Source organism: Saccharomonospora cyanea NA-134 (genome assembly GCF_000244975.1).
In the GTDB taxonomy this organism is placed as follows: domain Bacteria; phylum Actinomycetota; class Actinomycetes; order Mycobacteriales; family Pseudonocardiaceae; genus Saccharomonospora; species Saccharomonospora cyanea.
Genome location: NZ_CM001440.1, coordinates 278,308 through 331,874, shown reverse-complemented (window position 1 = coordinate 331,874; position 53,567 = coordinate 278,308). Strand labels below are relative to the sequence as shown.

Sequence of the window (53,567 nt, the reverse complement as noted above, 5' to 3'; positions counted from 1 at the left end):
CCGGCCTGCGAGTACGCCACGGCGTTGTCCAGCAGGTTCGACAACGCGGTGACCAGCAGCGTGCGGTCGCCCTCGACGGTGAGGCCGCTGACGTTGTCGGTGGTGATCCGGATGTCGGCGGACTCGGCGGCGAGCCGGGTGCGACCCAGCGCCTCGGCCACCACGGTGTCCACGTCCACCACGGTCAGCTCCGGCAGTCTCTCCGCGCCCTGCAACCGCGACAGCGCGATCAGCTCGGTGACGAGCTTGCCCAGCCGCGTGGACTCCCGCAGGATCTTCTCGCTGAACCGCCGGACCTCGTCACTGTCGTCCGCCGCGTCGAGGACGGCCTCCGCGAGCAGGGCGATGGCACCGACAGGCGTCTTCAACTCGTGGCTGACGTTGGCCACGAAGTCCCGCCTGGTGGCCTCGAGACGCACGGCGTCGGAGTGGTCGACGGCCTCGACCACGGTGAACCCGTCCCCGAGGGGCCGCACCTCGCCGAGCACCGCCTGTGGCCCCCGCCCACGCACGGCGAGCGGGGAGAGGTCGATCTCCGTGGCCTCGTCGGTGTCGACCACCTGCTCCGCGGCCTTGCGCGCCCTGACGTCGGCCTGGTTCTGGCGGACGAGGCCGAGCGCCTCCGCGCGGCGGTTGTGGAGCACCAGGTCGCCGAAGCGGTTGAGGATCAACACGCCGTTGTTGGACGAGCGCATGAACCGGTCGAGCAACTCCGCGGCCGTGGGACCGCGCGCTCCGGTGCGTCTGCGGGCGAGGCCGGACCTGCCGACGGCTATGCCGACAAGAAGGCCGATCACCACGGCGGCGATGGCCAGCGCGAACGTAGCGGGCGCCGTCACGGTGGCATCGTATGCACGGAAGTGGCCCGAAGGCCTAGTACTCGAAGCATTCTCGTGACGGTCGTGACATGTTCCGCGACCTTGTTCGCCGCTGCGTCACCACTCGTTCACCGGCCGGCCGATCCCGGCTGGGGAAGCGCTCACCTCCCCAGCCGGCACGGGTCCGTGCGAAAGAGGAGTCAGCGGCCCTGGCTGGCCACGGCGGCGGCGGCCCTCGCGGCCTCCTCCGGATCGAGGTAGGTGCCACCGGGGTTGGTCGGCTTCAGGTCGCCGTCGGCGTCGCGGAGGTCGTAGCGCAGCGGGATGCCCGTCGGGATGTTGAGCCCGGCGATGTCGTCGTCGGAGATGTCGTCGAGGTGCTTGACCAGGGCACGCAACGAGTTGCCGTGCGCGGCGACGAGCACCGTCCTGCCCGCCCTGAGGTCGGGCACGATCGCGGACTCCCAGTACGGCAGCAGCCGCGCCACCACGTCCTTGAGGCACTCCGTCCTCGGCATCGCGTCGCCGATCCCGGCGTAGCGCGGGTCGCCTTCCTGGCTGTACTCGCTGTCGGCCTCGATGGGCGGCGGCGGGGTGTCGTAGGAGCGCCGCCACAGCATGAACTGCTCCTCGCCGAACTGCTCGAGCGTCTGCTTCTTGTTCTTGCCCTGGAGCGCGCCGTAATGCCGTTCGTTGAGGCGCCAGTCCCTCCGCACGTCGATCCAGTGCCGATCGGCGACGTCGAGGGCGATGTTCGCCGTCGAGATCGCGCGGCGCAGCAGGGACGTGTGGACGATGTCGGGGAGCAGGCCCGTCTCGACGAGGAGTTCGCCACCGCGCCGGGCTTCGGCTTCACCCTGCTCGGACAGGGGGACGTCGACCCAGCCCGTGAACAGGTTCTCCGCATTCCACGTGCTCTGCCCGTGTCGCAGCAGCACCAGGGTTCCAAGTTCGGCCATACCTCAAGCCTGCCATGCCACCGTTCGGGTGGTCGGACCGTGCGCGCCGACCTGGGATTTCTACCGACGGTTGTGCTTAGCAGTATTGATCTTCACCCATAACCTGAGCGAGCTGCCAACAACGTGTCGTCCCCGTGAAGAGAATTGCGAGGCGTTAACGATGGGGGCGAATTTCACCCTATTGGGGTAGTGCGTAGTCTTGTGATTACAGACCTCGGTCTGACAAGTTGACTACAACCCGCTCGGCCGGTCACCACGCACTCCCCGGCCGAACGCGGGCGTAGGCGCAGCTCGTCTCCCCCCTGCCGAGCTGCGGCCCGCCGGCCCCGTTGGCATCCCCCTCGCCACCGGGTCCACGCGGCGGGAACGTCAGCGGGGCGGCTCGAGTTCGCGACTCCCCCCTCCCTCGAGCCGCCCCGCGACACACCGGCTACCGCCGGGTGGTCTCACAACCTCCAACGATCATGGCGGCCCCCGGGTTCCCGCTGTGACTCGCGCCGCGCCAGGTCAGTCCGACGTCAGCGACCCCGGAGCGTGCGGAGCCTCGGGGCGAACCAGATGTTCGAACGCTCTCAGGTTCGCCAGCGACTCACCGCGCGAGACCCGCCAGTCCCACTCCCGCCGGATGGACGTCGCGAAGCCGATCTCCAGCAGCGTGTTGAAGTCGCCGTCCGCCGCTTCCAGGACCTGGCCGAGCACCTTGTCGAGCTCCGGCTCGGTGACGGTGTCCAGCCCGAACCGGCCGACGAGGTAGACGTCCCCCACCGAGTCGATGGTGTAGTGCACGCCGTAGAGCTTCGCGTTACGGCGCAGCAGGAACCGGTAGACGTCCTCGTGGGCCTCGTCGGGCCGCCTGCACACGAACGCCTCCACGGCCAGCGAATGCTCTCTGACGATCAGCCAGCAGTTGGTCTGGAGCTTCTTCGTGCCGGGCAGTGTGACGAAGTACACGCCCTCGCGCCGCCGGTTGTAGTCGAGACCCGCCGCGTCCAGAGTCGACCGGATCAGCGCATCGACCCGCCGACCGTGTTCGGAGCCGGTCACACCGCCACCTCCAGTGCCGTGCTGCGGAACGCCCTCGTGGCCTCCGCGTAGGTGTCCAGCAGCGCTTCGGTGGTGCGCTGCCACGAAAACCGTGCCGCATGCCGGTGAGCACCGCGCGCCAACGACTCCCGCACCCGCGGACGCAGCACGACCCCGGCGAGCGCGTCGGCCCAGTCGTCGGGCGCGTGGGTGGGCACGAGCACACCCGACTCGCCGTCGGCGACGGCGACGGGCAGGCCGCCGACCCGAGCGGCGACCACGGGAGTACCGCAGGCCTGGGCTTCGAGGGCGACCAGGCCGAAGGACTCGTTGTGGCTCGGCACCGCGACGACGTCGGCGGCGCGATAGACGTTCACGAGGTCCTGCCCGCCCTGCGGCGGCAGGAAGCGGACGAGGTCGTTGATGCCCAGGTCCGCGGCGAGTTTCCGCAGCGACGTGGGCTGGTCCAGGCCCGTGCCCGAGGGGCCGCCCGCCACGAGCACGACGAGCCTTCGGCGCAGCTCGGGATCGCGGCGCACGAGGGTGGCCGCGGCCCGCAGGAGCACGTCCGGGGCCTTCAGCGGCTGGATGCGGCCCGCGAACGCGAGCACGACCGCGTCGCCGGGCAGGCCGAGCGCCGCCCTGGCCTCGGCCACGCTGCCCGGACGGAACCGTTCGAGGTCCACCCCCGGTGAGACCGTGCGCACGGCGTCGGGATCGGCGTCGTAGAGGTTCACGAGCTGCTCGGCCTCCACGGCGGTGTTCACCACCAGCCGGTCAGCCTCCGCCACCACCTGCTCCTCGCCGATGACCCGCGTGCGCGGTTCCGGGGTGTCGCCTTCCGCGAGCGCGGCGTTCTTCACCTTCGCCAGCGTGTGGGCGGTGTGCACCAGCGGCACCCCCCACCGCTCGCGGGCCAGCCACCCGACCTGGCCCGACAGCCAGTAGTGCGAGTGGATCAGGTCGTAGTGGCCCGGCTCCTGGAACGCCTCGGTACGCAGGACACCCGACGTGAAGGCGCAGAGCTGGGACGGCAGCTCACCCCGTGTCAGCGGTTCGAACGGCCCCGCCGGGATGTGCCGCACGAGCACGCCTGGCGCGAGTTCCACCACCGGAGGCTGGTCGGACGACGTGGCTCGCGTGAACACCTCGACACTCGTTCCACGACGCGCCATCTCCACGGCCGTCTGGGCGATGTAGACGTTCATGCCGCCCGCGTCGTTCGTGCCGGGTTGCTCCAGCGGCGACGTGTGCACGGACAGCACCGCGATCCGGCGCGGCCGTACCGCCGCCCGGTACCGGGAGATCTTCACCGAATCACCTTTCCGCTCGTCCGAGGACGCTCTCGAAGGCCTGTTCGGCGAACCGTCGCAGTGTGGTGTCGAACTCCCGCGCGGACTCGACGAACGGTAAGTGGCCCACCCCTGGCCACCAACGCGCCGACACCCCCGCAATCTTCCCGGCCGTGTACTCGCCCGCCGTGACGTCCACAACGGCGTCGTCGGTGCCGTGCACCACGAGCACGGGCACGTCGACGGCGGCGAGCACGTCCGCGCTGTCGACGTCCCTGCGGAACAGCGCCCTGCGAACCCTCGGCGGCACGGCCAGGCTCGCACCCAGCAACGCCTGCGAGAACTCGCCGGGGACGGGCCGGTGGGCCATCCCCTCTGCCAGCGCCGTGAGCGCGGGAAGGGCGACACCGAGGTCGTCCGACAGCGCGGCGGGCAACGCATCCGCCATCGCCGGGCCCACGCGGCCGCCGGGGCGGCCCTTGCCGATCTCGGTGATGGCACCGACGAAGGCGATGCCCGCCAGTCCGCGCGTGCCGTGGGTGCGCAGGTAGTCGGTGATGACCAGACCGCCGTAGGACCAGCCGACCACCACCGCGTCACCGCCTGCCAGCTCCAGCACGGCCGCGAGGTCGGCCGCCCACGTCGCCGGGTCCCCGTAGCCGCCCTCGGGTGCCTCGGAACCGCCGTGTCCCCGCAGGTCGGGTGCGATCAGCCGAAACCGCTCGCGAAGCTCGGGATCGGCGAACTGGGTGTCCCAGGCGCGCGCCGACTGCGCCCAGCCATGGACGAACACGAGCGCGGGAGCGTGGCGTTCGCCGTCGATTCGCACTCCGATCCGGACCCCTGACGCCCCGACGACCTCCGCCCTCATCCGCCTCGTCAAATCTCCTCCGGAACAGCTTCCACACAGCGAACCGCCGATGAGCACGCCCACATTACCTGGCAGCATCGGGTGGCATGAACACCCGAACGGCAGTCATCACAGGAGCCAGCGCCGGTATCGGCGAAGCCTGCGCGCGGGCGCTCGCCGCCGCTGGTTTCCACGTCGTCCTCGGCGCCCGGCGCCTGGACAAGCTGCGCCCGCTCGCGGAGGAGCTTTCCGGCACCGCGCACGCCCTCGACGTCACCGACGCCGAGTCCGTCACCTCGTTCGCGGCCCGGATCCCGGAATGCCACGTGCTCGTCAACAACGCCGGTGGGGCGAAGGGCCTCGACCGCGTCGAGCACGCCGACGAGGAGCACTGGCGGTGGATGTGGCAGACGAACGTGCTGGGCACCCTGCGTGTCACCAAGGCACTGCTGCCGAAGCTGCTCGCCTCCGGTGACGGGCACATCATCACCGTCACCTCCATCGCGGGCCACGAGGTCTACGACGGCGGCGCGGGCTACACCTCCGCCAAGCACGCCCAGTCGGCGCTGCACCGGACCCTGCGGTCGGAGCACCTCGGCGACCCACTGCGGCTCACCGAGATCGTCCCGGGGATGGTGGAGACCGACTTCTCCGTCAACCGGTTCGAAGGCGACACCGAGCGCGCGGCCAAGGTCTACGAGGGGCTGACGCCGCTGACGGCCGAGGACGTGGCCGAGGTGGTCGCGTTCGCCGCGACCCGGCCCCCGCACGTCAACCTCGACCAGATCGTGCTCAAGCCGACGGCGCAGTACAGCGGCAGCCGGGTGCACCGCCGATAGCCGTCGGGGCACTACAGCGCGCAGTTCACCAGCAGGGGCTCGGGGCGCAGTTCGACACCGAACCGCTCCAGTACGCCGTCGCGGACCTGCCTCGCCAGGGCGAGCAGGTCGGCGGTGGTCGCCTCGCCCCTGTTGGTGAGCGCCAGCGTGTGCTTGGTGGAGAGCGAGACCCGGCCCCCCGGGCCGGGATGCCCCTTGCCGAAACCGGCCCGTTCGATGAGCCAGGCGGCGGAGAGCTTGATCCCACCGTCGGCGGGGTACCTCGGCACGGCAGCCTCCGTGCCCACCACGGCGGCGATCCGTTCGAGCACCCTCGGCACGTCGGCCTCGGCCACGATCGGGTTGGTGAAGAACGAGCCCGCGCTCCACGTGTCGTGGTCGTCCGGGTCGAGCACCATGCCCTTGCCGCGACGCAGCGCGAGCACCGCCTCGCGGGCCCGCCTCGCGGGCACCCTCGCTCCGATGTCCACACCGAGCCCGCGCGCGAGCTCGGCGTAGCGGACGGGCGCCGAGAGGCCGTCGTCCGAGAGCCGGAAGCGCACCGACAGCACGACGCCCGAATCGGTGCCCTTGAGCACGCTGGTGCGGTAGGCGAAGCCGAGTTCGTCGGCGGGAACGGTCCTCACCTCGCGGGCGCGGCGGTCGTACAGCTCGATCGACTCCAGCACCTGACTGATCTCGCAGCCGTACGCGCCGACGTTCTGGATGGGCGTGGCACCGGCGCAGCCGGGGATTCCCGAGAGGCACTCCAACCCGCCGAGCCCCGCCGCCACCGTGGCTCCGACGTAGGCGTCCCAGTCCTGGCCCGCCGCCACGGTCCGGAAGTCGTCACTCCATCCGGTGGTGGCGATACGCACGACCGTGCCGGCGAAGCCGTCGTCGCCGACGACGAGGTTCGAGCCACCGCCGACGAGCAGCAGGGGTTCGCCGGCCTCGTCGAGCTTGCGCACGTGGGCCACGAGGTCGTCGGTGGTCTCGGCCACGACGAACCGCCGCGCGGGCCCACCGAGCCGCAGGGTCGTGTGCTCACGCAGCTTCTTCCGGCCGACCGTTTCGACAGTGCTCACGCCCCCAAACGGTACTGTCCCCGGCATGGCCACCCGTATCGAGCATCGGGCGACGTTCCCGCACAGCGCCGCCGACGCCTACGCCGCGCAGACCGAGGAACGGGCGCTGCGCGCGCGACTCGCGCAGGTCGGGGGCGAACACGCCGAGCTGCGGGACCACGAGGTCGGCGAACGCGGCGCCCGGTACACGCTCCTGCAGGGCATCCCCGCCGACAAGCTGCCCTCCCTCGTGCGCACCCTCCGTTCCGGTGACCTGACCGTGCGGCGAACGCACGTCTGGACCCGCGAAAGCGACCGGTACACCGGGACCGTCACCGTCGAGGTCGCCGACATTCCCGGCCGCATCACCGCGGACGTCGAACTGGTTCCGAGCGGCGGCGGGTGTGTCCAGACCACGCGCGGCGAGGTGTCCGTGCGAGTCCCCCTCGTCGGAGGCAAGATCGAGAGTTTCGTGGTCGAGCAGGTGACGAAGCTGCTCGAGACCGAGGCCCGCGCCACGGAGCAATGGCTCGCGGGCTGAAACCGGTCGGCTCGCCGACCCGCGGCACCACCAACCCGAACCGGCTGCGCAGGATCGACCGCTGGATGCTGTGGGAGCCGCTGGTGCGCGGGGCGCTCTCGGCCGCGACCGACCCACTCGTCGTCGACCTCGGGTACGGCGCCTCCCCCGTCACCACGGTGGAACTGGCCCAGCGGCTCTCGACGGTCCGGCCCGACGTGCGGGTGCTCGGACTGGAACTCGACCCCGAACGGGTCGCGGCGGGCAGGGCCGTGGCCGACCCCCCTCGGCTCGACTTCCGCTCCGGCGGGTTCGAACTCGCGGGCACCCGGCCTGTCGTCGTTCGCGCCTTCAACGTGCTCCGGCAGTACTCCGAGGCCGACGTCGCCCCGTCGTGGGAGGCGATGCTGTCGGGCATCGCCCCGGGCGGTGTCCTGGTCGAGGGAACGTGCGACGAGGTCGGCAGGCTGTGCGCGTGGGTCACACTGACCCACGACGGGCCGCGCACGCTCACGCTGTCCTGCCGGACCGCGAGCCTGGAGCGCCCGTCCACCCTGGCCGAGCGGCTGCCCAAAGCCCTCATCCACCGCAACGTCGAGGGCGAGCCGGTCCACGCCTTGATGTCCACTCTGGACTCGTGTTGGGCCGCGGCGGCCCCCTACGGCGCGTTCGGCGCCCGCGCCCGCTGGACCGAAGCGGTACGGCTGCTCACCGAGCAGGGCTGGCCGGTGCTCGGCAGGCGCGACCGCTGGCGGCTCGGCGAGGTGACGGTCCCGTGGCACACCGTGTCGGGGGGCTGACCCCCCGGACGGCCACCGCCGCCGCGCATACCGCTCACCGGCGGGCGGCACCGCCGGCCCGTGACGTCTCCCCCGTCACGAATCTCCGGCCCACCGGCTGCGTCGCCGACATGACCAGCGACAATGGCATACCGTGCAGGAACGCCAGTACGTCATCACCTTCGGCTGCCCCGACCGCAGGGGAATCGTCTCCCGGATCTCGTCCTTCCTCGCCGAGGTCGGAGGGTGGATCGTCGAGGCCGCCTATCACACCGACCCCGACACGGGCTGGTTCTTCACCCGGCAGGCGGTGAGGGCCGACTCGGTGCCGTTCGACGTCGACGAGCTGCGAGCCCGGTTCGCCGGAGTGGCGCGGTCGCTGGGATCGGAGACCGACTGGCGCATCGACGACACCGGCGAGCGCCGTCGCGTGGTGATCCTGGTGTCCAAGGAAGGCCACTGCCTGTACGACCTGCTGGGTCGCGTGGCCTCCGGCGAACTCGACGCCGACGTGCGGGCCGTGGTCGGCAACCACGACGTGCTCGCCGACATCACGCGCGCTCACGGCATCCCGTTCCACCACGTCCCGTTCGACGGAGACAGCTCCACGGCCTTCGCGGAGATCGCGAAGCTGGTCGACGAACACGACCCGCACGCCGTGGTACTCGCCCGGTTCATGCGCATCCTGCCCGCCGAGCTGTGCGAGGCGTGGGCGGGCCGGGCCATCAACATCCACCACAGCTTCCTGCCGTCGTTCGTCGGCGCGCGCCCCTACCACCAGGCGTACGCACGGGGCGTGAAACTCGTGGGCGCCACCTGCCACTACGTGACGGCCGACCTCGACGCGGGGCCGATCATCGAGCAGGACGTCATCCGGGTCGACCACCGCGACACCGTGTCCGACATGGTCCGCAAGGGCCGCGACATCGAGAAGATCACGCTCGCGCGCGGCCTGCGGTGGCACCTAGAGAGCCGCGTGCTCGTGCACGGCAACCGCACCGTGGTCTTCTGAGCGGCCGGAACGACGCCGCCGCGCGACGGGCACGATCATCGGCGTGCCCGTCTCGGGGTCGTCCACGATGCGGCACGGCAGTCCGAACACGTCGGCGATCAGGTCGGCGGTGACGATCTCGCACGGGTCGCCCTGCGCCGCGATGCGCCCTCCCGGTGCGAGCACGATCAGGTTGGTCGCGTAGCGGCACGCCTGGTTGAGGTCGTGCAACACCGCCACCAGCGTGTGGCCTGCGTCGGCGTTGAGGTCGGCGCAGAGTTCCAGCACCTCGATCTGGTGAGCGATGTCGAGAAACGTCGTCGGCTCGTCGAGCAGCAGGATCGGGGTCTGCTGCGCGAGCACCATCGCGAGCCACACCCGCTGCCGCTGCCCGCCCGACAGCTCGTCCACGAGGCGGTTCGCCAACTCGGCCACACCCGTGCGCCTCATGGCCTCGACGACCACGGCCTCGTCCTGCGACGACCACTGCCGCAGCAGGCGCTGGTGCGGGTAACGGCCCCTGGCCACCAGGTCGCCCACCGTGATGCCGCTGGGCGCGATGGAGCTCTGCGGCAGCAGGCCCAGCCGCCGCGCCACCTCCCGCGAGCGGTAACTCGTGATGACCTGCCCGTCCAGGTACACCGCCCCGGCGTCCGGCTTGAGCATCCGGGCGAGCGCCTTGAGCAGCGTCGACTTGCCGCACGCGTTGGGCCCCACGATGACGGTGAACGACCCGTCCGGCACCGAGACCCCGAGCTCCCGCGCCACCACGGCGTCGTCGTAGGCGAGGGTGAGGTTCTCCGCTCGCAACCTGCCGCCCGTGCCGTCGCCGCTGTGTCCCGAAGTCGATTCGGTCACGCGTACCTGCCCTTTCCGCGCCACTCGGACGCCAACAACCACATCAGGTACAGCCCGCCGAGACAGCCCGTGGCGGTGCCGACGGGAAGCTGCTGGGCGGGGAACAACCGGTCCATCGCCAGGTCGCTGACGGTCAACAGCAACCCGCCCATCAACGCCGAGGTCACAAGCCCCGGCGCGGCACCGCGCGTCAGCCTCCGCGCGAGTTGCGGAGCCGCCAACGCGACGAACCAGATCGGTCCCGCCGCGGCGGTGGCGAACCCGGCGAGCAGCACACTCGCCGCGATCAGGATCGCCCTGCTGCGTTGCACACCGACCCCGAGTGCCGCGGCGGAGTGGTCGCCGAGTTCGAGCATCGACAACGCGCGGTACTGGCTCAACGCCACGGGCAGCAGCACCGCCAGCGCCAGCCCGGACGCGGCGACGTGCTCCCAGCCCCGGCTGTTGACGCTGCCGATCAACCACGCCTGGGCGGTCAGGGCGTCGTAGATGTCGGCCTGGGTGATCAGGTAGGAGTTCACCGACAGCGCGAGTGCGTTGACGCCCACGCCCATGAGCACGAACCGGTAGCTCTGCACGCCGCGCCGGTACGACAGCGCGTAGACGAGCAACGCCGTCGCGAGGCCGCCGACAAGCGCTCCGACCGCGACCTGCGCCATGCTCCCGCCGACCACGATGATCATCAACAGCGCGCCCGTGGACGCGCCGTTGGTGAAACCGACGAAGTCCGGGCTGCCCAGCGGGTTACGCATGAGGCTCTGCAGGATCGCCCCGCTCACCGCGAGAGCCGCGCCCACGAACAACGCCGTGAGCAGCCGGGGAAGGCGCAACGTGCCCACGATGAAGTCGGCGGCACCCTCGCCCTGACCCACGATGACGGCGAGGACCTCGGACACCGACAACTCGTACTCGCCCGTGGTCAGGGTGATCGTCGCCGTGACGAGGACGGCGAGCGCGAGTACCGCGCCCACGACGATCGGCCGGGTGGGCAGGCGCAGAGCGACGGTCTCGCGCCGCGTTCGCAGCACCCGGCCGGTGACGGGCCGGGCCGGGGCGCCGGGGGCGTCACCGGCCCGCGTCTCGGTGGCGGTCTCGTGGCTCACAGGCTGGCCAGCCTCCGTCGTCGGCACAACAGGCAGAACACGGGCACTCCGATGGCCGCGGTGACGATGCCGACCTGCACCTCGGCAGGCGAGGCGACCACGCGTCCGACCACGTCGGCCCCCACGAGCAGCAACGGCGCGGCCACCAGGGAGTACGGCAGCACCCAACGCTGGTCCGGCCCCACCAGCAGCCGCACCGCGTGGGGCACCGCGAGCCCCACGAAGGCGATCGGCCCGACGGCGGCCGTGGCCGCGCCGCACAGCAGCGTCACGGCGAAGGCCCCGAACACCCTGGTGAGGCCGGGGCGGGTGCCGAGCGCCCTACCCAGGTCGTCGCCCATCGCCAGGGCGTTGAGCGGGCGCATCAGCAGCAGCGCGATGACCGTGCCCACCACCACGAACGGCAGCACGGGCAGCAACACGTCGTAGTAGCGGCCCGCCAGCGAGCCGACCATCCAGAACCGGTACTCGTCGTAGGCCTGCGGGTCCGACAGGAGCACGGCGGTGTTGAAGGCGTAGAGCACGGCGGTGATCGCCGCTCCCGCCAGCACCAGCCGCTCCGGACTCGCGGCGCCGCGTCCCGCGGCACCGAGCACGTAGACCACCAGCGAGGCCAGCGCCGCGCCCACCAGGGCGAACCACACGTAGCCCAGTACCGACGTGACCCCGAGGAAGGCGATCGCCACCACCATGCCGGTGGACGCGCCCGTGTTGACCCCGAGCAGTCCCGGCTCCGCGAGCGGGTTGCGTGTCAACGCCTGCATCAGCGCACCGGAGATTCCCAGTGCCGCACCGGCCACGATCCCCAGCAGAGTCCGGGGAATGCGGTAGTCGTGGATGATGACCACCGCGTCCGAGCCCGCCCAGGCCTCGGGGTGCAGCAGCACGTCCCAGGTGTCCGTGAAGGGGATGTCCTTGGATCCGAACCACACGCTGAGCAGCGCGACGAGGGCCAGCGCTGCGGCGATCACCACGAGGCCGCCCGCCCGCAGCACGTGCGCCCAACGCCGGGAGGAAACGGCGCGATCGCCCGGTTCGGTTTCCGAAGCGGGGTCAGCGAAGACGGCCGGCGGCATAAGGTGAGGCTAACCGAACCGACGATGACCGGTCCAGGCTAGGTTAGCCTCACCTTCCCGCCCGCCGGCGTGTCCGCAGGCTGTGCACGCGTGTCCGCACTTCCCGTACGGCTCACGCCCGGACGGCACACCCCTCCAGCACGACCTTCACAACCTCGTCGGCGAAGTCGTCGGGCACCGGCGCCTGCCGCAACATCACCCGCGACCACACCGCACCCGCGAGGAGGTCGAGCACCAACGCCGGGTCCACCGAACCGGACAACTCACCCCGCTCGACGGCACGGTCGAACACGGCACGCTCACCCGCCAGCCGGTCGGTGACGAACTCCCGCGCCAACCACGCCAGACTGGGCCTGCCCGCGACCGCCGCCAGCGCGGCGACCACCACCCCGGACGTGGCCTCACCGGTCATCAGACCCACGAGGCGGTGCACGAGACCGCTCAGGTCACCACGAAGGGTCCCGGTGTCGGGCACGTCGAACCGCAGCAGCGAGGACTGCACGATCGCCGCGCCGAGCAACGCGTCCTTGTCCGGCCACCAGCGGTAGATGGTCGTCTTGTTCACTCCCGAACGCGCCGCGACGGCCTCGACGGTCAGGGCGTCGTAACCGCCTCCGCCCAGAAGTTCCAGGGTGGCGCGGTAGATCTCCTGTGCCTGACGAGGACCACGTCCGGGGCGCCGACTTCCGGGAAGGGTTCCGGGGAGCTTGTCATCCACACCGGCAGCGTACGCAACGTTGCGTTGCGTTCGGTGGGACACTAGCGTAATGCAACACAACGTTGCGTTGCGCTTCTGAGGAGGACGTCATGACCCGCACCCCGCTACCCGTGGTGTTCCTGCACGGCATCCGCGTCAGCGGCACGATGTGGCGCCCTCAACTGAACGAAGTCGGCAAGCGCCGAGCCGTGTCGGCCCCCGATCTGCCCGGGCACGGGCGCCGGCGCGGGCAGCGGTTCACGATGGAGGCCGCCGTCGACGCCGTGGCGGAGGAGATCGACGCACTCGGTGGCCGCGCGCTCGTCACCGGGCTGTCGCTGGGCGGATACGTCGGCATCGCAGCCGCCGGGCGGCTCGGTGACCGCGTGGCGGGACTGGTCGGGATCGGTTGCACGGCGATCCCCCACCCGTCACGGACCCTACCGCTGCGCGCGGCGAGCCGGTTCTTCCGCGCCCTCCCCGACGGAGGCGCATGGCTCAACCAGCGCGTGTTCGCCAGTACCGTGGGACGGCAGGCTGCGGCCGTGATCGCCGAACGCGGCTTCGCCACCGAAGCGATGTCGGACACGCTCGACGCCCTCGTCGGGTCCGACCCGCTGCGGGACCTGGAGCGGTACGGCGGTCCCGTGTGGCTCGTCAACGGGAGCCGCGATCACCTGCGTGTCGACGAACAGCGCTTCCTCGAAGCCTGCGTGGACGGACGACTGGTGATCGTGCCGAAGGCGTGGCATCTCGTACCGCTCGGCGCCCCGCACACCGTGTCGCGGTTGGTCGAGGAGGCCGCCGAGCACGTGGAGCGGACGACGAAACCGCTGGCGGCATGACGTCCCCGCCGGAAGTCCCGAGCAGTCCTCCGGGTTCGTGCGTCAGGTGCGAGGCCCGTACGCGAACCGCGGACACGCGTGCAGCCTGCGGACACGCCCGGCTTGGCTACCTCAGGCTCGCCGGGCGCAGATCCGTCCAGTGGGCTTCCACGTAGTCGAGGCAGGCTTGCCTGCTGTCCTCGCCGAACACCACCCGCCAGCCCGCGGGCACGTCGACGAAGGACGGCCACAGCGAGTGCTGACCCTCGTCGTTCACCAGCACGTAGAAGCGGCCCTCGGGGTCGTCGAACGGGTTCGTCACCGGTTCCTCCTCACTCGTCGCCATTCGTCCGCCGGTCGGTACGGCCACCGGGCGGGCAGCCGCAGTCTCGTCAGCCGACGTGCCGCAGCCCGCCGCCCCCGGGAGCGCCGGTGCCGACACCCACACCGACGCCCGGGTGCGCCTCCGCGCCCCCGGAGTAGGCGTCGGCGATCTCGGCGCCGTTCCTCCCGCCCTGAGTGGAGGCCGTACGACCGAGAACGGAGTCGAGGATCTCCCGCGAGCGCACGGCGTTGTTGGACAACAGCGACGACGTGATGCCGTGGCTGTGTTCGGTCGCGCCGCCCTGGACGTAGACGGCCGCGTCGGCGTCGGACTCGGTGAGCAGCCGGTAGTCCCTGGCCACCAGCGGCCTCCCCGCCTTGTCACGGCGCAGCATGGTGGCGGCTTCGCCGAGCAACGTCGTCATGTCGCCGGGACGGTATCCGGTGGCGCAGACGACGACGTCGGCGTGGAGCACCGTGCGCCGCCCCGTGGTGAGCGACTCCACCGTGACGTGTACACCGTCGTCGGTCTCCGCCACCTCGGTCACCCGGGAGGCGTTGAGGATGCGCAGCCGCTGTTCGCCGATCACCTTCTCGCGGTAGTGCCTGCGGTAGAGGTCCTCGATGAGCTCGATGTCCACGACGGAGTAGTTCGTGTTGGCGTGGTAGGCCAGCAGCCGGTCGCGCACGTCCTGCGGGGCACCGTGGAACTCGTCGACCGCAGCGGGGTCGAAGACCCGGTTGGCGAACGGACTGTCGTCCGACGGGCTGTACCCGTACCGGGAGAAGACCGCACACACCTCCGCCTCGGCGAAGCGTTCGTGCAGCATCGCCGTGGTTTCGGCGGCGCTCTGGCCCGCACCGACGACCACGAACCGCGACGCACTCGAAACACCGTCCACTTTGTGCAGCAGGTCGCTGTTGTGCCACACCCGCTCGGAAGCGCTCATCCCCTCCGGCAGCGACGGCACGAGCCCGGTCGCCACCACGAGGTTGCGGGCGGCGTACACCGAACCGTCGCGAGTGGACACCTCGAAGTGCGTCACCCGCCCACCTCCCACCACGGGGTGCACGGCCGTGACCTCGGTGCCGTACGACACGAGGTGGGACACCCGGTCCGCGGCCCAGCGGAAGTAGTCGTGGAACTCCACCCGCAGGGGGAACAACGTCTTGTGGTTGACGAAGTCGACAAGCCTGCCCTGCTCGTGCAGATAGGCCAGGAAGCTGAAGTCGCTGGCCGGGTTGCGCAGGGTCACCAGGTCCTTGAGGAAGGACACCTGCATGGTGGCGTCGTCGATGAGCATCCCCCGGTGCCAGCCGAAGCACTCCTGCCGCTCCAGGAATCGCGCGCGTAGTCTCTCCCGCTCCGGCACGGCGGAGTTGTGTTCGGACACGGCGATCGCGAGCGCCAGATTCGACGGACCGAATCCGACGCCGAGCAGGTCGAGGACCTCTCGCCCGCCTCGCAACTCCTTCGACATACGTGTCCCCATCGGTCGACGACTTCCGAACCCAGGCAACCCTAACCTAAGTTAGCCCCACCTTAGTTCGCCCATTCGTGGGTGACTCGTCTCTCGGACGGGGTCTTGCATAGTTAGGCAAGGCTTGCTTAACTATGGCCCGCTTTGCCGTCGACCGCCTGGAGGGCCGATGCGGATCGCGATGTTCGGATACCAGACCTGGGGACATCGCACACTGCGTGCGCTGCTGGACTCCGAACACGAGGTGGTGCTCGTCGTGACGCACCCCCACTCCGACCACGCCTACGAGCGCATCTGGGCCGACTCCGTGGCCGACCTCGCCGCCGAAGCGGGCATCCCGGTCGAGCTGCGCAACCGACCCGACGCCGAACTCGCCGACCGGCTGGCCGACCTCGCACCCGACCTCGTCGTCGCCAACAACTGGCGCACCTGGCTCCCGCCCGAGATCTTCGAACTGCCGAAGCACGGCACGCTCAACGTGCACGACTCGCTGCTGCCCGCCTACGCCGGCTTCTCGCCGCTCATCTGGGCACTGCTGAACGGGGAGAAGGAGGTCGGCGTCACCGCGCACCTGATGGACGCCGAACTCGACGCGGGCCCGATCATCGCGCAACGGGCGGTCGAGGTCGGCCCCCGCGACACCGCCACCGACCTGTTCCACAGGACCGTGGACCTCATCGAACCGCTGGTCACCGAATCGCTCGAGGCGATCGCGTCCGGGCGGGCCCGGCCGGTACCGCAGGACCGCGGCAAGGCGACGTTCTTCCACAAAAGGTCCATAGAGGACAGCCGTATCGACTGGAGCTGGCCTGCCGAGGACATCGAACGGCTCGTGCGCGCCCAGTCCGACCCGTACCCGAACGCCTTCACCTATCACCGGGGCGAACGGCTGCGGATCACCCGGGCGTTCGTGACCGAGAAGACCTACGGAGGCACGCCGGGCCGCGTCTTCATCCGCGAGGGCGACGGCGTGGTGATCGTCGCCGGGGCCGACGCCCGGTACGGGCGCAGCCCCGGCCTCGCGATCGAGAAGCTGCGTACCGACGACGGAGTCGAGCACGCCGCCACGGAGTACTTCCGCGCGATGGGCGGCTACCTCACCCGGTATCCGGAGGGCTGAGGAGGCCGCCGACTCCTCAGAGCCGCACCAGCATCTTGCCGGTGTTGCCGCCGGAGAGCAGATCGAGGAAGGCGTGCGGCGCCCGCTCGATGCCGGTCACCACGGTCTCCGTGTAGGCGATCCGGCCTTCCCGCACCAGCGGGGACACCTCGTCGAGAAACGCCGGGCGCAGATGCTCGTGGTCGCCGACGAGGAACCCGCGCATGGTGAACCGCTTGCCGATGATCTGCGCGAGGTTGCGCGGAGCCGGCGTCGGCTCGGTGGCGTTGTACTGGGAGATCATGCCGCAGACGGCGATCCGGCCGTGCACGTTCAGCGCGCTGATCGCGGCTTCGAGGTGTTCTCCGCCGACGTTGTCGAAGTACACGTCCACGCCGTCGGGCGCGGCCTCCTTCAACTGCTCCCGGACGGGTGCGTCCTTGTAGTTGAACGCGGCGTCGAAGCCGAGGTCCTCCCGCAGCCAGCGCACCTTCTCGGCCGAACCCGCGCTGCCGACGACCCGCTTGGCTCCCCGCAGCTTGGCGAGCTGACCCACCAGCGACCCGACGGCACCCGCGGCGCCGGAGACGAACACCGTGTCGCCCTCACGCATACCCGCCACGTCGAACAACCCCGCGTACGCGGTGAGGCCCGGCATGCCGAGCACACTCAGGTGTGCCTCCACCGGCGCCGCCTCGGGGTCCAGCACACGCACCCGCGCGGGTTCGAGCACGGCGTGCGTCCGCCAGCCGAGGCCGTGCAGCACCACATCGCCCACCGCGACACCGTCGGCGTTCGACTCGACGACCTCGCCGATCGCCCCGCCGTCCATCACCTTGCCGACCTCGAACGGGGTGACGTACGACTTGGCGGCGCTCATCCGGCCCCGCATGTACGGGTCCACCGACAGCCACGTGTTGCGCACGAGGATCTGTCCCGGACCGGCCTTCGGCACGTCGACCTCGGCCACCTCGAAGTTGTCGAGCGTCGGCGCCCCTTCGGGACGAGACGCGAGCCGCACTTCCGTCGCTGCCATCGCTACCCTCGTACCTCCTCGGCGAGCCTCGTCAGCACGCCGTCGTAGATCCGCCCGAGCCCCTTGGGGGCGAACGTCTTCTCGAAGAACCCACCGACGCCGCCCGCGCCCTGCCAGGTGGTCTCCACCCGGACCACGCTGCGGTCGCCGTCCGGTCTCACCGTCCACGTGGTGACCATGCTGGAGTTCGCGTCGGTCTCCACGAGCGTGCCCGGCCGGGGTTCGCTCACCGTGGCGCGCACGTCGCGCACCCGCTTCTTCGTCGCCTGGAGCTTGAAGCGCACCACCGTGCCCTCGCCCTTGCCGCCGTCGACGACCTCGTAGTCGCGGTAGTGCTCGGTGAGGAGGCGGGGCCGCACCTCCCGGTAGTCGGCGAGCCGCTCGCTCACCTTCTCGGCGGGCGCGTCGATCGCGCGCTCGGCCGTGGCCGTGACCCTACCCATGTCGCTGCCCCTTCCTGCGGTGTCGCTCGCTCACCTGGCGAGCCCGTCGATCACCTCGGCGCCGGGCAGTGCCGCCAGCGTGGCGCCGGTGACCAACAACTTGCTACCCCGGATACCGCTGCCGACAACCAGTTCCGGCGCGGAGGCCACGGCCTGGTCGACGAGGATCGGCCAGTCGGAGGGCAGCCCGATGGGTGTGATGCCGCCGTAGGCCATGCCCGTGAGCTCCACGGCCTCCTCCATGGGCGCGAACGACGCCTTACGCACGTCGAGCCTGCGCCGGATGACGTTGTTGACGTCCGCGCGCGTGGTGGCCAGCACCAGGGCGGCGGCGTAGCGCACCTCACCCGCGCGTTTGCCCGACACGACCACACAGTTGGCGGAGGCGGACAGCGGCGAGGAGTACGTCTCGCAGAACGCTGCGGTGTCGGCCAGGTCCGGGTCGATCTCGACGAGACCGACAGGGGCCTCGATGGAGGACAGGGCCTTCGCGACGGGTTCGGCCAGCAGTTCGGGATGCTCGGAGGCCGGGACCGGCGTGAGTGTCCCAGCGATGGTCCAGCTACTCACGTCACCAGACTATTTCAGCGGGTTTCCGGGCTCACCAGCTCGACCCACCGCGCTGCACCTCGATGAGCTTGGGCCTCACGTCCACGATGTAGACGAGGCTGGCGACCAGCGCGGCGAGCCAGAAGATCATGCCGACACCGTAGAACTGGAACAGCAGCATGGCGGCCGTCGAGCCGGCCGTGATGGCCAGCCACGCGGGCTTGGTCAACCGGTCGGCGGCCGTGTAAGCGTCCGACCTCTGCATCACGGCGTGCACGAACGCGACGAGACCGACGAGCACCCCGGCCCAGTCGATGACCATGACGATGTAGAAGGCGAGTAGCGGCACCACACCAGCCTACGTCAGGACACCAACAGGGCCGAGGTTTCGGCGGGCCTCGACGGCGGCCACGAGGACCGCCGAGGACCCACGCTCCGCCGTCACGGCTCGTCGGTCGTGGCGCCCGGGCTCTGTGGCTTGGTGGTGCGGCGAGCGCGCGGCGCCCGGGCCGTGGTGGAGGCGCCGGTGCCGGGCTTCATCGCCTTCTTGCGCGCCGAGGACGTCTTCGCCGCCGAGGAAGTCGTCCCGTTCGTCTGCCCGCTTCTGGTCCGCGTGCCCGACTCGGTCGGTTTCGCCTCGCCGGCCGGGGCCCGGCCCTTCTGTGTCTTCACCGGAACCTGCGCCACGTCGGCCTTGACGGGGCCGGGCTTGTCCTCCGACAGCTCACCGGTGACCGCCGCGTCGACCGTCTGCTCCGCCTCGCGCGCCCGGCGGGTGAGCAGCGCCACCATGCCGTCCACGCGTTCACGCGTGTCCGAGGCGACGTCGTCGAGTTGCTCCTGCGCGGCGTGCAGCGCCTCCTCCAACTGCTCGACCCCACGCTTGACCTGCGGCTCGACCGTGTGTTCCCACGTCTGCTCGCCGGAGGCGACCAGTCTCTGGTACAGCCTCGTGGCCGCCTCGGTGTAGTCGTCGAGGAGCTTGCGCAGTTCGGCCGGGTCGAGCCGGCCTCGGAGTTGCTCCAGCTCCGTCGGCAGGTCCTCGATGTTCCTCTTGGCGGCGTCACTGCTTGAGGAGACGCGCGTCCTCGCCTTCGACACGGCATCCGCGACCGCCTGGCCGGCCAGACTGCCTGCTCCGAGCGCGGCGAGCAGCGAGGTCCTGACCTGCTCCATCGCCGTGTTCACCACCTTGCGGACGTCCTCGGTGCGTGTGGTCGCCATCGTGACTCACTCCTTGTGGTCTGGGCTTTTGCTCGAATCACCTGCGGGGGTCGTTCCCCGGTTCTCCCGGCGGAACGACTCGTACACATCGAGCAGCACCTGTTTCTGCCGCTCGCTCAGCGAGGTGTCGGCACGGACCGCTTCGACCACGGGACCGCCGACGGGATGATCGAGAATCCCCGCCTGCACGTACAGCGCCTCGGCGGAGATGCGCAGCCCTTTGGCGATCTGTTGCAGGATCTCCGCACTCGGCTTGCGCAGTCCCCGTTCGATCTGGCTCAGGTAAGGATTCGACACTCCGGCGAGCCTGGAGAGCTGCCGCAACGAGATCTTGGCGTTGTTGCGCTGCTGCCGGATGTAGGAGCCGATGTCCTTTCCCAGATCGGCGACCCGGTCCATCGGGCCGCCCGCGTGGTCGTCGCGCTCCGACGTCCGCTCCATGACGTCCCCACACCTCCGAGATCGACGCTACGCCCGGGTGCTAACTATTGCAAGCGCTCAGCTTGCACTCGATCAGGCGGTTCCCGCGTCGAGTACCCGCCGCACCCACTTCTCCGCATGCTCCACGGAGTCGGCCAGCGGCACGGTGGTGGTGTCGAACAACTCGACCGGCGGAGACATCGACGGCCCTTCCTGACGCAACCATTCGTTGAACGCCAGCATCTCCACGATCCGGGGCTCGTCCCAGCCCCGCCACGCCGGACGGCCCCGCAACCGGCGGGCCAGCACGTCGGAGTCGGCGACGAGCGCCAGGTAGTGGATGCCGGAGAAGAACACCCGCTCCGGCAACGACTCGAACTCGGGCGGCACGACGGTGCCGCACAACACGACCGGGCGGCCGCTCTGATGGATCATGGCCGCCATCCGCAACCACGTCGAGCGGAACGCGGGATGCCCGTCCACGTCGTCGCGCAGCGCCCCCGTCCAGAGCACGTCCTGCTCCAGCACCACGACCTCGCCCGACAACCGGCGCGCGAGTTCGGGACCCACCGTGGACTTGCCCGCACCGCTGGGCCCGGTGAGAGCGAGCAGGGGCAGCCGGTGGAACGCGGCGCGATGACCGCACACCTCGCACACCAGCCGCTCCCCCTCGACGACGGGAAGTTCCGCCCGGTCGCCACAGGCGGGGCAGATCTTGAGATCCAGCACGTCCGGCGTCAGTCGAACAGGCTTTCCAGGAAGCTCTTCCTACGCCGGTGCCCGTGTCCGTGTCCGTGTCCGTACGGGCGCGGCGAGTCGTGATGCCCGCCGCGGTACGGCCTCGGGGAGTCCGCGTAGTGACCACCGTGGCCGCCCCGGTAGGGGCGCGGCGAGTCGCCGTAGTGGCCGTGAGCGCCGTAGTGCTGGGTGGGCGCCACGGGCGGTGGCGGCGGCTGCGAGGCGGGGCTGTAGGGCGGCGGGGGCGCGGAACCGTAGAAGGAGTTCTCCGCGCTCACGATCTGTTCGAGTTCACCCCGATCCAGAAAGATGCCCCGACAGCCACTGCACTGCTCGATGTGGATGCCGTTCTTGTCCAACGTCGTCATCACGTTCTGGCACTTGGGACAGATCACGAGCGACAGCCTACGCACTTTCGGCCTCGTGGTGGAGCCACACCACTACTCCCCGCGCAGCGAGGTCTCCCCTTCGACCGCTCTGAGAGCCACCCCCGATGCTGCGGTCACGACGCCGACGACGACCACGGCCGTGACCGCGTACGCGGCGAGGGCACCCCAGTCGAGACGGAACGGCGTGTCGAGCAGCCTCGTGAGCAACCCGGCCGCTCCCACCCCGACCCCCGAAGCGACTCCGACACCCACGACCACGGGGATTCCGTTCTGCCACAGCAACGAACGGCCCAGCACGCCGCGTGGCACACCGGTCGCTCGCAACGCCGCGAGGGCCCTGCGGCGCTGGAGTACCTGAGCACTGGTCAGGACCACGAGGTTGCCGCCGCTGAGCAGCAGCGTGAAGGCGAGAGCCGTACCGATCAGCACCCTCAGGGTGCCGGTCGGGTTCCCCGCGCCGTCCCGGTCGGCCTCCCAGTACACCTGTGCCCGCCATCCCAGGGGCGCGAGCGCGTTGCGGAGGTGCTCCACGGCGTCCGGGACACCCGGATCCACGGCGAAGCGGACCTCGCTCACCGGTGTCAGGCCGGGCACGTCGCCCAACAGCGCGAGCGGCACGGCCTCGGCGTCCCCCTCGCTCACCGTGACCACGGAGACCGTCTCCGCCTCCCGCCGTTCGGGTGCCGTGACGGCGCCGAACACGGTCTGCACGGTCACGGCTCCCGCGAGCACCACGGTGATCCCTGCGACCACCCTCGCCGGTGTCCCGGCGTCCAACTGGAGGCGCCGCACACCCAGTTGCCAGGACGGTGGGCCACCGCGCAGGCGCCGGACGAGGCGTTCGGTGAGCCACGGCATCAGCACCGGAACACCGACCAGCAGCAGGATCGATCCCGCTCCCGCGCACGACGCGGCGGCGACCCCCGTCGGCTCCATCCCGCCCCACACGTCGGGGAAGAACAACGCCACACCCACCACCACGAGCGTCACGCGCCACCGCCCGCGCCGGGGCACGGACTCGCTGTCGCGTACGACGCCGTACGGCTCCACGATCACGTCCCGCAGCCCGAAGAGCGCGGAGCCGACGGCCAGCAGCGGCGCCAGCACCGCCACGGCGACCACGATCTCCCAGGCCGGCACCAGCGCCTCCGGGTACAGGGTGAGCCCACCGAGATTCGCTGCGGCGATGAGTGGGCGACCCGCGAAGAAGAACCCCACCGCGAGCACGAGCCCCGCTCCGGCGCCCACGACGGATTCCGCGGCGGCGATCCGTCTGATCTGGGCCGCGTCGGCACCCACGAGGCGGACGGCCGACAGTCGCCGCTCGTTGTCCGCGCTCGCGAGTCTGCTGCTGGACGTGATGAGGACGAGCAGCGGGCTCACCAGCACCGCGCCCACGATGATCTGCACGACCGTCCAGAACGGCCCGAGAGCGAGGGGGTTCACCGGCACCCCGAAGTCCCCCACCGCCACGGTGCTCCAAGCCTCCCGTAGGCCCTGGCCACCGACGTAGTACCAGAGCTCGTCCGGCTCGGCCACGCCCTCTTCGGCGATGATGCCGACGATCTTCAGATCGGTGAAACGCGGACGCAGCAGCGCACCCTCGTCGGAGTCGAGCAGCTCGGCCAAGGCCGGGGACACCACGGCCTGCCCCTGCGCGGGGACGCCGCCGAGTCCCGGTGGCACCGGAGCGTCCTCGTGCCTCGGTTCCAGGTAGACCGCGGTGAGCTCCCTGTCCCGGTAGTACGACGGCACGGAGAGGTAGTCGAGGACGGGCTCACCCGCCTCGGCCTCGACCGGGGTCCGGGCGCCGATCCGGTCGAGGCGTTCCTGCAGCCCGTTGAAGGCCCCGAACACCAGCAGCAGTCCGGCCACCGCGAGCCCGATACCGACCGCTGTGAGCGAGGTCCGGACCATTGCGACCCCACGCAAGCGACCTGAGCCGAAGGCCAGCCGGACCCCGAGCAGGAAATCGGAGAGCACCCTCATGCGAGCGGCACTATACACATGGTGTGTAGCGCCGCTGTATACACCCTGTGTATAGCCTCAGATCTCGTTCTGACACAAGCAGAACGGGTGCCCGGCCGGGTCGGCGTAGACCGTGAAAGTGGCGGCCTGGTCCTGCAACACCGTCGCGCCGAGTTCCAACGCCCGCCTGTGGTGGGTCTCGTAGTCCGCCACGTGGAGGTCGAGGTGGAGCATCTGCGGCCGTTCGCTGGACGGCCAGGTCGGGGCCTTGAAGTCGGGGTCCCGCTGGAAGGCCAGGTGTACACCGCCGTCCGGGTTCCGCAGCGTCACCCACCCGCCGTCGTCCGGGTCGCCGACGGGGTCGTCGACCTTCCAGCCCAGCAACTCGCCGTAGAAGCGGGCCAAGCCGACCGGGTCGGGGCAGTCCAGCACCACGCAGTCCAACTTGATCGAAGCACTCATCGCACCTCCCAGTAACCAGTGAACGAAGTATGGTGGTTATCCACCGAGTCGGCAACCGACTTACACTGGCGCCGTGGATCCCGACGTGTCCCTGGTGCTGGACTTCCTCAACACGCGGGACGTCGAGGCGGGCACGGACGTGCTGCGCGGGGAGAGGGACTGGGAAGCCTGGGCCGCCGCACGAGGACTGACCGCCGACCCGTTGCCGGAAGCCGTGCGCGCCCGCGAGGCGCTCCGTGCCGCCACCGGGGACCGCGAGGCGGACGGGGACACCGCCCCCGCCGTCCACATAAGCGTGCGGGCGTCACCCTCGGTGGACGGCGTGGTGTTCGAGGCGTACACCGCCGTGGCGGCCGTGTACGCCGCCGCCGCGCGGCTCACCGCACTCGGCGAGTGGGGGCGCGTCAAGATCTGCCCGGCCGACGACTGCCGCTGGGCATTCCACGACAGGTCCCGCAACCGGTCGCGCACGTGGTGCTCGATGCGCGTCTGCGGCAACCGGCAGAAGGCGCGGGCGTTCCGGCAGCGCTCCACACCATCCACCACCCACATGGAGCAATCCTGTGGATAACCCGGTGGATAACTCCCCGATCTGTGGATAACTTCACCCGGTCGAGCCGCCTCGGACGGGCAACCACGCGGTCTCAGAACAGCGCCTGCGCCACCGCGTAGATCACCAGTCCGGCCAGCGCGCCCACCACGGTGCCGTTGATCCGGATGAACTGCAGGTCGCGACCCACCTGGAGTTCGATCTTGCGAGAGGTCTCCTCGGCGTCCCAGCGCTCGACCGTGTCGGTGATGATGGTGGTGATCTCGTCCGAGTAGTGCGTCACGACGTACGCCGCCGCACCTTCCACCCAGCCGTCGACCTTCGCCGACAGCGCGGCGTCCGACTGCAGCCGCCCGCCCAGCGACGCCAGTCCGGTGGACACCCTCCTGCGCAGCTCGCTCGACGGGTCCTCGGCGGCGGCCAGCAACATCTCCTTCGCCGTCGTCCACGCCGAGTCGATCACCTTGCGCACCTCGGGGTGCTCCACCAGCTGCTGCTTGACCGCCTCCGCCCGCGACATCGTGTCCGGGTCCTTCTGCAGGTCACCCGCGAACTCGGCGAGGAAGCGGTCCAGCGCCAGCCGCATCGGATGGTTGACGTCCGTCTTCACCGCCCACGCGAACGACAGCACCTCGCCGTAGACCCTGTCGGCGAGCATCGTGTCGACGAATCTCGGCGACCACGACGGCGCCCGGTCCGACACCACCCGCAACACCGTCTCGTGGTTGTCACGCACCCACTCGTAGGCCCGGTCCACGACGAGGTCCACCAGGCGGTAGTGCGCACCGTCGGCCAGCACCTGCTGCAGCAGCTTGCCCAGCGGCGGCCCCCACTGCTGGTCGAGGACGCGTTTCACGACCGCCTGCTCCATGACGGCCTGCACGTCCTCGTCGCGCAGCACCGTCACGGCACCGCGCACGACGGTGGCCACCTCCGCCGTCACCCGCTCCGCGTTCTCGGGTTTGGCCAACCACTCGCCGACCCTCCTCGACGTCTCCACCCTGCGGAGCTTGTCGCGCACCACCGACTCCGCGAGGAAGTTCGTGCCCACGAAGTCACCGAGACTGCTGCCCAGCACGTTCTTCTTGTTCGGGATGATCGCGGTGTGCGGGATCTTCAGTCCCAGCGGATGCCGGAACAGCGCGGTGACCGCGAACCAGTCGGCGAGCGCGCCCACCATGCCGGCCTCGGCGGCAGCGCGGACGTAGCCGACCCAGCCGGGCCAACCCGCGGCCTGTGCCCAGCTGGCCAGCAGGAAGATCACCGTCGCGCCGAGCAGGAAGCTCAACGCCACCAACTTCATCCTGCGCAGGCCCCGCCGCTTGCTCTCCTCCCGTTCGAGCGCACCCGGCGGGCCGAGCGGGACGGCGGTGGACCTCGTTTGCTCCATACGGTGATTGTCCGTGAGGATGAGCCCTCGTGCGTGAACCTGTACTCGTCGAACGCCTGCGGCCGTTCACTTCCACGATCTTCGCCGAGATGACGGCGCTCGCCACTCGAACCTCGGCGGTCAACCTCGGTCAGGGTTTCCCGGACACCGACGGCCCCGAAGGCATGCTGGAAGCAGCGAGAAACGCCCTGTTCGGCGGCGCCAACCAGTACCCACCGGGTCCGGGCAGGCCCGAACTGCGGGAGGCGATCGCGGCACACCGTGCGCGCTACGGCACGGAGTACGACCCCGACGGCGAGATCCTCGTCACGGCAGGTGCCACCGAGGCCATCGCGGCGAGCCTGCTCGCGCTCACCGGCCCCGGCGACGAGGTGATCGTCATCGAGCCGTACTACGACTCCTACGCCGCGGCGGTGGCGATGGCCGGTGCCACCCGGCGGGTCGTGTCCCTGGTGCCGGACGGCGACCGGTTCGCACTCGACCTCGACGCCGTGCGCGCGGCCGTCAACCCGAACACGAGAGCCATCCTGGTCAACTCCCCGCACAATCCCACGGGCACCGTCCTCACCAGGACCGAACTCGCCGGACTCGCCGAACTGTGCGTCGAGCGCGATTTGCTCGCCATCACCGACGAGGTCTACGAACATCTGGTCTTCGACGACGCCGAACACCTCCCGCTGGCCACATTTCCCGGGATGTCGTCGCGCACGGTGTCCATCTCGAGCGCGGGTAAGACGTTCAACTGCACCGGGTGGAAAATCGGCTGGGTCTGCGCGCCGAGGGAACTCACCGCCGCGGTGCGAGCGGCGAAACAGTTCCTCACGTTCGTCTCCGGGGGGCCACTGCAACCGGCCGTCGCTCACGCGCTGCGACACGAACTGCCGTGGGTGGAATCCCTGCGCGAATCACTGCAGGCCAAACGCGATCGACTGTGCGCCGGGCTGGCCGACGCGGGCTTCGCGGTACGGCCGGGCGCGGGAACGTATTTCGTGTGTGCCGACGTTCGGCCGCTCGGATTCACCAATGCGGAGGAACTCGCATGGCGCCTACCAGAGTCAATTGGGGTCGCGGCAGTACCCGTCAGCGTGTTCACCGATCACCCGGAAGAGTGGCAACACCTGTTGCGATTTGCTTTCTGTAAACGCGAGGAGGTGCTCGACGAGGCGATTGAGCGGTTGCGTACCTTGTAATGGGTTGCGCCGTCCGGGGTGGATCGCACACCGACGGGGTGAAACAAGCACCCACAATGCTAAGAATGGCACTCACGGGGTAGCCGGGTCGCGCTCGCGCGATGATCAGCAGCCCTGAGACGGCAACACACGGACGAGGCACGGCAGGTGGTGGTGGCGGTGAGAGCTACGGGCTCTCCGACGGCCTCCTCTGCGTGTGCGCGCCGCGTCGTGCGGGTCGCCGTTCTTCACCGGCTTCTCCTCGTACTCGGGCTCGCGGTCGGCGGCTGGGTGGTGTCCGTCCTCGTCGCAGGCGCCGCGACCGCCGACGAGGCCTCCGGCCCGGCTCCCGACCTGCCGGGGTGTTCCCACGAGGCCGTCGCCACCCGCGAGGACCGAGTGCAGGAGGCCGGAGCCGACCCCGACGACTGCGAGGCGCGGCCCTCCCCGGAGGACACCACCGACGGCACCGACTCCACCGACGGGAGCACGGACTCCACCGACGGGTCCGACTCCACCGGCTCCACGGACGGGACCGAGCCCACCGAGCCCACCGGCCCCACCGAGCCCACCGAGTCCGCCGACGGGACCGACTCCGAGCAGCCCGTCGTCCAGCCCGGCACCGAACTCCCCGCCCCGGACAAGGACACCGACGACACCGACAGCACCGACCTCCCGGATGACAGTGCCGACCGGAGCTCCGACACCGGCTCCGGCGAGCTTCCCGACGAGGTCGACATCGCCCTCCCCGGGGCACCGTCGCCCGAGATGGTCCGCGAACCGACGCTGCTGGAGCCCGTCCGACCGCTGCTGGGGGCCACCACCGGCACGCTGCTGTCCACCACGAGGGACCTCGCACACACCGCGGGCAGCCTCACCGACCTGCTGGTCGGGGCTCTGCCGGAGGTCACCGACCCGATTCGCGACACGATCGAGGACGTCGTCGACGTGCCCGGCACGCTGCCCGGCGGTAGGTCGCCCGTGGACGTGCTCCCCGGATTCCCGCTGCCCCGGCTCCCGATCGACATCGGCCACCTCGTCCCCGTGGGCCCCGGCGATCGACCCGACCGGCCGGACGGCGAAGCACGCATCGAGCCCGTCGCCTCGCCGAGGAAGGCTCCGGAACCGCCACCCGTCACTCCACGGCACGCCGCTGAGAGCGGCGATCGCGTGACCGAGATCTCCGGCACCTCCCACTGGACGGTCCCTGAGGCCGAGGACGGCACCGAGGCGAAGGACGGCCGCTCGTCACGTCCCCTCGGGCCCGTCGCTCCGTCGCCGGCCGCTCCGGCGTCCGTCGCAGCGCCGTCGAACGTTGCGGCGTCGCCTCAGGACGGCTCCCAGCACCTTCACCGCGGCGAGCACGGCGTCCTGGACGACCTCCCCACGGTGACGCAACTCCGCCTGCTCGGCAGCAGCCGCGATCACGACGTCGTCGGCGTCAGCAGAGAAGCCGCGCTGCCCACCACCTCTCCTGACTGACACGGCCCTCGGTAGCCGGTCGTCCGCGCATCGTTCTCGCGGGTGTCACCGGCGACGGTCACGTCCATCGACGCCGTTTACCAAGAGGTTGTCCCGTGTATTCCACTCTTCCCGCTCGGCCGACCGCGCCCGGCCGTGACGGGTCATGGCCTCGGTTCCACGATGCCCCCGTGGTTTCGAGGCCCACGGGTGCGCGTCGGCGGTTTTCGCCCACCGCGCCGGGCGAAGACCCCGCACCGATGCGCACCTGAGCCGAAGGGTCTTCCCGGCATGGCGAGGGGCGATGCCGGGAACGGCCCACGGCGCCCGTGCCCTTCCCCGGGCACGGTGACGAGCCGGTGCGCCGGATGCCACACCGTCCTTTTCCCTGGAGTGACGGCCTTACCTCGCATCCGGCGCACCGGCTGTTCCCCCGCCGCTGTGTCGCACCCCACCCCGATTCGGCCATTGGCCGGTGGATTGGCTCTGTTCAGCCGCCCGGCTCTCTCGCATATTGACCGAGTGGCATCGGTGAAGGCCCCCGTCGAACTCAGTCCCGTCCCCGTCACCACGGCTCCCACCCGCCGGCTGACCCAGCTCTTCGCCGGCTTGGTCTGCTACGGCACGAGCATGGCGATGATGACCCGCTCGGGGCTGGGTCTGAACCCGTGGGACGTGTTGCACGAGGGCGTGGCCGATCGCACCGCGCTCAGCTTCGGCACGGTCACCGCGTTGACCGCGGTGGTGGTGCTCGGGTTGTGGATCCCACTGCGGCAACGTCCCGGTGTCGGCACCGTGGCCAACGTCGTCGTCATCGCCGTGGTCGTCGACGTGGTGAGGTTCGTGCTCCCCGACGCGCACCACCTGGCGTGGCAGGCGGCCTTGCTGCTCGGCGGGATCGTGTTGAACGGCCTCGCGACGGCCGTCTACGTCGGGGCCCGCCTCGGGCCGGGACCACGGGACGGGCTCATGACGGGGTTGTCGGCGCGCACGGGCGCCTCGGTGCGGTTGGTTCGCACGGCCATCGAACTGGTGGTGCTCGCGTCGGGGTGGCTGCTCGGCGGCACGGTGGGTGTCGGCACCGTGCTGTACGCGCTGGCCATCGGCCCGCTGGCCCAGTTCTTCCTGCCGTACGTCACGTGGTCGCCGAAGCGCGGGTGACGTTCGCTCCTCACGCGGTTCCCAGGTGCCTGCGCACGGCGCTCCGGGTGACACCCGCGTCCGCCAGCACGTCGGCCACCGGCCCCTGCACCCCGAGCGTGGCCAGCAGAAGGTGGTCCACGGTGATCCGCTTCTCGCCGAGTTCCTTCGCCTCCTCCAGTGAGCGGAGCAGCACTCGCCGCGTCGCGTCGGTGAAGGGCAGGTGGCCGCCGAAGAAGCCTCGACGGCGCCGGGGACCGGAGGACTCGTCGTGGTCCCTGCCCAGCCGGTCGAGCATGTCCTCCACGTCGATTCCCACGGCGGCCAACGCCTCGACCTCGGCGTCGCTGACACCTCCGCGTCGGCGCGTCTTGTCGAGTTCCGCCTCGACCATGCCGGGTTCCACCCCGTTCTCGGCGAGCACGCGATGCACCGCACCGACGGGCTGTCGGAGGAGTGCGTAGGCCAGGTGGCTGGAGTCGACGTGTGGGCAGCCCTGCTCCACTGCGATGGTCTGTGATCCCACGACGACGTCCTTGACGGCCCGGTCGAATCTTTCGAACATCAGCGCCTCCCGTGTTTCTTGTGGACCGCTTGCCTGCTCACGCCCAACGCGTCGGCGATCTCCTGCCAGGACCATCCCTGTGCCCGTGCGCTGCGCACCTGGACCGCTTCGAGTTGCTCCAGCAGGCGCCGCAACGCCGCCACGGCACGGAGCCCGATCCTCGGATCGCGATCGCCCACCCTGGCCGCGAGTTCGGTTGCCTCAACCATGGTGTCAACATAGGTTGACACGCCGATTTTGTCAACCAAGATTGACGACCGATACCGTCGTCCCGTGCCTCGAATCGACATCGCCGAACACCCTGGCGTGGGCCTCGACGGCCTGCCCCGCCCCACCGAGGACCGGGTCGTCGTCGCCGCCGACACCGTGGTGGTCCTCGACGGCGCGACCGAGATGCGGGAGGGGCTGCCGAGCGGCGGCTGGTACTCCCGCCTCCTCGCCGAGCGGATCGGCGACAGGCTGCGCGCGAACGCGGGAGAGGACCTCGGCACGCTCCTGGCGGAGTCGATCGCACACGTGGCCGCGGAGCAGGACCTGACACCGCGCCGCGCGCCGTCGAGCACGGTGGCGATGCTGCGCTGGACACCCGAACACGTCGAGGCGCTGGTGCTCGCGGACAGCCCGGTGGTCGCGTTCACGCCCGACGGACCCGACGTGGTGCACGACGACCGCCTGGACCGGCTGCGCGCGGCGGGTGCTCTACGCACACGAGCCGAGGTCGATCGGCTCCGCAACAGCGAGGGCGGCTTCTGGGTCGCCGAGGCCGTCCCGGAGGCGGCTTCGCACGCACTCCGTCGTCGCTGGCCCCGCGCGGGCGTCGACGCCGCGGTGCTCGCGACCGACGGCGTGTCGGTAGGCGTGGACACCTACGGCGTGTTCGACTGGCCCGGGGTGCTGCGGCTGTCACGCAGCGCGGGAGCCGAGGCGGTACTGGACGCCGTGCGGCGGGCGGAGGCCGACGACCCCGAGTGTCGTCGCTGGCCGCGGTCGAAACGACACGACGACCAGGCCCTCGTTGTGATCGACTTCGCTGCGGATCAGGCAACAATCAGGGACGAACCCTGAGGACAACGCTCCGTGAGGCGAGGAAACTCGCTGTATGGGGCAACTGGGGACAAAAGCGGCATCCATCAGGGGCGCCGAGAGCGCCACCACTCGGGTGCACTCCTGGACATTCGCGGCCACCGCCTCACTGGGGTGGGCGTTGTTCACGTTCACGGTCCTGCACATCGTCAGTTCGTTCGACCCGCTCACCGATCCGGTCAGCCGCTACGCCTTCACCGACAGGGGCCAGGGAATGCTGGAGGCGACTCTGCTGTCCTTCGCCGTCGGTGTCGTGGCGGTGCGGGGCGCGCTGCTCGCCTCCGGCCTCACTGTCAGCCGCACCGCCACGATCCTGGTGTTCGCCGCGGCGACGGGCCTGGTGGCCGCGGCGTTGTTCCCGGCGACGTTCACCTCGGACATCGACCCGGTGAGCGGCGTGATCCACCAGTACGCGAGCCTGATCGCGTTCCTCTCGGTGCCCGGCATCGCGTTGTGCCTGCTCGACCAGCTCCGCGAGGCCGGCGACGCCCTGCGCGACACGCGACGCGCCCTACTGCGTCTCGCGTGGGTCTCGGTCGCACTGCTCGTCCTGTTCGGCGCGACCTACCTCGCCGACAAGGTCCCGGCCGACACCTTCCCGTTGTCGACACCGCTGACGCTGTTCGGCTCGCTGCCGGAGGGCCTGGTCCAGCGCCTCGTGTTCGTCGCCGACTTCGCCTTGCTCGCGGCACTCCTGGTACTCGCGAACCGGGCCGCGTGGGCACGGGCCTCTCGATGACCGGCGGCCACCCGATCGGCGGACAGGTGTCGCCCGTCCGTTCGTATCCGAGTCGCGACGTCCCGCTCACCGTGTGCAACATTGTGCCGTGGGCCTCACCGAATCCGCGACCTGTCCGGGGTCGGCTGTCACCGGGAAATCCCGGCAACGGCCGGACCTCCGAACTCGTGCACCGCGGTCAGTTCCGCTGGTCCTCGATGGTCGGGCTCAGCTGCGGATCCCTGCCGTGCTGCCCCGGAACGGGCGTCACCACCGGACCCCGCTGCAACTGGATGTTCGTGCCGGTGGTGGCCCGTGGAGCGGGACGCGCATACCGTTCGTCGGTGGCGCGGACGTCGTGCATCTGGGACATGACCGCCATCGTCACCGCGTGCACGAGGGCCAGCAGCAACAGCAGGATGCCGAGGTTGCCGACGATCGCGCGGACGGTGTGCCCACCGAAATCGAAGTTCAACACGGACAACAGAGCCAGGAAACCGAACATGACGAGGTGGAACAGAACGGTGACGAGTTTGGCCATCGAGTGGACGGAGTCACCCTCTGAGTCCACATCGGACAAATAGCGCTTGCCACTGCGGTAGAGCATCTGACCGTCCGCCACGATCATGATCAGGCCCAGGGCGATGAACGCGAGGTAAGCGTCGGTACCCACGTCAGCCTCCTTTCCGTGACCAGCGAAGTCACCTCACCGCTCGTACCCAGTCGCCTGCTGCGAGAAACCAGGCGTGTAACGCCGCCACCCAGCGGGTACGTGTCATTCACGGCAGGCACAGCGCTGTCTTTCGACCCCACCGACCTCGCGTACGCCGACGAGACCAACCAGGAGCACTCGTGAACACGACGCACACCTCGACGGCTCCGAGCCAGAACCCCCGGCCGGTGCTGCCGTACACCGAGGAACCCGACCCCGAGCAACGCCGCAGGGCGGTCCGAGCCGTCGCCTCGGCGGCGCTCGACGCCAAGGACTGCGCAGAGCTGCTCGAAGCGCTGGGACTGGCGCCCGAAGAGGGCAGGCCCGTACCCACCCAACGCACTCGATGACACGTCGAGCCGGCGTCCTCGACACGGTCAGGGTCGCCGGTGAGGTCTTCGTGCCGACGCTCGCGGGTGGCGTGCTCAAACGCAGACCCCGCGTCATGGCACTGGCCGACCGGCTGCAGCTCGACCGCGTCGCGGTACGCACGCTGCGGCGGCTTCGGGCCCGGTACGGTACCGGGCCCGTCTTGCTGCGGGTGCCGGGTCGCCGGATCGCGGTGCTGCTCGACCCGGACGACGTGAGCCGGGTCCTGAAAGCCACCCCGGCGCCGTTCAGCCCCGCGGCGTGGGAGAAACGCAAAGCCCTCGGCCACTTCCAACCCCACGCCGTGCTGGCCACCCCGATGCCCGAGCGAGCGCCGCGTCGCCGCTACAACGAGGCGGTGCTGGAGACGTCGCACGCCGAGCACTCGCTCGCCGCGCAGATCCGCGTGCTGGTGCGGGAGGAAACGCGACAACTGCTCGCCGACACGACCGAGCTCGACTGGTCCGGGTTCCAACGGGCCTGGTGGCGGATCGTTCGGCGTCTCGTGCTCGGCGACTCGGCCCGCGACGACACCGAGATCACCGACGCACTCGCCGCGCTGCGACTGCGCGGGAACTGGGCTTTTCTGGCGCCCAGGGCACGTCAGCGTCGCGAGCGGTTCCGCGAACGCCTGGACGCCTACCTCCACCGGGCCGAGCCGGGCAGCCTCGCGGCGACGGTCGCGCGACACCCCGTCAGAAACACCGAAAACACTGAAAACACCGAAAACGCTGAGAACACCGAGAACGGAGTGGATCCGCACGGGCAGGTGCCGCACTGGCTGTTCGCCTTCGACGCCGCGGGCATGGTCACGCTCCGCACGCTGGCCTTGCTGGCCACCCACCCGGAGCAGGCCGAGGCGGCCAGGAAGGAACTGAGCGGAGGCGAGCGCACGTGGCCGTTCCTCCGGGCGTGCGTGCTCGACACCGTGCGGCTGTGGCCGACGACGCCGGTGGTGTTGCGCGAAAGCACCACGGCCACCTCCTGGCAGGGCACGCAACTGCCACCGAACACGCTGTTCGTCGTGTTCGCGCCGTACTTCCACCGCGAGAGCGACCTCGTGCCGTTCGCGGACCGGTTCGCACCCGAGGCGTGGCTCGACGGCCGGGCACGCGACTTTCCGGCGCTGGTCCCGTTCAGCGAGGGCCCCGGGAAGTGTCCCGGTGAGAACCTGGTGTTGCTGGTCACCAGCACGCTGTTGGCGGAGTTGCTCCGCGAGGGCGAGTACCGGCTGCTGGCGCCGAGGACTCTGCGATCACGCACTCACGCGCACGACCGTCTGCCCGCCACCGTGGACAACTTCGGGCTCCGGTTCGCCTTCGAACCTCACGAAGCGCGCCTGAGCTCCCCGTAACGGTCGCCCTCACAACCGCAGCCGCTCTCGACGTCCTCGCACCGGATGACGAGCGTGTGCCTGAGAAGCTGCACGTCCGCGCAGCCGGGATCGGTGCAGTCGGCACCGCCGTCGACGTGCAGCACCACCGTGCCGTGGCAGTGGTCGAGACCCGTCCGGCAGCTCACACAGCTCATGCGGACTTGGTACCACCCGGCTCCGGCACCGCCGTGCGCGACACGCCCGCAGCGAGGCGCTCGACACGACCGGAGGTGACGGACACAAGTCTTGACCACGCCCCACCGAGCGGTAACGTTTCCTTAGAGCGGCAATGACATTCCGTGAAGCGGAAAGCGGGTGGGTGCTGATGCTCGACGCGACGGTGCGTTCGACACTGGCCGCCGCGGTCGGCGAGGACAACGTCATCTCCGACCCGGTCGGCCTGCGCAGCTACGAATGCGACGGGCTCACCGGTTTCCGCGTGGTTCCCGATCTCGTGGTGCTGCCCACCGACACCGCGAGCGTCGCCGCCGCCGTGCGCACGTGCCACGACCACGGCGTGCCGTACGTGGCGAGAGGCGCCGGGACCGGGCTGTCCGGGGGCGCACTGCCCGTCGCCGACGGCGTGGTGATCTCACTCCAGCGACTGCGTCGGGTGCTGGAGGTCGACCCCGTCGACCGGCGCGCCACCCTGCAACCCGGCGTCACCAACCTCGACATCACCAGGGCCGCGGCGCCGCACGGGCTCTACTACGCGCCCGACCCGTCCAGCCAGCAGGTCTGCACGATCGGCGGCAACGTGGCGGAGAACTCCGGCGGCGCCCACTGCCTGAAGTACGGCTTCACCACCAACCACGTGCTGTCGATGACCGTCGTGCTGCCCGACGGAGACGTGGTCACGCTCGGCGGCGACACGGGCGAGCAACTCGGGCCCGACCTGCGCGGCGTGTTCATCGGCTCGGAAGGCACGCTCGGCATCGTCTGCGAGGTCACGGTGCGGCTGCTGCCGGTGCCGGAGACCGTTCGCACGCTGCTCGCCGACTTCGACTCCGTACGCGACGCGGGAGAGGTGGTGAGCGACATCGTGGCCGCGGGCATCGTGCCCGCCGCGGTCGAGATGATGGACAACCTCGCCATCCAGGCCGCCGAGCAGGCCGTGCACGCCGGGTACACGCTGAGCACGGCCGCCGCGCTCGTGGTGGAGCTCGACGGGCCCGCCACCGAGTGCGCCGAACAGTTCGAGCAGGTCAAGGCCATCTGCGAACGGCACGGGTGCACGCGGCTGCACATCGCGGGCAACGCGGTCGAACGCGCCAAGATCTGGAAGGGCCGCAAGGCCGCCTTCGCCGCCGTCGGACGCATCAGCCCCGACTACTTCGTGCAGGACGGCGTGGTGCCCCGTACGCGCCTCGCCGAGGTCCTCGGCCGCATCGAGGAGATGGGCCGCGAGGAGGGCCTGCGCGTGGCCAACGTGTTCCACGCGGGCGACGGCAACCTCCACCCGCTGGTGCTCTACAGCACCGCCGCGGGCGAGCAGGACCGTGCCGAGAAGTTGTCCAAGCAGATCGCGGAACTGTGTGTCGAGCTGGGCGGCTCGCTGTCCGGCGAACACGGCATCGGCACCGACAAGGCATGTTCGATGCCACGCATGTTCGGCGTCGACGACCTCACCACGATGGACCGTGTGCGCTCGGCGTTCGACCCGCGGCGCCTGTGCAACCCCGGCAAGCTGCTGCCCACGCCGAGGCTCTGCGGCGAGGCTCCGGGCCCCTACCGCCCGCACCCGCTGGAGGAGGCAGGAGTGATCGAACGGCTATGACGTCGACGCCGACCATGCTCGCGCCCACCGACATCCACGAGGCGCACGAGGCGCTCGCCGACACCCAAGGACCCGTCGAGATCCGCGGGGCCGGGACCGCGTCGGGCTGGGCCGATCCCGCGCGGATCGCCCCGACCGTGCTCGACACGACCCGGATGACGGGAGTGCTCACCTACAACCCGGCGGACATGACCGTGTCCGTCAGGGCCGGGACGCCGTTGCGTGTCCTCGAAGCCGAACTCGCGGCACACCGGCAGCGGATCGCGTTCGACGCGGCCAGGACGCAACGCGGCGCCACCGTCGGCGGTCTCGTCGCGACGGCGGACTCCGGGCCGCTGTCGCTGGCCTACGGTTCACTGCGCGACCTGGTGATCGGCGCGACGGTCGTGCTCGCCGACGGCACCGTGGCCCGCACCGGTGGGCACGTCATCAAGAACGTCGCGGGCTACGACCTGGCCAAACTCGCACACGGCTCCTACGGCGTGTTCGGGCTGCTCGCCGAGATCGTGCTGCGGGTACACCCGATCCCGTCGGCCACCCGCACGGTGTGTGTCGAGGTTCCCCTGCACACCGCCGCGGAACACGCCGTCTCGGTGCTGTCGGGGCAGAGCGAACCCGTGGCCCTGGAGTGGTTCGACGGGATGCTGCTGGCCCGGCTGGAAGGCACCACCGAAGGCACCGAGGCACGGGCACGCCGGCTCGCGGCCGACCTCGGAGGCACCGTGCTCGACGAGGACTCCGCCGACACGGTGTGGGCCCGGCACGCCGAACTGGTCGAGGCGGCGAGCGTCCGGATCGGAGTGCGGCCCAGCAGGCTGCCCGGCGTGCTCGCCGCGTGCGGCACCGGCGGCACCGGGGCGGCCGTCGGGCTCGGCACGGGAGTGGCGACGTTGTCCGTGCCCGACCCGGACATCGAGACGGTGCACGACGCCGTCACGGCCGCGCAGGGCACCTCCGTGGTCCGGCGCGCCGTACCACGAGGCGTGCGCGCCTGGGGCCAGGTTCCGTCGGCAGTGCGGGTGCTGCGGGCGCTGAAGGACGAACTCGACCCGGAGGGCCGGTTGTGCCCCGGCCGCCTCGGGTCGTGGTTGGACGATCGGGAGGCGACACCGTGACCGAGCTTTCTGGACAGTCGAGTTTCGACTCCCACAACCCACCGGAAAGGGAGTTGCTCGACGACTGCGTGCACTGCGGGTTCTGCCTGCCGACGTGTCCGACGTACCAGCTGTGGGGAGAGGAGATGGACTCCCCACGCGGCCGGATCTACCTGATGGACCTCGCGGAACGCGGCGAGATCGGGCTGGACGGATCGTTCACCCAGCACATCGACGCGTGCCTGGGCTGCATGGCCTGCGTGACCGCGTGCCCGTCCGGCGTGCAGTACGACCGGCTGCTGGAGGCCACGCGCCCGCAGATCGAACGCAACGTCGAGCGGCGGACACCCGACCGGCTGTTCCGGAACGCCATCTTCGCGCTGTTCCCCTATCGGCGCAGGCTGCGTGCGGCGGCGGTACTGGGCCTGGCCTACCAGAAGTCCGGGGTGCCGAAACTCCTCGAACGCGTGCTCCCGCCACGGCTGCGTGCCGCCCAGGCGCTGCTCCCTCCCGTGCGGCTGCGGGACGCGTTCGCGTCCCTGCCCCGGCGCGTCCGGCCGAAGGGGCCGGTGCGGCGACGGGTCGCCATGCTCTCCGGCTGCGTGCAGGACGTGTTCTTCCACGAGGTCAACGCCGCCACGCAGCGCGTGCTCGCCGCCGAGGGCTGTGAGGTGCTGACGCCCAGGCAGCAGGGCTGCTGTGGCGCGTTGGGGCTGCACGCGGGCCGCGAGGAACACGCCGTCGACCGCGCCAAGCGCACCATCGCCACGTTCGAGAAACTGCCGGTGGACACCATCGTCGTGAACGTGGCCGGGTGCGGGTCGTCGATGAAGGAGTACGCGCACCTGCTGGCCGACGACCCCGAGTGGGCCGACCGCGCGCGGGAGTTCAGCGCCAAGGTGCGGGACGTGAGCGAGCTGCTCGCGGAGCTGGAACCGCGGGCGCCGAGGCAGCGGATGGAGGCCAGGGTCGCCTACCACGACGCGTGCCACCTCGGCCACGCGCAGGGAGTGCGCGAGCAGCCGAGGGCCGTGCTGCGCACCATCCCCGGACTGGAAGTGGTGGATCTGCCGGAGGCCGAACTGTGTTGTGGGTCGGCGGGCATCTACAACCTCGTCCAGCCGGAACCCGCCGCCGAGCTCGGTGAACGTAAGGCGGGCAACGTCCGCGCCGTCGCGCCGGACCTGCTGGTGACGGCCAACCCGGGTTGCCTGTTGCAGATCCGCCGCTACCTCGACGACGTCCCCATGATGCATCCGGTCCAACTACTGGACCGGGCGATCAACGGGACCGAGGGGTAGCCGACCCAGCCTGTGCACGCGTGTCCGCAGCCTGTGGCGCGGCCACGCGTTCGAGAAGTGCGGACACACGTACCGGAACTGCGGACACGCGTCGACAAGCTGCGGACACGACGGCCGACGCTCCGGGCGTTCAGGCACTAGCGTGGGACACGTGCGAGCACACCGAATCTTCGCCGCGTACTACGACCGGCTGAACGCCGCCGCAGAGCGAAGCTTCCTCGGGCAGCGTCGCGAGGCACTGCTGCACGGCCTGACGGGGGCGGTCCTCGACGTCGGCGCGGGCACCGGCGCCAACCTGCCCTATCTCCGCTCTGCGGAGCGTGTCGTGGCCGTCGAGCCGGACCCGGCCATGAGGGTTCGGCTGGCTCGCCGAGCCGCCGAAACGAGCATCCCCGTGGATGTCTCCGACGCGTCGGCCGAGGCGCTGCCGTTCGCCGACGCCTCCTTCGACGCGGTGGTGTTCACGCTCGTGCTCTGCACCGTCACCGACCCGGACGCGGCACTCGCGGAGGCTCGGCGCGTGCTGCGCGACGACGGGCGGCTGGTGCTGCTGGAACACGTCCGGGGCGACGGCCGTCTGGCCCGCGTTCAGGACCGCATCACACCGTTGTGGAAGGTCCTCGGCGCAGGCTGTCACCCCAACCGGAACACTCTCGGCACTCTGCGGCGTCGTGGCGAGTTCGAGCTCGACGAGGTGGAGGAGTTCGCCGAGCTCCCCCGTTGGGTGCCGGCGAGTCCCATGATCCAGGTGACGGCACGCCCCGCCCGCTGAACCCGCGTACGGGAAGTGCGAACACCCGTACAGGAAGTGCGGACACGCGTGCACAACCTGCGGACACGATGTCAGTACGGGGCCGGGACCATGTTCGCCGATGCCATCACGTGCTGGATCAGGGTGACGAGGACCTGCTTGGTGGACTCGCGGTCGCGCGCGTCGCACAGCAACACCGGCACCCCCGGACCCACGTCGAGCGCCGCGCGCACCTCCTCGGTGCCGTACCGGTGGGCTTTGTCGAAACAGTTCACGCCGACGACGAACGGCAGCCCCCTGCGTTCGAAGAAGTCCACGGCGGGGAAACAGGACTCCAACCGGCGCGTGTCCGCGAGGACCACCGCGCCGAGCGCCCCCTGCGCCAGCTCGTCCCACATGAACCAGAACCGGTCCTGTCCCGGTGTGCCGAACAGGTACAGGATCAGGTCGGGGCTGATCGTGATGCGCCCGAAGTCCAGCGCCACCGTGGTGGTGCTCTTGGCCTCCACGCCGGAAAGATCGTCGACGCCTTCCGACGCGGACGTCAGCATCTCCTCGGTACGCAAGGGCGGTACCTCGCTCACCGAGCCCACCATCGTCGTCTTGCCGACACCGAAACCACCGGCGATCAGCAGCTTCACCGCCGTCGCCCTCAGGCGCCGGTCGTCAGAGTTTGCGGATACCATCGAGAACCGCCTGCAGTACGTGCTTGTTGGGTGTTTCGGTCGGGGGCGCGGCCTTACGGAAGATCACGTAGTTCTGCTCGATCAAATCACTGAGCAGAACCTTCACCACGGGCAGGGGGAGGTCGATGTGACCTCCGACCTCCGCCACCGACATCGGGTGTTGGCACAGCCGGACGATCTTCGCGTACTCCTCGGGGAGATGCGTGGCCTCTGCCGGAGTGCACAGCGCCACCACCAGCGTCATCATGTCGAGGCCGTAGTTGTCCGACCGGGTCCGGCCGCCGGTCACGACATACGAGCGGACGAGGCCAGCGCCCTCGTCCGACCACATCTCCTCGTCGTCTCGGCTCATGGCGTGATGTGGTGCTCCACCCGAGGCGCGGCGCTCAGCACGGCGCCGACGCGCTTCACCATCATGTTCATCGCGTAGGCCACCATGCCCATGTCCGCGTCCTCGGACGTCAGCAGCGCGAGGCACGCACCGCGCCCGGCCGCCGTGACGAACAGGAAGGCGTGGTCCATCTCGACGACCGTCTGCCTCACCTGCCCTCCGCCGAAGTGCCGTCCCGTGCCCCTCGCGAGGCTCTGGAAGGCGGAGGCGACGGCCGAGAGATGCTCACCGTCCCCTTCGGACAAGTTGCTCGAACGACCGATCAGCAGTCCGTCGGACGACAGGACGACAGCTCGGTCGGCTCCAGCGACCTGGCTCACCAAATCGTCGAGCAGCCAGTCGAGTTCGTTGACTACCGAGTTGGCCATGGTGTTCCTCAGTCTCCAGAATCGTCGGGGCCGGGTTGGTGCTGTCGAGCTCGGCGGGTTCCCTGCTGGAACGCCGAGAGCCTGCTGCGGGCCTGCTCGGGCGAGGTGTCGCCGGCGTCCTCGTTCCCGGCGACATCACCGCCACCCACGCGATCGAGGGTGCTGGTGTCGTCCATGAGCTGCGGCGCGAGGTTCTGCTGCTTGCGGCGACGCGGTAGCGGCGGCCGTTCCCCGTCGAGGCCGCCTTCGGCGGGCGGCGTGGCGGAGACGGGCCTGGCGCTCTCCGGGCCACCGGGCTGCACCGGCCGCTCGTGCGCGGGCCGGGCCTGGTGCCGGGGCCGGGACTCCCCGGCCGGGCGTGCCGCTCTCGGCAGTTCCCTCGGCAGCTTGGGCACGTATCGAGTCGGCTCCGACTCCGCGTCCTCCTCGGCGTGCCTGCCCACGCTCCGCGACGAGTCCGGCGTCCACTCGAGCACGTCCTCCTCCAGCAGTTCTCCCTGCACGGCTTCGACGGTGTTCTCGGAGTGGTCGCCCGCCGGGTTTTCCGGCTCCTCCTCACCGCGACGCCTGCGCCGGGGCAGTTCGGGGCGGTCGAGGTGGTCGCCACCGCCCGCGGGCAGCTGCTTGGGCTCGCTCGGCGGCGACACCGGCGCGCGGCGCACGGTGGCCGTTCCCGGGTCGTCGGTGAACGTCGGCTCCAGCGTGGTGGTCACGGTGGTCGCGTTCGCGCCGTTGACCTTCTCGCTGCCGTTGCGCCTCGGGAGGGCTCTCGGCCTGCGACTGACCGGCGCCACCGGGCTGTCGCTCTGCGGTTCCCGAGCGGTCTCGGGTGGTGTCGTGACGTCCTCGTCACCCGGCACGTCGCTCAGCAGGTCGGCGCGCACGAGCACGATCGCCCGGGTGCCGCCGTAGGCCGAGTCGCGCAGGGTCACGGTGAGACCGTGTTTCGCCGCCAGCCTGGCGACCACGAACAGTCCGAGCCTCGGTTCCTCGGACAGCGCCATGAAGCTGAAGTCCGGCGGGTTGCGCAGCATCTCGTTGAGCCGGTCCAGTTCCTCGGGCTCCATACCGATGCCCTGGTCCTCGATCTCGATGACCGCGCCCCGGCCCACGAGCTCGCCACGCACCTCCACCCGCGACTGCGGTGGTGAGAACGACGTCGCGTTGTCGATCAACTCGGCGAGCAGGTGCACCAGGTCGCTGACGGCGGGGCCCGCGACGGCGGAGCCGGGCAGCTTGCCCATGCTGACGCGCTTGTAGTCCTCGGTCTCGGCGATCGCACCGCGCACGATGTCGCCCACCGGCACGGGGTTGCGGAACTGCCTGCCGGGCTGCTCGCCACCCAGAATGATCAGGTTCTCGGCGTTGCGGCGTGCCCGCGTCGAAAGGTGGTCGAGCTTGAACAGCAGGTCGAGCTGGTCGGGGTCCTCCTGCTTGCGCTCGGCGGCGTCGAGTGCCGACAGCTGCCGGTGCACGATGACCTGGCTGCGGTGGGCGATGTTGAGGAAGACCTTCTGGGTGCCCTCCCTGGTCTTGGCCTCGTCGACGGCCGCCGCGATGGCGGTGCGCTGTGCCTGGTTGAAGGCCTCCGCGACCTGGCCGATCTCGTCGTCACCGTGGTCGAGGTAGGAAACCTCGGTGGCGAGGTCCACCTGCTCTCCCTTTCGGAGCCGTTCGACGATGCGGGGCATGCGTTCCTCGGCGACGTCGAGAGTGGCCTCTCGGAGTGCGACGAGCCGTTTCACCAGCCGGTCGGACAACCGCCACGCCAGCAGGAACACCGCCAGGGCGGCCGCGATGATCGCCGCGCCCGCGATGATCGACGTGTACAGCGTCGAGTCCGCCTCGTCGAGCGCGAGGTCGGTGGCCACCGTGCTTTGTTCGACGTAGAGGTTCCACAGTGTGGCACCGACCTCGGCGGCCGCGGCTCGCCACGCGGGCTCGGCCACGGGCAGGTCGGTGGTGTTGCCCCGCAGGAACGCGTTCTCGACGCTGGTCAGCGTCTTCCACGCGTCGCCGGACACCAGCGCCTCGTACTTCTCGCGGACCGACGGGATCATGTCGGGCACCGACTGCTGCAACGTGGAGTGGTAGGCACCGACCTGACCGATGTAGGTGCGGAACTCCTGTTCGGTCAGCCCGCCGCCCGCGATACCTGCGGCGGCGAGCGCGTCACCACGCGACATGGCGTCCGCGCTCACGAACAGCGGCATCGCCACCATGCGCTTGTACGCCGTCTCGGCGCTCGGCGTCTCCTGCGCCACGCCGTTCAGGCCGAGCACGTAGGAGTCGATGATCCCGTTGTAGAAGTCGTACGCCTCCTGCAGCGACACGTTCCCCGCGTCGACGTCCCGGCGGAACTCCCCGAGCCGCGAGATCCGCTCCTCGGCGTCGCGGATGTGCTGCCGGACGTTGTCCGGGGCGTCCTCGGCGATGCTCTGCAGGTCGTCGGCCATACCACTGGCCGCGGAGTCGGTCCGCTTGCGCTGCTCCGTGAGCTCCACCCGCAGCGACCGTGTCATGGCGAGCTCCTGCAGCGTCAGCCTGCGTTCCTCGCGCACGTTCGCGAACAGCACACCGGCGGGTCTGGCGGCTTCGTGAACCTTGGTGCTGAAGGACCGGGTCTGTATCGCGTCGAAGACGAGGTACACGGTGAGCACGACGCCGGTCAGCAGGAACACGAGGCTCGGGATGAAGGCGATGGCGAGCACTCGGGTGCGAATGGTCGAACGCCCACTGTGTGAGGCGGCACTCTTGTTCAACAACGCGCTCAAGGCCCTTCCAGCGACACGTATCTCATTGGGCCCCCAAACCCGTGCGACGGACTCAACGCAGCCTCCGACATCGCTAAGCCGCCGCTTAGCGCGAGGTTAGGCAGGTGTCTTCACGAGAGTCAATATGACGTGTGTCCGCCGGGTCGCGTGGGAAGCGACTGTCACGGAGTCACGAGGCCCGCCTCGTAGGCGAAAATTGTCAGCTGGACTCTATTTGCGACGTCGAGTTTGGCAAAGACCCGTGTGATGTGCGTCTTCACGGTGGCCTCACTCATGAACAGCTCCTCGGCGATGCCCGCGTTGGGTTTTCCCTGCGCAACCGCTGTGACGACCTCGCGTTCGCGATCGGTCAGTGTGCTCAGTTTCACCGCGGCCTCCCGACGCCGTGGATTCGCCTTCAACGACACGAAGTGACCGATCAACTGCGTTGTGCTTCGGGGAGACAGCATCGACTCACCTCGCGCGACCACGCGTACCGCGTCGATGATCTCCTGCGGTGAGCTCTCCTTGAGCAGGAAGCCGTTGGCGCCCGCCGTGAGCGCGTCGAACACGTATTCGTCGAGGTCGAACGTGGTCAGGACCAGTACCTTGGGTGGCCGGGGCAGCGCGCGGACCGCCGCCGTCGCGGCGAGCCCGTCCATGCGGGCCATCCGGATGTCCATGACGACGACGTCAGGCGCGTGCCGGTTGACCAGGGGCACGACCTCGTCACCGTCGCTCGCCTGTCCTACGACCTCGATGTCCGGCGTGCTGTCGAGAATCATGGCGAGACCGGTCCGGACCAGCGGATCGTCGTCGACGAGCACTACACGCAGCGGCACCCGGCCATGCTAGGGAGCTGTTCACCCGGCTCTCACACCGCCCGCGTCTCCCCCCTGCGCCCAGGGCAGCCACGCCTTGACGGCGAAGCGGCCCTGCTCGGTGGAGCCGTAGCTGATGGTGCCCTCCAGCTGCGCCACCCGCTCGGCGAGCCCGGCGAGACCGCTGCCCGAACCGATCGGCGCCTCGGCCGGCGCGGACTCGGGCAGCGGGTTGCCGATCTCCACCGTCAGACCGACTCCGGGGCCGCCTCGCACCGTCACGTCCACGGTCGTCGAGGGTGCGTGCTTGAGGACGTTGGTGAGCGACTCCTGCACCACGCGGTAGGCGGTCGTGGCCAGTGTTTCCGGTGCCTCACCCGCGTTGTCGACGAGCACGGTGACGTTCACCGGCAGACCTGCCTCCCGGGTGTTGCCGATCAGCGTGGGCAGATCCGTCAGCCCGGGCGGGCCGTATCTTCGGGGCCGGTCGGGCGCCTGGGAGCCGAACCCCCTGCCGTCCTTGAGCACGCCGATCACCTGACGCAGGTCCTCCAGCGACTGCCGCGCCGTGGTCCGGACCGTGCGCGCGACCTCCGCCGCACGGTCGGACTCCTGTGGCGCCATGACTTCCAGGGCTCCCGCGTGCAGGGACAGCAGCGACAGCCGGTGGCCCAGGACGTCGTGCATCTCCCTGGCGATGCGGGAACGCTCGTCCTTTCGGGCCATCTCCGCCTGCAACGCCCGCTCGGCCTGCGTGTGTCGCGCCAGCTCGCGTTTCGTGCCCCGGTGCGTGCCGAGTGCGGCGGGGATGGCCGTCAGCAGCGCCGCCACGAGCACGACGACCACGAACGGAACCCCGTCCGCCCCAAAGATGATCTTGATGACCGAGACGTCGGCGTGCCGGTGCGCGTCGTGGGCCACCCCCACGGTGGTGGCCACGAACACGGCCGCCACCCCGAGCCAGCCGACCCGGTCGCGCCGGTGCGCGGTCAGCGCCGCGAGCGAGATCAACGCGGCGAGAGCGTCGGCCACGAACACCACCGGCGGAATGACGGCCACTCCCGTCACCACGACGGGGCGGCTGTGTCGCCAGCACAGGAGCACGCCCGCCGTGAGTGCGGCGAGCACTCCGAGCGCGGGTCGCCACGTGACGTCGAGTTGCTCCGAGTGCGGAACGTAGGTCTCCGCGGCGAACACGTAGAGGCTGCTCAACACGCTCGTACCGACGGCAAGCACCGTGACCAGCACGCCGAGCACGGACCTGGCTCGGGAGGAGGCGGACTCGCGCATTGCCCGAGCGTACGGCGGCGAGCCGGAAGGAGTGATCAGCGGATCGGCGCTCGCGCGGGCCGTGGACGACGACTTAAGTCGTACGAGATCACCGACCCGCGGGCGACGCGGCGGAGGCGGCGAACGCGGTTGCATGTCGAGCATCGCAACCAACTGGGAGGACTGGACATGACAACACGACCGGACACGAGGACGGCGGCCCCCACTGCGTCGCCTGAGGTGGCCCGCAACGGGCTGGGCACCGCCGGGTTCGTCGTCGGCCTCATCGGACTGATCCTGTCGCCGCTGCCGTTCATCGGCATTCTGGCCTGGCCCCTGGTCGTGCTGGGCGTGATCTTCTCCGCCGTGGGCATCTCCCGCGTGAAGGCGCGGAAGGCCACCAACAAGGGGCTCTCGATCGCCGGGCTCGTGCTGTCCATCCTCGGCGTGGTGGTCAGCGTCGTGATGTACCTCGCCTACGACCAGGCGGCGAAGGAGATCACCGAAGAGGCCGACCGCACGGTGGACATCACCTACCGGGTGACCGGCGACGCGCCCGAGGCCACCATCTCCTACACGACCTACGGCGACAGCACGAGCTCGGCGACCGAGGACGTCACCGAACTGCCGTGGGAGAAGACCACCGAGGCCAGTGGACTCCTCAAGGGCGGCTCGCTCAGTGTCACCCTCGGTGCCGAGGGCGGCAGCGTGGAGTGCACCGTGATCGTCGACGGCAAGGAGGCCAGGACCGCCACGGCCAGCGGGGCGTACAACACCGCCTCCTGCTCCGACTTCTGATCGCACCGTTCGAGCACCGTGTGACCTGGCACCACCGGAGTAACTCCCGGGGCGGGACGAGCGATATCCCGCATGTCCCGCACCGAGGAGGCCGGTGTCGATGCCGCAACGTATTCCGAGACCGTGGCCAACCACCCGCATGGCCCTGTTCGTCCTCGCGCTGACGTTCGCGACGACGGCGGCGATACAGGTGTCTCTGGCAGCTTCCACCTCGGAGTGGTGGCCGGGCGTGCTGGCCGCCGCTCTGGCAGCGGCGGCCGTGTGGTGCCTGGCCGCGGCTCTCACCACTCGTTGAACAACGTCTGACCGTGCCGCCACCAGCGCGGTTGACATTCGTCACTCCCCGCACGTGCCACACCTTCACTACCGGGAACCGGCCCCGACGGGCACGGTCTCTTTCGAGACGACAGTGGAGGAGATGTGCGAACGGTGTTGAGTGCGCGGGGGTTGGCTCACCGCTACGGCGGGACGACGGCCCTCGACGGCGTCGACCTGACCGTCGGGGCAGGCGGGTGCGTGGCACTGCTCGGCCCCAACGGTGCGGGCAAGACGACGCTGGTGAACCTGCTCGTGGGGTTGCTGCCCCGGCAGCGGGGTGAGATCAGTCTGGCCGGTGGTGATCCGAGGAACGCCTCGACGCGGCGGTGGTTGGGGGTCGTGCAGCATCGCTGGGCCACCCCAGCACGCTGAAGGTCGGCGAGCTGGTCGCCGGTTCGGCTGTCCGGGGTGGACTGCCGAGGTCGAGCGCCGGGCCGATCATGGCGGAACTGGGACTGACCGACCTGGCCGACCGCCGCGCGGCGAAGCTGTCCGGAGGCCAGAAACAGCGCCTGCAACTGGCCATGGCGCTGGTCAACGATCCGGCACTGCTGGTACTCGACGAACCGCCTGCGGGCTGGACACACCCGTCCGCAGGCGGTTCTGGCAGATCCTCGCGACACGGCGGGCGAAGGGCACGGCGATCCTGCTCACCACCCACCTGATCGACGAGGCGGCGACCGTGTCCGACCGCGTCGTGGTGATCGACCGGGGCCGGGTGCTCGCCTCGGACACCCCGGAGAAGTTGATCTCCCGGTTGCCGGACCGCACGGTCGTCGCACGCACCGTCCTCGACGACGACGTGCTCACCGCACTGCCCGGGGTGGCCTCGCTCGACCGGGAGGGAGAGCTGGTCCGGATCGCCACTCGCTCCCCCGAGGCACTGTTGCGGCGACTGCTCGCCGAGGACCCCGAACTGAGCGATCTCCGGGTCGAGGGCGCGGGGCTGGAGGAGGCGGTCGTGACACCCACCTCGCGACCGCAGCGCGCGCGGCAGGAGGTGGTCCGGTGACTCGGCGACTGCTCGACGTGGAGGTTCTCGACGAGCTGCGGGCGATCTGGCGGGAACCCACCGCGCTGTTCTTCTCGATCCTGATGCCGGTCGGTTTCTTCGCCCTGTTCGTGTCGATGTTCGGTGGCTACTCGTCGGAGGAGCTGTCCGCGGGCACTCGGATGCTGGCCACCTTCGGCACCTTCGGCGTGTTGACCGTGACGTTGACGAACCCGGGCATCGGCGTGGCGCAGGACCGCCAGATCGGTTGGCTACGGGTGAAGCGGGTGCAGGCGGTGCCGTTGCCGGTGACACTGGCGGCCAAGGTGCTCGCCGCGCTGCCCTACTCGGTGGGCGTGTTGCTGGCGATGACGCTCACCGCCGCGCTGACCGGGACGTTGCAGGCCTCCGTGTTCGAGGTGCTGCGCCTGTACGGCGTTCTCGTCCTCGGCGCCGTGCCGTTCGCGCTGCTCGGCCTGGCCGCGGGATTCCAGGCCAAACCCAACACCACCACGGCGGTGCTCCACGCGATCCTGATGCCGACCGCGGTCGTCGCCGGGCTGTGGATGCCGCTGGAGATCCTGCCCGGCTTCTTCGGCACCGTCGCCTCGTCCTGCCGACCTACCACCTCGCCGGGCTGGCGACGGCCCAGTTCGACGGCGCGGCGGTCGTCGGTCACCTCGCCGTGCTCGCCGGGTGGACCGTGGTCATGGCCGGTGTGGCCGCGCTGTCCTATCGTCGTGCGAAACCATGACCACGACCTCCAGCGCACACCGCGACGAACCGACGCCCGCAACCGCACCGAGGCGGCCAGGCTCGCCCGCGAACGCGGCTGGTTCTGAACCGCGCCCACGGCCGCTCCCGTCGAAGGGAGAACCGGCCGGAAGAAAGTTCGGTGGTGATGTCGAAGTCGGCCGCTCCCGTTCGACGTCCTGGTGACGACACCGAGACATGAGGGAGCGAGCTATGAGCGTCACCACCGGGAGGACCCCGCACACCACCGAGTCCGCGACCACGACGTCACGGCGGAGCCGGACCGAGGCGAGCGTGCTCGCCGTGTTCCGGATGGTGGTGGCATTCCTCTTCGTCTGCCACGGCGTTCAGGGATTCGGCGCGTTCGGCGGCATCGACGGCGCGGGCACGGGCGTGCCGTTCGGTTCGTGGCCGGGCTGGTGGGCGAGCGTGATCGAGGTCGGCGCGGGCGGCCTGGTGCTGGCCGGGCTGTTCACACGGCCGGCGGCGCTGTTGTGCTCGGGGGCCATGGCCTACGCCTACTTCGTCGTGCACCAGCCGACAGCCCTGTTCCCGCTGGAGAACATGGGCGAGCCCGCGGCGCTGTACAGTTGGATCTTCCTGCTCCTCGCGGTCTTCGGTCCCGGCCGCTGGGCCGTGGACAACGTGAGGTCCAGGTCGGAAAACCGCCGGTGACCTCCGCCCTGGCAAGGCAGGGTCGGGGCATGGGTTTCCGGATCGTACCGATGGACACCGCGCTGGCCGACGAGGTCCGCACCACGCTACGGGCCCCCGGCTACGGACACCCGGCGTGGCGCGAGGTGCCGACCGAAGCCGCTCCGTGCCGGGTGTGCCTCGACGCCATCGAGCCGGGCAGGGAGGCGCTCATCGCGTTCACCTACGACCCCTTCCGCGAGCGCGAGGACGTTCCCCTTCCCGGCCCGGTCTTCGTCCACGAGCGGCGCTGCGAGCCCTACGCGGAACCGGGTGTCTACCCGGCGAGACTCGGCCGCAGCGGCCTGCTGCTCAACTGCTACGGCGACGGCAGGCGGCTCGTCCTGGCCCACCGGGTCGCGCACGCCGACGCCGAGCCCGCGCTCGACGAGCTGCTGGCCCGGCCCGACGTGGACTACATCCACGTGCGCAGCGCCACCGCGGGCTGCTACCTGTGTACGGCGCTGCCCGACTGAGCGGCGGTGCGGACCGGGTACGGCAGGACGGCGGAGCTCAGTCGCCGGTCGCGACCAGCGCCTCCAACCGGAGCTCCGGGTGGCGGCGCAGCAGGAGGCGCATGCTCATGTCGTCGGCGAACAACGCCAGGTCGGTGCCGTCGGCCCGGGTCAGCACCTCACTGTTGCGGCCCGCGTCCACCAGCGCGCGCTGCGCCGGGTCGGCCAACCTCCGCACCGTCGAGTACGGCAACCGGTCGAGCTTCACCGGCGAGTTGAACTCGTACTCCATGCGGTGGGCGGCGACCTCGAACTGCATCGGCCCCACCGCCGCGAACACGGGAGCGGCGTCCCCCCGCAGATCGGAGGTCAGCAACTGCACCACGCCCTCCGACGACAACTGCTCCACCCCCTTGCGGAACTGCTTGGCCTTGCTGAGGTCCGAGGGCCGCGCCACCGCGAAGTGCGCGGGCGCGAAGCTCGGCAGACCGGGGAACCGCACCGCGGGCTTCCCGGCGTACAGAGTGTCGCCGACCCGCAGCGCGGAGGCGTTGACCAGGCCGATCACGTCACCGGGATACGCGACGTCCACTGTGGAGCGTTGCTGCCCGAAGACCTGGTGGGCGTACTTCGTGGCGAACGGCCGTTTCGTGGTGGCGTTCGTGACCACCATGCCCCGTTCGAACACCCCCGAACACACCCGCGCGAACGCCACCTGGTCGCGATGCGCCGGGTCCATACCCGTCTGCACCTTGAACACGAACGCCGAGAACTCGTCGTCCAGCGGGCGGGGGTTGCCGTCGACGTCCACCCTGGGCTCGGGCCTCGGCGCCAGCTCGACCAGCAGGTCCAGCAGATGCCGAACCCCGAAGTTCAGCACCGCGGCGCCGAACAGCACCGGCGTCGCGCTGCCCCGCAGGTAGGCGGAGAGGTCGAACTCCCCACCCGACGCGGCGACGAGCTCCGCCTCCTCCGTCGCGCGGGTGAAGTCCTCCCCCAGCTCCTCCTCGGCACGCGTGGCGGGCAACCGCTGCTCCCCGGCCACCGTGGCACCGCCCGCGGTCCGCTCGAACGCCACGAACGAGCCGTCCGTGACGTCGAGGACACCGCGGAACCGGCCGGCTTCGCCGACAGGCCACGTCAACGGCATCGGGGTCAGCCCGATGCGCTCCGTGAGCTCGTCGCAGAGGGCGAGGGCCTCCCGGCCGGGGCGGTCCCACTTGTTGATGAACGTGATCACCGGGATACCGCGGTGGCGGCACACGTCGAACAGCTTCAACGTCTGCGGCTCCAGGCCCTTCGCGGCGTCCAGCAGCATCACCGCCGAGTCGACGGCCGACAACACCCGGTAGGTGTCCTCGGAGAAGTCCGCGTGACCCGGCGTGTCCAGCAGGTTCACCACCGCGTCGCGGTAGGCGAACTGCAACGCCGCCGACGTGATCGAGATGCCGCGGGCGCGCTCCATCTCCATCCAGTCGGACACCACGCCCTGTCTGCCCGCCTTCCCGTGCACGGCGCCCGCCTCGGCGATCACGCGCGCGTGCAGAGCCAACGCCTCCGTCAACGTCGACTTGCCCGCGTCGGGGTGGCTGATGACGGCGAACGACCGTCGACGGCGTGCCTGCGCCGCGACGTCGCCACCCGGAGAAGTAGCTGCGCTCGCACGAGAACTCATGCCAAGCTGTCCTGATCGGAGATGCACATACCCGGACCAGGGTACCGGCGAGGTGTCCGAGGGGTGCCGGCGAGACAGCGAGGAAGCCCTGCGATGGATGACACGTCCCGTATCGACAAGGCGCGCGGCCTGCTGTTCGGGCTCGCGCTCGGCGACTGCCTCGGCGCCCCCTTCGAAGGCAGGTCCGGGGTCACCGAGGCCGACATCATCGCCATGCAGAACGGCACCGACCTGCTCCGCCACACCGACGACACGGCGCTGGCGCTCGTGCTCGCCCGGCACCTCTCGCGCCGGCTCGGCGGCACGCCGCGAACGGCGACCGGCCGCATCGACGCCGACGTGCTCGCGCTGGAGTTCGCCGAGGCGTGGCGCGCCGAACCGTGGCGCGGCTACGGCGGCGGCGTCACCAAGTCGTTCGAGCTCATCGTGGCGGGCACAGCGTGGCGTGAGGCGATCCGCGCCGTGTTCCCCGACGGATCGTTCGGCAACGGCGGCGCGATGCGGGTCGCACCGATCGCGCTCGTGGGCGGTGACGTCCGGGAAGTCGCGGAACTCGCCCGCCGCAGTGCCGAGGTCACCCACGCCCATCCCGACGCGCTGCACGGCGCCGTGTGTCAGGCCGTGGCCGCCCACCTCGCACTCGAACTCGCCCCCACGGAGCCCGTGCGGGCCCGGGAGTTCGTGCCACCGGTGCGCCAGGCCGTGCCCTCGCCGCTGTGGGAGGACAAGCTCGACCGTGTGGTCGAACTGGCCGAGCAGGAGGCCGACCCGGCAGAGGCCGCCGCGGAGCTGGGCAACGACGTGTCCGCGCCCGCCTCGGTGCCGCTGGCCCTGCTGGCGTTCCTGCGGCACCCCGGCAGGCCGGATGCCACCCTCCGGTTCGCCATCCGCGCGGGAGGGGACACCGACACCGTCGCCGCGATGGCCGGTGCCCTCGCGGGCGCGCACAGCGGCTACACAGCGCTACCGTCCCACGCCGTGTCCCGACTCGAAGCCGCGAAGGACCTCCATCTCTACGCCGAACACCTGGCGTGACCCGCGGACATCGTGTCCGCAGTCTGTGCACACAACCTCACGGCGCGCGTGTGACCACACGGACGGGAGCTCCGGACACGCGTACGTAACCTGCGGACACGGTGCCTTCAGGCGCGGCGGGCTCGTTCCAGGTGGCGGGTGAGGCTGTCGCGGAGCATGGCCGCGAAGTCCTCAGCCGTGTCGAGGGTGGCCCGCAGTTGCGCGCAGCGACGTTCCGCTCGCTCGGTGAACTCGCGCAACCTGCGCAGTTCGTGCTCGTCGAGCGTCCCGGCGCCGTCGCCGGTCCGCTGCGCCGGATACAGGAGGTCGAGCAGCTCCTTCATCTCGTCGAGCTGGAACCCGAGGGGTTTCATCCGGCGAACGAGTGTCAGGCGCGCGACGTCCGGCTCCGTGTACAGGCGGAAGCCTCCCTGGCTGCGCGCGCTGGGGGTCACCAGTCCGACTTCCTCGTAGTAGCGGATGGTGCGCAGGGAGAGGCCCGTCCGGGCGGACACTTCACCGATGCGCATGTGCTCATCCACGTGATGAACCCTCACTTCCTCGGCCGGTGACATGATCACCGTACTCCTTTTCGATCTTGGACGCAGAATGTCTACAAAGGACCGGTAAGCGAGAACGAGAGCCGAGGAGGTCACGCAAACTTGCCCTAACGTCAGGGTAGAATTCGCTTCTGTGACACCAGAGATGTTCGAGTCCGTGGAGGCGTACAACGCCGCCCACCCCACCACCCCGTTCCCGGCGGAGCGCCACAAGAGAAGCGTCCTGCGCGGCTACCGCGCGGCCATGCGAGGTGTCACCGACGATGTCACGGGCACGGGCTCGGGCGCATCGCTCACCGTGGACTTCCTCCCGGGCGGCGCGCCGCTGCCCGACGAGGCCGACCGCGTCGGCACGGTGGTGGCCAGCAGGTGGGGCGAGGGGCCGGTACTCGTGCTCGCCGAGAACGTGTCACTGCGCGCCGCGTGGCAGGCGGTGAAGGACGCGTGGCCGACGCACCTGTCCGACGTGCGCTCGGCACTGGAGGAACTGGCCACCGCGGACGCCTGACCCCACGCCGCACGAAGACTCACCCAGCGGTCGCCGGGCAGCGTTTTCCGGGGACCACCTCAGCCCGACCGTGACGCCGCCGGTTTTCGCGGTATCCCTGTCTCATGGCACGACGACATCCGACGGCCCTTCACGACTCCGTGCGCGCCGACGCCGAGATCCTGTGGCGCTACCACGTCCTGGACCACGCTCCCCGCCGGAGCGACGTGGGTGTGGGCCTCGGCAGTCACGACCTGGGGGTGGCCGACCAC

64 protein-coding genes (2 of these 64 only partly in view) are annotated in these 53,567 nt (G+C 70.2%); 29 read left to right on the top strand and 35 right to left on the bottom strand.

Annotated elements, in window-relative coordinates:
• The 5 genes from SACCYDRAFT_RS01700 to SACCYDRAFT_RS01680 form a co-directional block, all read right to left on the bottom strand.
• On the bottom strand, positions 1 to 839 hold the 5' portion of the coding sequence (locus SACCYDRAFT_RS01700) for a sensor histidine kinase (protein WP_005453022.1). 418 nt of this gene lie to the left of the window's left edge; only the first 839 of its 1,257 coding nucleotides appear in the window; it begins with the start codon at positions 837 to 839; its stop codon lies beyond the left edge, outside the window.
• Positions 840 to 1,018: 179 nt separating this feature from the next.
• Positions 1,019 to 1,777 carry a phosphoglyceromutase gene (locus SACCYDRAFT_RS01695; protein ID WP_005453020.1) on the bottom strand — a complete coding sequence of 253 codons (759 nt, stop codon included), beginning with the start codon at positions 1,775 to 1,777 and terminating at the stop codon, positions 1,019 to 1,021.
• Positions 1,778 to 2,284: 507 nt separating this feature from the next.
• Positions 2,285 to 2,821, bottom strand: coding sequence for a type III secretion system chaperone family protein (locus SACCYDRAFT_RS01690; protein ID WP_005453019.1), 537 nt, complete (start codon positions 2,819 to 2,821; stop codon positions 2,285 to 2,287).
• Positions 2,818 to 4,113: a D-inositol-3-phosphate glycosyltransferase gene (gene mshA, locus SACCYDRAFT_RS01685; protein WP_005453017.1), complete on the bottom strand. Its 1,296-nt coding sequence runs from the start codon at positions 4,111 to 4,113 to the stop codon at positions 2,818 to 2,820. The genes SACCYDRAFT_RS01690 and mshA overlap by 4 nt, the downstream gene beginning before the upstream one ends.
• 4 nt (positions 4,114 to 4,117) lie before the next feature.
• Positions 4,118 to 4,963 (bottom strand): alpha/beta fold hydrolase, encoded by an 846-nt coding sequence (locus SACCYDRAFT_RS01680; RefSeq protein WP_043536060.1) that lies wholly within the window; start codon positions 4,961 to 4,963, stop codon positions 4,118 to 4,120.
• An 86-nt stretch (positions 4,964 to 5,049) separates the two neighbouring features.
• Between SACCYDRAFT_RS01680 and SACCYDRAFT_RS01675 the strand changes: the two genes are divergently transcribed.
• Positions 5,050 to 5,781 (top strand): SDR family NAD(P)-dependent oxidoreductase, encoded by a 732-nt coding sequence (locus SACCYDRAFT_RS01675; protein ID WP_005453013.1) that lies wholly within the window; start codon positions 5,050 to 5,052, stop codon positions 5,779 to 5,781.
• A gap of 11 nt (positions 5,782 to 5,792) precedes the next feature.
• On the opposite strand, the gene SACCYDRAFT_RS01670 is transcribed toward SACCYDRAFT_RS01675, so the two are convergent.
• Positions 5,793 to 6,848, bottom strand: coding sequence for a UDP-N-acetylmuramate dehydrogenase (locus tag SACCYDRAFT_RS01670; protein ID WP_005453011.1), 1,056 nt, complete (start codon positions 6,846 to 6,848; stop codon positions 5,793 to 5,795).
• 25 nt (positions 6,849 to 6,873) lie between these two features.
• Between SACCYDRAFT_RS01670 and SACCYDRAFT_RS01665 the strand changes: the two genes are divergently transcribed.
• The 3 genes from SACCYDRAFT_RS01665 to purU all read left to right on the top strand — a co-directional run bounded on the left by SACCYDRAFT_RS01665 (position 6,874) and on the right by purU (position 9,138).
• The gene (locus SACCYDRAFT_RS01665) at positions 6,874 to 7,368 is read left to right on the top strand and encodes a DUF2505 domain-containing protein (protein ID WP_005453008.1); all 495 of its coding nucleotides are present in this window, start codon (positions 6,874 to 6,876) and stop codon (positions 7,366 to 7,368) included.
• Positions 7,353 to 8,147, top strand: coding sequence for a class I SAM-dependent methyltransferase (locus SACCYDRAFT_RS01660; protein ID WP_005453007.1), 795 nt, complete (start codon positions 7,353 to 7,355; stop codon positions 8,145 to 8,147). The genes SACCYDRAFT_RS01665 and SACCYDRAFT_RS01660 overlap by 16 nt, the downstream gene beginning before the upstream one ends.
• A 133-nt stretch (positions 8,148 to 8,280) precedes the next feature.
• Positions 8,281 to 9,138: a formyltetrahydrofolate deformylase gene (gene purU, locus SACCYDRAFT_RS01655; RefSeq protein ID WP_005453006.1), complete on the top strand. Its 858-nt coding sequence runs from the start codon at positions 8,281 to 8,283 to the stop codon at positions 9,136 to 9,138.
• On the opposite strand, the gene SACCYDRAFT_RS01650 is transcribed toward purU, so the two are convergent.
• From SACCYDRAFT_RS01650 to SACCYDRAFT_RS01635, 4 genes are all read right to left on the bottom strand, one after another.
• Positions 9,091 to 9,975 (bottom strand): ABC transporter ATP-binding protein, encoded by an 885-nt coding sequence (locus SACCYDRAFT_RS01650; protein ID WP_005453005.1) that lies wholly within the window; start codon positions 9,973 to 9,975, stop codon positions 9,091 to 9,093. The genes purU and SACCYDRAFT_RS01650 overlap by 48 nt on opposite strands.
• On the bottom strand, positions 9,972 to 11,078 hold the full coding sequence (locus tag SACCYDRAFT_RS01645) for a FecCD family ABC transporter permease (protein WP_005453004.1): 1,107 nt from the start codon (positions 11,076 to 11,078) through the stop codon (positions 9,972 to 9,974). Before SACCYDRAFT_RS01645 ends, SACCYDRAFT_RS01650 begins: the two co-directional genes overlap by 4 nt.
• Positions 11,075 to 12,154, bottom strand: coding sequence for a FecCD family ABC transporter permease (locus SACCYDRAFT_RS01640; protein WP_005452994.1), 1,080 nt, complete (start codon positions 12,152 to 12,154; stop codon positions 11,075 to 11,077). The genes SACCYDRAFT_RS01645 and SACCYDRAFT_RS01640 overlap by 4 nt, the downstream gene beginning before the upstream one ends.
• Before the next feature lie 112 nt (positions 12,155 to 12,266).
• On the bottom strand, positions 12,267 to 12,872 hold the full coding sequence (locus SACCYDRAFT_RS01635) for a TetR/AcrR family transcriptional regulator (protein WP_005452993.1): 606 nt from the start codon (positions 12,870 to 12,872) through the stop codon (positions 12,267 to 12,269).
• An 89-nt stretch (positions 12,873 to 12,961) separates the two neighbouring features.
• Between SACCYDRAFT_RS01635 and SACCYDRAFT_RS01630 the strand changes: the two genes are divergently transcribed.
• Positions 12,962 to 13,696 carry an alpha/beta fold hydrolase gene (locus tag SACCYDRAFT_RS01630; protein ID WP_005452992.1) on the top strand — a complete coding sequence of 245 codons (735 nt, stop codon included), beginning with the start codon at positions 12,962 to 12,964 and terminating at the stop codon, positions 13,694 to 13,696.
• A 106-nt stretch (positions 13,697 to 13,802) separates the two neighbouring features.
• Here the strand turns inward: SACCYDRAFT_RS01630 and SACCYDRAFT_RS01625 are convergent, their stop codons facing one another.
• Positions 13,803 to 13,997: an MbtH family protein gene (locus tag SACCYDRAFT_RS01625; RefSeq protein WP_043536980.1), complete on the bottom strand. Its 195-nt coding sequence runs from the start codon at positions 13,995 to 13,997 to the stop codon at positions 13,803 to 13,805.
• A 70-nt stretch (positions 13,998 to 14,067) separates the two neighbouring features.
• Entirely contained in the window at positions 14,068 to 15,480 is a 1,413-nt protein-coding gene (locus SACCYDRAFT_RS01620) for a lysine N(6)-hydroxylase/L-ornithine N(5)-oxygenase family protein (RefSeq protein WP_005452990.1), read from the bottom strand.
• A gap of 169 nt (positions 15,481 to 15,649) precedes the next feature.
• Between SACCYDRAFT_RS01620 and SACCYDRAFT_RS01615 the strand changes: the two genes are divergently transcribed.
• Entirely contained in the window at positions 15,650 to 16,600 is a 951-nt protein-coding gene (locus tag SACCYDRAFT_RS01615) for a methionyl-tRNA formyltransferase (RefSeq protein ID WP_005452989.1), read from the top strand.
• A gap of 16 nt (positions 16,601 to 16,616) precedes the next feature.
• Here the strand turns inward: SACCYDRAFT_RS01615 and SACCYDRAFT_RS01610 are convergent, their stop codons facing one another.
• The 10 genes from SACCYDRAFT_RS01610 to SACCYDRAFT_RS01565 form a co-directional block, all read right to left on the bottom strand.
• Positions 16,617 to 17,615, bottom strand: coding sequence for an NADP-dependent oxidoreductase (locus tag SACCYDRAFT_RS01610; RefSeq protein ID WP_005452988.1), 999 nt, complete (start codon positions 17,613 to 17,615; stop codon positions 16,617 to 16,619).
• 2 nt (positions 17,616 to 17,617) lie between these two features.
• Complete coding sequence (locus SACCYDRAFT_RS01605; RefSeq protein ID WP_005452986.1) at positions 17,618 to 18,058, bottom strand: SRPBCC family protein; 441 nt, start codon at positions 18,056 to 18,058, stop codon at positions 17,618 to 17,620.
• A 30-nt stretch (positions 18,059 to 18,088) separates the two neighbouring features.
• Complete coding sequence (locus tag SACCYDRAFT_RS01600) at positions 18,089 to 18,628, bottom strand: YbaK/EbsC family protein (RefSeq protein WP_005452985.1); 540 nt, start codon at positions 18,626 to 18,628, stop codon at positions 18,089 to 18,091.
• A 31-nt stretch (positions 18,629 to 18,659) separates the two neighbouring features.
• A complete protein-coding gene (locus SACCYDRAFT_RS01595; protein WP_005452984.1) occupies positions 18,660 to 18,956 on the bottom strand; it encodes a DUF2516 family protein in 297 nt (98 codons plus the stop codon).
• A 92-nt stretch (positions 18,957 to 19,048) separates the two neighbouring features.
• Complete coding sequence (locus SACCYDRAFT_RS01590; RefSeq protein ID WP_005452983.1) at positions 19,049 to 19,831, bottom strand: hypothetical protein; 783 nt, start codon at positions 19,829 to 19,831, stop codon at positions 19,049 to 19,051.
• Positions 19,832 to 19,837: 6 nt separating this feature from the next.
• Positions 19,838 to 20,272: a helix-turn-helix domain-containing protein gene (locus tag SACCYDRAFT_RS01585; protein WP_005452980.1), complete on the bottom strand. Its 435-nt coding sequence runs from the start codon at positions 20,270 to 20,272 to the stop codon at positions 19,838 to 19,840.
• 72 nt (positions 20,273 to 20,344) lie between these two features.
• A complete protein-coding gene (locus SACCYDRAFT_RS01580; protein WP_005452978.1) occupies positions 20,345 to 20,980 on the bottom strand; it encodes an AAA family ATPase in 636 nt (211 codons plus the stop codon).
• A gap of 8 nt (positions 20,981 to 20,988) precedes the next feature.
• Complete coding sequence (locus tag SACCYDRAFT_RS01575) at positions 20,989 to 21,384, bottom strand: TFIIB-type zinc ribbon-containing protein (protein ID WP_043536979.1); 396 nt, start codon at positions 21,382 to 21,384, stop codon at positions 20,989 to 20,991.
• Positions 21,385 to 21,429: 45 nt separating this feature from the next.
• Positions 21,430 to 23,367 (bottom strand): FtsX-like permease family protein, encoded by a 1,938-nt coding sequence (locus SACCYDRAFT_RS01570; RefSeq protein WP_005452975.1) that lies wholly within the window; start codon positions 23,365 to 23,367, stop codon positions 21,430 to 21,432.
• Between the two features lie 57 nt (positions 23,368 to 23,424).
• Complete coding sequence (locus tag SACCYDRAFT_RS01565; protein ID WP_005452973.1) at positions 23,425 to 23,808, bottom strand: VOC family protein; 384 nt, start codon at positions 23,806 to 23,808, stop codon at positions 23,425 to 23,427.
• A gap of 73 nt (positions 23,809 to 23,881) precedes the next feature.
• Between SACCYDRAFT_RS01565 and SACCYDRAFT_RS01560 the strand changes: the two genes are divergently transcribed.
• Positions 23,882 to 24,379, top strand: a complete 498-nt coding sequence (locus SACCYDRAFT_RS01560; RefSeq protein ID WP_043536059.1) for a CGNR zinc finger domain-containing protein — start codon at positions 23,882 to 23,884, stop codon at positions 24,377 to 24,379.
• 73 nt (positions 24,380 to 24,452) lie between these two features.
• Here SACCYDRAFT_RS01560 and SACCYDRAFT_RS01555 read toward each other — a convergent pair whose 3' ends face one another.
• Positions 24,453 to 25,748, bottom strand: a complete 1,296-nt coding sequence (locus SACCYDRAFT_RS01555; RefSeq protein ID WP_005452969.1) for a DUF445 domain-containing protein — start codon at positions 25,746 to 25,748, stop codon at positions 24,453 to 24,455.
• A gap of 29 nt (positions 25,749 to 25,777) precedes the next feature.
• Between SACCYDRAFT_RS01555 and SACCYDRAFT_RS01550 the strand changes: the two genes are divergently transcribed.
• The 3 genes from SACCYDRAFT_RS01550 (at position 25,778) to yczE (ending at position 29,539) form a co-directional block, all read left to right on the top strand.
• Positions 25,778 to 26,938 (top strand): pyridoxal phosphate-dependent aminotransferase, encoded by a 1,161-nt coding sequence (locus tag SACCYDRAFT_RS01550; RefSeq protein WP_005452968.1) that lies wholly within the window; start codon positions 25,778 to 25,780, stop codon positions 26,936 to 26,938.
• Between the two features lie 210 nt (positions 26,939 to 27,148).
• Positions 27,149 to 28,399 (top strand): hypothetical protein, encoded by a 1,251-nt coding sequence (locus SACCYDRAFT_RS01545; protein WP_043536057.1) that lies wholly within the window; start codon positions 27,149 to 27,151, stop codon positions 28,397 to 28,399.
• Positions 28,400 to 28,909: 510 nt separating this feature from the next.
• Complete coding sequence (yczE, locus tag SACCYDRAFT_RS01540; RefSeq protein WP_005452964.1) at positions 28,910 to 29,539, top strand: membrane protein YczE; 630 nt, start codon at positions 28,910 to 28,912, stop codon at positions 29,537 to 29,539.
• Positions 29,540 to 29,549: 10 nt separating this feature from the next.
• Here yczE and SACCYDRAFT_RS01535 read toward each other — a convergent pair whose 3' ends face one another.
• Positions 29,550 to 30,083 carry a Clp protease N-terminal domain-containing protein gene (locus SACCYDRAFT_RS01535; protein WP_005452962.1) on the bottom strand — a complete coding sequence of 178 codons (534 nt, stop codon included), beginning with the start codon at positions 30,081 to 30,083 and terminating at the stop codon, positions 29,550 to 29,552.
• Positions 30,083 to 30,292 (bottom strand): helix-turn-helix domain-containing protein, encoded by a 210-nt coding sequence (locus SACCYDRAFT_RS01530; protein WP_005452961.1) that lies wholly within the window; start codon positions 30,290 to 30,292, stop codon positions 30,083 to 30,085. The genes SACCYDRAFT_RS01535 and SACCYDRAFT_RS01530 overlap by 1 nt, the downstream gene beginning before the upstream one ends.
• Positions 30,293 to 30,356: 64 nt before the next feature.
• Between SACCYDRAFT_RS01530 and SACCYDRAFT_RS01525 the strand changes: the two genes are divergently transcribed.
• Together SACCYDRAFT_RS01525 and SACCYDRAFT_RS01520 are read left to right on the top strand one after the other, a co-directional pair.
• Positions 30,357 to 31,148, top strand: coding sequence for a protein phosphatase 2C domain-containing protein (locus tag SACCYDRAFT_RS01525; RefSeq protein WP_043536056.1), 792 nt, complete (start codon positions 30,357 to 30,359; stop codon positions 31,146 to 31,148).
• 34 nt (positions 31,149 to 31,182) lie between these two features.
• Entirely contained in the window at positions 31,183 to 31,905 is a 723-nt protein-coding gene (locus SACCYDRAFT_RS01520; protein WP_005452959.1) for a DUF998 domain-containing protein, read from the top strand.
• Positions 31,906 to 32,083: 178 nt separating this feature from the next.
• On the opposite strand, the gene SACCYDRAFT_RS01515 is transcribed toward SACCYDRAFT_RS01520, so the two are convergent.
• Positions 32,084 to 32,557 carry a hypothetical protein gene (locus SACCYDRAFT_RS01515; RefSeq protein ID WP_005452958.1) on the bottom strand — a complete coding sequence of 158 codons (474 nt, stop codon included), beginning with the start codon at positions 32,555 to 32,557 and terminating at the stop codon, positions 32,084 to 32,086.
• Between the two features lie 179 nt (positions 32,558 to 32,736).
• Here SACCYDRAFT_RS01515 and SACCYDRAFT_RS01510 point away from each other — a divergent pair, with 179 nt between their 5' ends.
• Positions 32,737 to 32,946: a hypothetical protein gene (locus SACCYDRAFT_RS01510; protein WP_005452956.1), complete on the top strand. Its 210-nt coding sequence runs from the start codon at positions 32,737 to 32,739 to the stop codon at positions 32,944 to 32,946.
• On the top strand, positions 32,943 to 34,319 hold the full coding sequence (locus tag SACCYDRAFT_RS01505) for a cytochrome P450 (protein WP_005452954.1): 1,377 nt from the start codon (positions 32,943 to 32,945) through the stop codon (positions 34,317 to 34,319). Before SACCYDRAFT_RS01510 ends, SACCYDRAFT_RS01505 begins: the two co-directional genes overlap by 4 nt.
• Here SACCYDRAFT_RS01505 and SACCYDRAFT_RS01500 read toward each other — a convergent pair.
• Positions 34,292 to 34,495, bottom strand: a complete 204-nt coding sequence (locus SACCYDRAFT_RS01500; RefSeq protein WP_005452952.1) for a hypothetical protein — start codon at positions 34,493 to 34,495, stop codon at positions 34,292 to 34,294. The genes SACCYDRAFT_RS01505 and SACCYDRAFT_RS01500 overlap by 28 nt on opposite strands.
• A 170-nt stretch (positions 34,496 to 34,665) precedes the next feature.
• Here SACCYDRAFT_RS01500 and SACCYDRAFT_RS01495 point away from each other — a divergent pair, with 170 nt between their 5' ends.
• The 4 genes from SACCYDRAFT_RS01495 to SACCYDRAFT_RS01480 all read left to right on the top strand — a co-directional run bounded on the left by SACCYDRAFT_RS01495 (position 34,666) and on the right by SACCYDRAFT_RS01480 (position 39,284).
• Complete coding sequence (locus SACCYDRAFT_RS01495; protein ID WP_043536977.1) at positions 34,666 to 36,117, top strand: FAD-linked oxidase C-terminal domain-containing protein; 1,452 nt, start codon at positions 34,666 to 34,668, stop codon at positions 36,115 to 36,117.
• Positions 36,114 to 37,232, top strand: coding sequence for an FAD-binding oxidoreductase (locus tag SACCYDRAFT_RS01490; RefSeq protein WP_005452948.1), 1,119 nt, complete (start codon positions 36,114 to 36,116; stop codon positions 37,230 to 37,232). The genes SACCYDRAFT_RS01495 and SACCYDRAFT_RS01490 overlap by 4 nt, the downstream gene beginning before the upstream one ends.
• A complete protein-coding gene (gene glcF / locus SACCYDRAFT_RS01485) occupies positions 37,229 to 38,512 on the top strand; it encodes a glycolate oxidase subunit GlcF (protein ID WP_005452945.1) in 1,284 nt (427 codons plus the stop codon). The genes SACCYDRAFT_RS01490 and glcF overlap by 4 nt, the downstream gene beginning before the upstream one ends.
• A gap of 151 nt (positions 38,513 to 38,663) precedes the next feature.
• Entirely contained in the window at positions 38,664 to 39,284 is a 621-nt protein-coding gene (locus SACCYDRAFT_RS01480; RefSeq protein ID WP_043536975.1) for a class I SAM-dependent methyltransferase, read from the top strand.
• Positions 39,285 to 39,355: 71 nt separating this feature from the next.
• Here SACCYDRAFT_RS01480 and SACCYDRAFT_RS01475 read toward each other — a convergent pair whose 3' ends face one another.
• The 6 genes from SACCYDRAFT_RS01475 to SACCYDRAFT_RS01450 form a co-directional block, all read right to left on the bottom strand.
• Positions 39,356 to 39,949, bottom strand: coding sequence for a GTP-binding protein (locus SACCYDRAFT_RS01475; protein WP_005452942.1), 594 nt, complete (start codon positions 39,947 to 39,949; stop codon positions 39,356 to 39,358).
• Positions 39,930 to 40,301, bottom strand: coding sequence for a DUF742 domain-containing protein (locus tag SACCYDRAFT_RS01470; RefSeq protein ID WP_005452941.1), 372 nt, complete (start codon positions 40,299 to 40,301; stop codon positions 39,930 to 39,932). The genes SACCYDRAFT_RS01475 and SACCYDRAFT_RS01470 overlap by 20 nt, the downstream gene beginning before the upstream one ends.
• A complete protein-coding gene (locus SACCYDRAFT_RS01465) occupies positions 40,298 to 40,708 on the bottom strand; it encodes a roadblock/LC7 domain-containing protein (protein WP_005452939.1) in 411 nt (136 codons plus the stop codon). Before SACCYDRAFT_RS01465 ends, SACCYDRAFT_RS01470 begins: the two co-directional genes overlap by 4 nt.
• An 8-nt stretch (positions 40,709 to 40,716) precedes the next feature.
• Positions 40,717 to 43,482 carry a sensor histidine kinase gene (locus SACCYDRAFT_RS01460; protein WP_005452937.1) on the bottom strand — a complete coding sequence of 922 codons (2,766 nt, stop codon included), beginning with the start codon at positions 43,480 to 43,482 and terminating at the stop codon, positions 40,717 to 40,719.
• Between the two features lie 161 nt (positions 43,483 to 43,643).
• A complete protein-coding gene (locus SACCYDRAFT_RS01455) occupies positions 43,644 to 44,303 on the bottom strand; it encodes a response regulator transcription factor (protein WP_043536052.1) in 660 nt (219 codons plus the stop codon).
• Between the two features lie 21 nt (positions 44,304 to 44,324).
• Entirely contained in the window at positions 44,325 to 45,572 is a 1,248-nt protein-coding gene (locus SACCYDRAFT_RS01450; RefSeq protein ID WP_198284968.1) for a sensor histidine kinase, read from the bottom strand.
• A 168-nt stretch (positions 45,573 to 45,740) separates the two neighbouring features.
• Between SACCYDRAFT_RS01450 and SACCYDRAFT_RS01445 the strand changes: the two genes are divergently transcribed.
• The 8 genes from SACCYDRAFT_RS01445 (at position 45,741) to SACCYDRAFT_RS01420 (ending at position 49,580) form a co-directional block, all read left to right on the top strand.
• Positions 45,741 to 46,349 carry a DUF4190 domain-containing protein gene (locus tag SACCYDRAFT_RS01445; RefSeq protein ID WP_005452931.1) on the top strand — a complete coding sequence of 203 codons (609 nt, stop codon included), beginning with the start codon at positions 45,741 to 45,743 and terminating at the stop codon, positions 46,347 to 46,349.
• A gap of 100 nt (positions 46,350 to 46,449) precedes the next feature.
• A complete protein-coding gene (locus SACCYDRAFT_RS01440) occupies positions 46,450 to 46,644 on the top strand; it encodes a hypothetical protein (protein ID WP_005452929.1) in 195 nt (64 codons plus the stop codon).
• Positions 46,645 to 46,778: 134 nt separating this feature from the next.
• A complete protein-coding gene (locus SACCYDRAFT_RS27140) occupies positions 46,779 to 47,039 on the top strand; it encodes an ATP-binding cassette domain-containing protein (RefSeq protein ID WP_269744642.1) in 261 nt (86 codons plus the stop codon).
• A gap of 68 nt (positions 47,040 to 47,107) precedes the next feature.
• Complete coding sequence (locus SACCYDRAFT_RS27135; protein ID WP_269744640.1) at positions 47,108 to 47,332, top strand: ATP-binding cassette domain-containing protein; 225 nt, start codon at positions 47,108 to 47,110, stop codon at positions 47,330 to 47,332.
• 17 nt (positions 47,333 to 47,349) lie between these two features.
• Positions 47,350 to 47,679, top strand: coding sequence for an ATP-binding cassette domain-containing protein (locus SACCYDRAFT_RS26730; RefSeq protein ID WP_232283762.1), 330 nt, complete (start codon positions 47,350 to 47,352; stop codon positions 47,677 to 47,679).
• Positions 47,676 to 48,500 (top strand): ABC transporter permease, encoded by an 825-nt coding sequence (locus tag SACCYDRAFT_RS01430; RefSeq protein ID WP_005452928.1) that lies wholly within the window; start codon positions 47,676 to 47,678, stop codon positions 48,498 to 48,500. The genes SACCYDRAFT_RS26730 and SACCYDRAFT_RS01430 overlap by 4 nt, the downstream gene beginning before the upstream one ends.
• A gap of 124 nt (positions 48,501 to 48,624) precedes the next feature.
• On the top strand, positions 48,625 to 49,086 hold the full coding sequence (locus tag SACCYDRAFT_RS01425) for a DoxX family protein (RefSeq protein WP_005452927.1): 462 nt from the start codon (positions 48,625 to 48,627) through the stop codon (positions 49,084 to 49,086).
• Between the two features lie 29 nt (positions 49,087 to 49,115).
• Positions 49,116 to 49,580: a DUF1203 domain-containing protein gene (locus SACCYDRAFT_RS01420; RefSeq protein ID WP_005452926.1), complete on the top strand. Its 465-nt coding sequence runs from the start codon at positions 49,116 to 49,118 to the stop codon at positions 49,578 to 49,580.
• A gap of 37 nt (positions 49,581 to 49,617) precedes the next feature.
• Here SACCYDRAFT_RS01420 and SACCYDRAFT_RS01415 read toward each other — a convergent pair whose 3' ends face one another.
• Positions 49,618 to 51,234, bottom strand: coding sequence for a peptide chain release factor 3 (locus tag SACCYDRAFT_RS01415; protein WP_005452925.1), 1,617 nt, complete (start codon positions 51,232 to 51,234; stop codon positions 49,618 to 49,620).
• Positions 51,235 to 51,327: 93 nt separating this feature from the next.
• On the opposite strand from SACCYDRAFT_RS01415, the gene SACCYDRAFT_RS01410 reads away from it, so the two are divergent.
• The gene (locus tag SACCYDRAFT_RS01410) at positions 51,328 to 52,269 is read left to right on the top strand and encodes an ADP-ribosylglycohydrolase family protein (RefSeq protein ID WP_005452924.1); all 942 of its coding nucleotides are present in this window, start codon (positions 51,328 to 51,330) and stop codon (positions 52,267 to 52,269) included.
• Positions 52,270 to 52,376: 107 nt separating this feature from the next.
• Here SACCYDRAFT_RS01410 and SACCYDRAFT_RS01405 read toward each other — a convergent pair whose 3' ends face one another.
• Positions 52,377 to 52,823: a MerR family transcriptional regulator gene (locus SACCYDRAFT_RS01405; protein ID WP_005452922.1), complete on the bottom strand. Its 447-nt coding sequence runs from the start codon at positions 52,821 to 52,823 to the stop codon at positions 52,377 to 52,379.
• Positions 52,824 to 52,941: 118 nt separating this feature from the next.
• Between SACCYDRAFT_RS01405 and SACCYDRAFT_RS01400 the strand changes: the two genes are divergently transcribed.
• Positions 52,942 to 53,316 carry a hypothetical protein gene (locus SACCYDRAFT_RS01400; RefSeq protein ID WP_043536048.1) on the top strand — a complete coding sequence of 125 codons (375 nt, stop codon included), beginning with the start codon at positions 52,942 to 52,944 and terminating at the stop codon, positions 53,314 to 53,316.
• Positions 53,317 to 53,420: 104 nt separating this feature from the next.
• Positions 53,421 to 53,567, top strand: partial view of a YdcF family protein gene (locus SACCYDRAFT_RS01395; protein WP_043536046.1) — the 5' end (the start) only. It continues 528 nt past the right edge of the window; only the first 147 of its 675 coding nucleotides appear in the window; its start codon is at positions 53,421 to 53,423; the stop codon falls past the right edge of the window.

Bases quoted from the DNA above. Each gene is read 5' to 3' on its own strand.
- SACCYDRAFT_RS01520 (WP_005452959.1), top strand. From the start codon at position 31,183: ATGGGGCAACTGGGGACAAAAGCGGCATCCATCAGGGGCGCCGAGAGC.
- SACCYDRAFT_RS01530 (WP_005452961.1), bottom strand. From the start codon at position 30,292: ATGGTTGAGGCAACCGAACTCGCGGCCAGGGTGGGCGATCGCGATCCG.
- SACCYDRAFT_RS01660 (WP_005453007.1), top strand. From the start codon at position 7,353: ATGGCTCGCGGGCTGAAACCGGTCGGCTCGCCGACCCGCGGCACCACC.
- SACCYDRAFT_RS01605 (WP_005452986.1), bottom strand. From the start codon at position 18,058: ATGGGTAGGGTCACGGCCACGGCCGAGCGCGCGATCGACGCGCCCGCC.
- SACCYDRAFT_RS01450 (WP_198284968.1), bottom strand. From the start codon at position 45,572: ATGCGCGAGTCCGCCTCCTCCCGAGCCAGGTCCGTGCTCGGCGTGCTG.
- SACCYDRAFT_RS27135 (WP_269744640.1), top strand. From the start codon at position 47,108: ATGGCGGAACTGGGACTGACCGACCTGGCCGACCGCCGCGCGGCGAAG.
- SACCYDRAFT_RS01555 (WP_005452969.1), bottom strand. From the start codon at position 25,748: ATGGAGCAAACGAGGTCCACCGCCGTCCCGCTCGGCCCGCCGGGTGCG.
- SACCYDRAFT_RS01680 (WP_043536060.1), bottom strand. From the start codon at position 4,963: ATGAGGGCGGAGGTCGTCGGGGCGTCAGGGGTCCGGATCGGAGTGCGA.
- SACCYDRAFT_RS01475 (WP_005452942.1), bottom strand. From the start codon at position 39,949: ATGGTATCCGCAAACTCTGACGACCGGCGCCTGAGGGCGACGGCGGTG.
- SACCYDRAFT_RS01610 (WP_005452988.1), bottom strand. From the start codon at position 17,615: ATGGCAGCGACGGAAGTGCGGCTCGCGTCTCGTCCCGAAGGGGCGCCG.
- SACCYDRAFT_RS01630 (WP_005452992.1), top strand. From the start codon at position 12,962: ATGACCCGCACCCCGCTACCCGTGGTGTTCCTGCACGGCATCCGCGTC.
- SACCYDRAFT_RS01665 (WP_005453008.1), top strand. From the start codon at position 6,874: ATGGCCACCCGTATCGAGCATCGGGCGACGTTCCCGCACAGCGCCGCC.
- SACCYDRAFT_RS01500 (WP_005452952.1), bottom strand. From the start codon at position 34,495: ATGAGCTGTGTGAGCTGCCGGACGGGTCTCGACCACTGCCACGGCACG.
- SACCYDRAFT_RS01695 (WP_005453020.1), bottom strand. From the start codon at position 1,777: ATGGCCGAACTTGGAACCCTGGTGCTGCTGCGACACGGGCAGAGCACG.
- SACCYDRAFT_RS01640 (WP_005452994.1), bottom strand. From the start codon at position 12,154: ATGCCGCCGGCCGTCTTCGCTGACCCCGCTTCGGAAACCGAACCGGGC.
- SACCYDRAFT_RS01505 (WP_005452954.1), top strand. From the start codon at position 32,943: ATGACACGTCGAGCCGGCGTCCTCGACACGGTCAGGGTCGCCGGTGAG.
- SACCYDRAFT_RS01565 (WP_005452973.1), bottom strand. From the start codon at position 23,808: ATGAGTGCTTCGATCAAGTTGGACTGCGTGGTGCTGGACTGCCCCGAC.
- SACCYDRAFT_RS01495 (WP_043536977.1), top strand. From the start codon at position 34,666: ATGCTCGACGCGACGGTGCGTTCGACACTGGCCGCCGCGGTCGGCGAG.
- SACCYDRAFT_RS01410 (WP_005452924.1), top strand. From the start codon at position 51,328: ATGGATGACACGTCCCGTATCGACAAGGCGCGCGGCCTGCTGTTCGGG.
- SACCYDRAFT_RS01425 (WP_005452927.1), top strand. From the start codon at position 48,625: ATGAGCGTCACCACCGGGAGGACCCCGCACACCACCGAGTCCGCGACC.
- SACCYDRAFT_RS01535 (WP_005452962.1), bottom strand. From the start codon at position 30,083: ATGTTCGAAAGATTCGACCGGGCCGTCAAGGACGTCGTCGTGGGATCA.
- SACCYDRAFT_RS01590 (WP_005452983.1), bottom strand. From the start codon at position 19,831: ATGGCGACCACACGCACCGAGGACGTCCGCAAGGTGGTGAACACGGCG.
- SACCYDRAFT_RS01490 (WP_005452948.1), top strand. From the start codon at position 36,114: ATGACGTCGACGCCGACCATGCTCGCGCCCACCGACATCCACGAGGCG.
- SACCYDRAFT_RS01445 (WP_005452931.1), top strand. From the start codon at position 45,741: ATGACAACACGACCGGACACGAGGACGGCGGCCCCCACTGCGTCGCCT.
- SACCYDRAFT_RS01615 (WP_005452989.1), top strand. From the start codon at position 15,650: ATGCGGATCGCGATGTTCGGATACCAGACCTGGGGACATCGCACACTG.
- SACCYDRAFT_RS01570 (WP_005452975.1), bottom strand. From the start codon at position 23,367: ATGAGGGTGCTCTCCGATTTCCTGCTCGGGGTCCGGCTGGCCTTCGGC.
- SACCYDRAFT_RS01440 (WP_005452929.1), top strand. From the start codon at position 46,450: ATGCCGCAACGTATTCCGAGACCGTGGCCAACCACCCGCATGGCCCTG.
- SACCYDRAFT_RS01415 (WP_005452925.1), bottom strand. From the start codon at position 51,234: ATGAGTTCTCGTGCGAGCGCAGCTACTTCTCCGGGTGGCGACGTCGCG.
- SACCYDRAFT_RS01675 (WP_005453013.1), top strand. From the start codon at position 5,050: ATGAACACCCGAACGGCAGTCATCACAGGAGCCAGCGCCGGTATCGGC.
- SACCYDRAFT_RS01585 (WP_005452980.1), bottom strand. From the start codon at position 20,272: ATGGAGCGGACGTCGGAGCGCGACGACCACGCGGGCGGCCCGATGGAC.
- SACCYDRAFT_RS01405 (WP_005452922.1), bottom strand. From the start codon at position 52,823: ATGTCACCGGCCGAGGAAGTGAGGGTTCATCACGTGGATGAGCACATG.
- SACCYDRAFT_RS01470 (WP_005452941.1), bottom strand. From the start codon at position 40,301: ATGAGCCGAGACGACGAGGAGATGTGGTCGGACGAGGGCGCTGGCCTC.
- SACCYDRAFT_RS01465 (WP_005452939.1), bottom strand. From the start codon at position 40,708: ATGGCCAACTCGGTAGTCAACGAACTCGACTGGCTGCTCGACGATTTG.
- SACCYDRAFT_RS01420 (WP_005452926.1), top strand. From the start codon at position 49,116: ATGGGTTTCCGGATCGTACCGATGGACACCGCGCTGGCCGACGAGGTC.
- SACCYDRAFT_RS01620 (WP_005452990.1), bottom strand. From the start codon at position 15,480: ATGTCGAAGGAGTTGCGAGGCGGGCGAGAGGTCCTCGACCTGCTCGGC.